The organism is Burkholderia sp. HI2714 (genome assembly GCF_002223085.1).
Classification (GTDB): domain Bacteria; phylum Pseudomonadota; class Gammaproteobacteria; order Burkholderiales; family Burkholderiaceae; genus Burkholderia; species Burkholderia lata_D.
The window spans coordinates 171,354-222,971 of sequence record NZ_NKFM01000046.1; the positions used below are offsets into that span (position 1 = coordinate 171,354).

The 51,618-nt window shown below is 68.2% G+C and carries 49 protein-coding genes (1 of these 49 cut by a window edge); 29 read left to right on the plus strand and 20 right to left on the minus strand.

Annotated elements, in window-relative coordinates:
* Together nirD and CFB82_RS24435 are read left to right on the plus strand one after the other, a co-directional pair.
* On the plus strand, positions 1-178 hold the 3' portion of the coding sequence (nirD, locus tag CFB82_RS24430) for a nitrite reductase small subunit NirD (protein ID WP_089485612.1). Its footprint begins 170 nt before the window's first position; only the last 178 of its 348 coding nucleotides appear in the window; its start codon lies off the left edge, out of view; the stop codon is at positions 176-178.
* Between the two features lie 16 nt (positions 179-194).
* Positions 195-4,382, plus strand: coding sequence for a bifunctional nitrate reductase/sulfite reductase flavoprotein subunit alpha (locus CFB82_RS24435; protein WP_089485613.1), 4,188 nt, complete (start codon positions 195-197; stop codon positions 4,380-4,382).
* 43 nt (positions 4,383-4,425) lie between these two features.
* On the opposite strand, the gene CFB82_RS24440 is transcribed toward CFB82_RS24435, so the two are convergent.
* Both CFB82_RS24440 and CFB82_RS24445 read right to left on the minus strand, forming a co-directional pair.
* On the minus strand, positions 4,426-5,202 hold the full coding sequence (locus tag CFB82_RS24440; RefSeq protein ID WP_089485614.1) for an SDR family oxidoreductase: 777 nt from the start codon (positions 5,200-5,202) through the stop codon (positions 4,426-4,428).
* A gap of 4 nt (positions 5,203-5,206) precedes the next feature.
* Positions 5,207-5,644, minus strand: coding sequence for a GlcG/HbpS family heme-binding protein (locus tag CFB82_RS24445; RefSeq protein ID WP_089485615.1), 438 nt, complete (start codon positions 5,642-5,644; stop codon positions 5,207-5,209).
* A gap of 95 nt (positions 5,645-5,739) precedes the next feature.
* Here CFB82_RS24445 and CFB82_RS24450 point away from each other — a divergent pair, with 95 nt between their 5' ends.
* From CFB82_RS24450 to CFB82_RS24470, 4 genes are all read left to right on the plus strand, one after another.
* Positions 5,740-6,654 carry a LysR family transcriptional regulator gene (locus CFB82_RS24450; RefSeq protein WP_089485657.1) on the plus strand — a complete coding sequence of 305 codons (915 nt, stop codon included), beginning with the start codon at positions 5,740-5,742 and terminating at the stop codon, positions 6,652-6,654.
* 80 nt (positions 6,655-6,734) lie between these two features.
* Positions 6,735-7,169 carry a hypothetical protein gene (locus tag CFB82_RS24455; RefSeq protein ID WP_069251745.1) on the plus strand — a complete coding sequence of 145 codons (435 nt, stop codon included), beginning with the start codon at positions 6,735-6,737 and terminating at the stop codon, positions 7,167-7,169.
* Between the two features lie 426 nt (positions 7,170-7,595).
* The gene (mprF, locus tag CFB82_RS24465) at positions 7,596-10,190 is read left to right on the plus strand and encodes a bifunctional lysylphosphatidylglycerol flippase/synthetase MprF (RefSeq protein ID WP_089485617.1); all 2,595 of its coding nucleotides are present in this window, start codon (positions 7,596-7,598) and stop codon (positions 10,188-10,190) included.
* Positions 10,187-11,467 carry a virulence factor family protein gene (locus CFB82_RS24470; RefSeq protein WP_089485618.1) on the plus strand — a complete coding sequence of 427 codons (1,281 nt, stop codon included), beginning with the start codon at positions 10,187-10,189 and terminating at the stop codon, positions 11,465-11,467. Before mprF ends, CFB82_RS24470 begins: the two co-directional genes overlap by 4 nt.
* A gap of 78 nt (positions 11,468-11,545) precedes the next feature.
* Here CFB82_RS24470 and CFB82_RS24475 read toward each other — a convergent pair whose 3' ends face one another.
* The 6 genes from CFB82_RS24475 to uxuA all read right to left on the minus strand — a co-directional run bounded on the left by CFB82_RS24475 (position 11,546) and on the right by uxuA (position 18,405).
* On the minus strand, positions 11,546-11,956 hold the full coding sequence (locus tag CFB82_RS24475) for a DUF934 domain-containing protein (protein WP_089485619.1): 411 nt from the start codon (positions 11,954-11,956) through the stop codon (positions 11,546-11,548).
* Positions 11,953-13,737 (minus strand): nitrite/sulfite reductase, encoded by a 1,785-nt coding sequence (locus tag CFB82_RS24480; RefSeq protein ID WP_089485620.1) that lies wholly within the window; start codon positions 13,735-13,737, stop codon positions 11,953-11,955. The genes CFB82_RS24475 and CFB82_RS24480 overlap by 4 nt, the downstream gene beginning before the upstream one ends.
* Positions 13,738-13,906: 169 nt before the next feature.
* The gene (locus tag CFB82_RS24485) at positions 13,907-14,302 is read right to left on the minus strand and encodes a hypothetical protein (protein WP_089485621.1); all 396 of its coding nucleotides are present in this window, start codon (positions 14,300-14,302) and stop codon (positions 13,907-13,909) included.
* A 92-nt stretch (positions 14,303-14,394) separates the two neighbouring features.
* Positions 14,395-15,828, minus strand: coding sequence for an aminotransferase-like domain-containing protein (locus CFB82_RS24490; protein WP_089485622.1), 1,434 nt, complete (start codon positions 15,826-15,828; stop codon positions 14,395-14,397).
* A gap of 130 nt (positions 15,829-15,958) precedes the next feature.
* On the minus strand, positions 15,959-17,269 hold the full coding sequence (locus CFB82_RS24495; protein ID WP_089485623.1) for an MFS transporter: 1,311 nt from the start codon (positions 17,267-17,269) through the stop codon (positions 15,959-15,961).
* 71 nt (positions 17,270-17,340) lie between these two features.
* The gene (uxuA, locus tag CFB82_RS24500) at positions 17,341-18,405 is read right to left on the minus strand and encodes a mannonate dehydratase (protein WP_179255449.1); all 1,065 of its coding nucleotides are present in this window, start codon (positions 18,403-18,405) and stop codon (positions 17,341-17,343) included.
* Positions 18,406-18,675: 270 nt separating this feature from the next.
* Between uxuA and CFB82_RS24505 the strand changes: the two genes are divergently transcribed.
* The 3 genes from CFB82_RS24505 to CFB82_RS24515 all read left to right on the plus strand — a co-directional run bounded on the left by CFB82_RS24505 (position 18,676) and on the right by CFB82_RS24515 (position 22,476).
* Positions 18,676-19,398, plus strand: a complete 723-nt coding sequence (locus tag CFB82_RS24505) for a FadR/GntR family transcriptional regulator (protein ID WP_089485659.1) — start codon at positions 18,676-18,678, stop codon at positions 19,396-19,398.
* Positions 19,399-19,558: 160 nt separating this feature from the next.
* A complete protein-coding gene (locus CFB82_RS24510) occupies positions 19,559-20,689 on the plus strand; it encodes an extracellular solute-binding protein (protein ID WP_089485624.1) in 1,131 nt (376 codons plus the stop codon).
* Positions 20,686-22,476, plus strand: a complete 1,791-nt coding sequence (locus CFB82_RS24515) for a sensor domain-containing diguanylate cyclase (RefSeq protein ID WP_089485625.1) — start codon at positions 20,686-20,688, stop codon at positions 22,474-22,476. Before CFB82_RS24510 ends, CFB82_RS24515 begins: the two co-directional genes overlap by 4 nt.
* 103 nt (positions 22,477-22,579) lie before the next feature.
* Here the strand turns inward: CFB82_RS24515 and CFB82_RS24520 are convergent, their stop codons facing one another.
* From CFB82_RS24520 to CFB82_RS24530, 3 genes are all read right to left on the minus strand, one after another.
* Entirely contained in the window at positions 22,580-22,879 is a 300-nt protein-coding gene (locus tag CFB82_RS24520) for a DUF4148 domain-containing protein (RefSeq protein ID WP_089485626.1), read from the minus strand.
* A 288-nt stretch (positions 22,880-23,167) separates the two neighbouring features.
* Positions 23,168-23,422 (minus strand): hypothetical protein, encoded by a 255-nt coding sequence (locus tag CFB82_RS24525; RefSeq protein ID WP_089447803.1) that lies wholly within the window; start codon positions 23,420-23,422, stop codon positions 23,168-23,170.
* Positions 23,423-23,475: 53 nt separating this feature from the next.
* Positions 23,476-24,801 carry a D-serine ammonia-lyase gene (locus CFB82_RS24530; protein WP_089485627.1) on the minus strand — a complete coding sequence of 442 codons (1,326 nt, stop codon included), beginning with the start codon at positions 24,799-24,801 and terminating at the stop codon, positions 23,476-23,478.
* A 103-nt stretch (positions 24,802-24,904) separates the two neighbouring features.
* Between CFB82_RS24530 and CFB82_RS24535 the strand changes: the two genes are divergently transcribed.
* Positions 24,905-25,861 carry a LysR substrate-binding domain-containing protein gene (locus CFB82_RS24535; RefSeq protein ID WP_179255451.1) on the plus strand — a complete coding sequence of 319 codons (957 nt, stop codon included), beginning with the start codon at positions 24,905-24,907 and terminating at the stop codon, positions 25,859-25,861.
* A gap of 315 nt (positions 25,862-26,176) precedes the next feature.
* Here CFB82_RS24535 and CFB82_RS24540 read toward each other — a convergent pair whose 3' ends face one another.
* Complete coding sequence (locus CFB82_RS24540) at positions 26,177-27,079, minus strand: sulfite exporter TauE/SafE family protein (protein ID WP_089485629.1); 903 nt, start codon at positions 27,077-27,079, stop codon at positions 26,177-26,179.
* 320 nt (positions 27,080-27,399) lie between these two features.
* Between CFB82_RS24540 and CFB82_RS24550 the strand changes: the two genes are divergently transcribed.
* Positions 27,400-28,296 carry a LysR family transcriptional regulator gene (locus CFB82_RS24550; RefSeq protein WP_089485660.1) on the plus strand — a complete coding sequence of 299 codons (897 nt, stop codon included), beginning with the start codon at positions 27,400-27,402 and terminating at the stop codon, positions 28,294-28,296.
* A 123-nt stretch (positions 28,297-28,419) separates the two neighbouring features.
* Positions 28,420-29,049, plus strand: coding sequence for a LysE family translocator (locus tag CFB82_RS24555; protein ID WP_089485661.1), 630 nt, complete (start codon positions 28,420-28,422; stop codon positions 29,047-29,049).
* 71 nt (positions 29,050-29,120) lie between these two features.
* Here the strand turns inward: CFB82_RS24555 and yddG are convergent, their stop codons facing one another.
* A complete protein-coding gene (gene yddG, locus CFB82_RS24560; protein ID WP_143750960.1) occupies positions 29,121-30,065 on the minus strand; it encodes an aromatic amino acid DMT transporter YddG in 945 nt (314 codons plus the stop codon).
* A 206-nt stretch (positions 30,066-30,271) separates the two neighbouring features.
* The gene (locus CFB82_RS24565; protein ID WP_089485632.1) at positions 30,272-30,559 is read right to left on the minus strand and encodes a hypothetical protein; all 288 of its coding nucleotides are present in this window, start codon (positions 30,557-30,559) and stop codon (positions 30,272-30,274) included.
* A gap of 96 nt (positions 30,560-30,655) precedes the next feature.
* Here CFB82_RS24565 and CFB82_RS24570 point away from each other — a divergent pair, with 96 nt between their 5' ends.
* Together CFB82_RS24570 and CFB82_RS24575 are read left to right on the plus strand one after the other, a co-directional pair.
* The gene (locus tag CFB82_RS24570; protein ID WP_089485633.1) at positions 30,656-31,063 is read left to right on the plus strand and encodes an energy transducer TonB; all 408 of its coding nucleotides are present in this window, start codon (positions 30,656-30,658) and stop codon (positions 31,061-31,063) included.
* Positions 31,064-31,103: 40 nt separating this feature from the next.
* On the plus strand, positions 31,104-31,715 hold the full coding sequence (locus CFB82_RS24575; RefSeq protein ID WP_143750961.1) for a hypothetical protein: 612 nt from the start codon (positions 31,104-31,106) through the stop codon (positions 31,713-31,715).
* A gap of 66 nt (positions 31,716-31,781) precedes the next feature.
* Here the strand turns inward: CFB82_RS24575 and CFB82_RS24580 are convergent, their stop codons facing one another.
* Positions 31,782-33,467 carry a purple acid phosphatase family protein gene (locus tag CFB82_RS24580; RefSeq protein ID WP_069251726.1) on the minus strand — a complete coding sequence of 562 codons (1,686 nt, stop codon included), beginning with the start codon at positions 33,465-33,467 and terminating at the stop codon, positions 31,782-31,784.
* A gap of 323 nt (positions 33,468-33,790) precedes the next feature.
* Here CFB82_RS24580 and CFB82_RS24585 point away from each other — a divergent pair, with 323 nt between their 5' ends.
* The 4 genes from CFB82_RS24585 (at position 33,791) to CFB82_RS24600 (ending at position 36,012) form a co-directional block, all read left to right on the plus strand.
* On the plus strand, positions 33,791-34,090 hold the full coding sequence (locus CFB82_RS24585) for a YXWGXW repeat-containing protein (protein WP_089485635.1): 300 nt from the start codon (positions 33,791-33,793) through the stop codon (positions 34,088-34,090).
* Positions 34,091-34,331: 241 nt separating this feature from the next.
* Positions 34,332-35,096, plus strand: a complete 765-nt coding sequence (locus CFB82_RS24590; protein ID WP_089485636.1) for an RNA polymerase sigma factor — start codon at positions 34,332-34,334, stop codon at positions 35,094-35,096.
* A complete protein-coding gene (locus tag CFB82_RS24595) occupies positions 35,093-35,512 on the plus strand; it encodes a hypothetical protein (RefSeq protein ID WP_089485637.1) in 420 nt (139 codons plus the stop codon). The genes CFB82_RS24590 and CFB82_RS24595 overlap by 4 nt, the downstream gene beginning before the upstream one ends.
* The gene (locus CFB82_RS24600; RefSeq protein ID WP_089447791.1) at positions 35,509-36,012 is read left to right on the plus strand and encodes a periplasmic heavy metal sensor; all 504 of its coding nucleotides are present in this window, start codon (positions 35,509-35,511) and stop codon (positions 36,010-36,012) included. Before CFB82_RS24595 ends, CFB82_RS24600 begins: the two co-directional genes overlap by 4 nt.
* Positions 36,013-36,159: 147 nt before the next feature.
* Here the strand turns inward: CFB82_RS24600 and CFB82_RS24605 are convergent, their stop codons facing one another.
* Positions 36,160-36,846: an alpha/beta hydrolase gene (locus CFB82_RS24605; RefSeq protein ID WP_256990459.1), complete on the minus strand. Its 687-nt coding sequence runs from the start codon at positions 36,844-36,846 to the stop codon at positions 36,160-36,162.
* Positions 36,847-37,160: 314 nt separating this feature from the next.
* On the opposite strand from CFB82_RS24605, the gene CFB82_RS43365 reads away from it, so the two are divergent.
* On the plus strand, positions 37,161-37,469 hold the full coding sequence (locus CFB82_RS43365; RefSeq protein ID WP_179255446.1) for a hypothetical protein: 309 nt from the start codon (positions 37,161-37,163) through the stop codon (positions 37,467-37,469).
* Between the two features lie 256 nt (positions 37,470-37,725).
* Here the strand turns inward: CFB82_RS43365 and CFB82_RS24610 are convergent, their stop codons facing one another.
* Positions 37,726-38,115 carry a cupin domain-containing protein gene (locus CFB82_RS24610; RefSeq protein WP_256990460.1) on the minus strand — a complete coding sequence of 130 codons (390 nt, stop codon included), beginning with the start codon at positions 38,113-38,115 and terminating at the stop codon, positions 37,726-37,728.
* A 645-nt stretch (positions 38,116-38,760) separates the two neighbouring features.
* Here CFB82_RS24610 and CFB82_RS24615 point away from each other — a divergent pair.
* From CFB82_RS24615 to CFB82_RS24630, 4 genes are all read left to right on the plus strand, one after another.
* On the plus strand, positions 38,761-40,155 hold the full coding sequence (locus CFB82_RS24615) for a DUF1800 domain-containing protein (RefSeq protein ID WP_089485639.1): 1,395 nt from the start codon (positions 38,761-38,763) through the stop codon (positions 40,153-40,155).
* Between the two features lie 2 nt (positions 40,156-40,157).
* On the plus strand, positions 40,158-41,315 hold the full coding sequence (locus CFB82_RS24620; protein ID WP_089485640.1) for a DUF1501 domain-containing protein: 1,158 nt from the start codon (positions 40,158-40,160) through the stop codon (positions 41,313-41,315).
* Between the two features lie 62 nt (positions 41,316-41,377).
* The gene (locus CFB82_RS24625) at positions 41,378-41,596 is read left to right on the plus strand and encodes a YXWGXW repeat-containing protein (RefSeq protein ID WP_089485663.1); all 219 of its coding nucleotides are present in this window, start codon (positions 41,378-41,380) and stop codon (positions 41,594-41,596) included.
* A gap of 168 nt (positions 41,597-41,764) precedes the next feature.
* Positions 41,765-42,163 carry a lysozyme inhibitor LprI family protein gene (locus tag CFB82_RS24630; protein ID WP_089485641.1) on the plus strand — a complete coding sequence of 133 codons (399 nt, stop codon included), beginning with the start codon at positions 41,765-41,767 and terminating at the stop codon, positions 42,161-42,163.
* 50 nt (positions 42,164-42,213) lie between these two features.
* Here the strand turns inward: CFB82_RS24630 and CFB82_RS24635 are convergent, their stop codons facing one another.
* The gene (locus CFB82_RS24635) at positions 42,214-43,407 is read right to left on the minus strand and encodes a tyrosine-type recombinase/integrase (protein ID WP_089485642.1); all 1,194 of its coding nucleotides are present in this window, start codon (positions 43,405-43,407) and stop codon (positions 42,214-42,216) included.
* A gap of 101 nt (positions 43,408-43,508) precedes the next feature.
* Between CFB82_RS24635 and CFB82_RS24640 the strand changes: the two genes are divergently transcribed.
* Both CFB82_RS24640 and CFB82_RS24645 read left to right on the plus strand, forming a co-directional pair.
* Positions 43,509-43,709: a hypothetical protein gene (locus CFB82_RS24640; RefSeq protein WP_143750963.1), complete on the plus strand. Its 201-nt coding sequence runs from the start codon at positions 43,509-43,511 to the stop codon at positions 43,707-43,709.
* An 83-nt stretch (positions 43,710-43,792) separates the two neighbouring features.
* Entirely contained in the window at positions 43,793-44,173 is a 381-nt protein-coding gene (locus tag CFB82_RS24645; protein WP_089485644.1) for a DUF4377 domain-containing protein, read from the plus strand.
* A 9-nt stretch (positions 44,174-44,182) separates the two neighbouring features.
* Here CFB82_RS24645 and CFB82_RS24650 read toward each other — a convergent pair whose 3' ends face one another.
* Entirely contained in the window at positions 44,183-45,571 is a 1,389-nt protein-coding gene (locus tag CFB82_RS24650) for a DHA2 family efflux MFS transporter permease subunit (protein WP_089485664.1), read from the minus strand.
* Positions 45,572-45,731: 160 nt separating this feature from the next.
* On the opposite strand from CFB82_RS24650, the gene CFB82_RS24655 reads away from it, so the two are divergent.
* The gene (locus CFB82_RS24655) at positions 45,732-46,592 is read left to right on the plus strand and encodes a LysR family transcriptional regulator (RefSeq protein ID WP_089485645.1); all 861 of its coding nucleotides are present in this window, start codon (positions 45,732-45,734) and stop codon (positions 46,590-46,592) included.
* Between the two features lie 51 nt (positions 46,593-46,643).
* On the opposite strand, the gene CFB82_RS24660 is transcribed toward CFB82_RS24655, so the two are convergent.
* Positions 46,644-46,994 (minus strand): VOC family protein, encoded by a 351-nt coding sequence (locus tag CFB82_RS24660; RefSeq protein ID WP_011355015.1) that lies wholly within the window; start codon positions 46,992-46,994, stop codon positions 46,644-46,646.
* Positions 46,995-47,253: 259 nt separating this feature from the next.
* Between CFB82_RS24660 and CFB82_RS24665 the strand changes: the two genes are divergently transcribed.
* The 3 genes from CFB82_RS24665 to CFB82_RS24680 all read left to right on the plus strand — a co-directional run bounded on the left by CFB82_RS24665 (position 47,254) and on the right by CFB82_RS24680 (position 51,617).
* Positions 47,254-48,393: an LLM class flavin-dependent oxidoreductase gene (locus CFB82_RS24665; RefSeq protein WP_089427349.1), complete on the plus strand. Its 1,140-nt coding sequence runs from the start codon at positions 47,254-47,256 to the stop codon at positions 48,391-48,393.
* Between the two features lie 163 nt (positions 48,394-48,556).
* Positions 48,557-49,747 carry an acyl-CoA dehydrogenase family protein gene (locus CFB82_RS24675; protein ID WP_089485646.1) on the plus strand — a complete coding sequence of 397 codons (1,191 nt, stop codon included), beginning with the start codon at positions 48,557-48,559 and terminating at the stop codon, positions 49,745-49,747.
* Positions 49,748-49,757: 10 nt separating this feature from the next.
* On the plus strand, positions 49,758-51,617 hold the full coding sequence (locus CFB82_RS24680) for an FAD-dependent oxidoreductase (protein WP_256990463.1): 1,860 nt from the start codon (positions 49,758-49,760) through the stop codon (positions 51,615-51,617).
* Position 51,618 lies beyond the last annotated feature (1 nt).

Sequence of the window (51,618 nt, forward strand, 5' to 3'; positions counted from 1 at the left end):
GGCGGCCGTGATGTCGCGCGGGCTGATCGGCAGCCTCGGCGAGCGCGTCGTCGTCGCGTCGCCGCTGTACAAGCAGCACTTCGATCTGCGCACCGGCGAATGCATCGAGGCGCCCGAGCAGTCGGTGAGTGCGTATCCGTCGCGGGTCGAGGACGGTTTCGTGTGGATCGCAGCCTGACCGCCCCGGAGCGCGCATGACCGCCACCCCCGTCAAGAGCGTGTGTCCGTACTGCGGCGTCGGCTGCGGGATGGTGCTGCACGTCGAGGAAGGCGAAGTCGTCAAGGTGTCCGGCGACGCCGACCATCCGACCAACTTCGGGCGGCTGTGCACGAAGGGCTCGTCGGCGCACGTCGCGCTGCGCCGCTCGGGGCGGCTCGACCGCGCGTTCGTGCGCCGGGCGCGCGAGGACGACCTGGTACCGCTGCCGGCCCGCGACGCGATCGCCGACACCGCGCGCCGCCTGCGCGCGGTGCTCGACGCGTACGGGCCCGACGCGCTGTCGTTCTACGTATCGGGGCAGATGTCGATCGAGGCGCAATATCTCGTCAACAAGCTCGCGAAGGGCTTCGTCGGCACCCAGAACATCGAGTCGAACTCGCGCCTGTGCATGGCGAGCGCGGGCACCGGCTACAAGCAGTCGCTCGGCGCGGACGGCCCGCCCGGGTCGTACCAGGATTTCGATCGCGCGAACCTGTTCTTCGTGATCGGCGCGAACATGGCCGACTGTCATCCGATCCTGTTCCTGCGGATGATGGATCGCGTGAAGGCCGGCGCGAAGCTGATCGTCGTCGATCCGCGCCGCACCGGCACGGCCGACAAGGCCGACCTGTTCCTGCAGATCCGGCCGGGCACCGATCTCGCGCTGACCAACGGGCTGCTGCATCTGCTGCATGCGAACGGCCGCACCGATGCCGCGTTCATCGATGCATACACCGAAGGCTGGGACGCGATGCCCGCGTTTCTCGCCGACTACACGCCCGAGCGTGTCGCCGACATCACCGGGCTCGCGGAAGCCGACCTCCGCATGGCCGCGCAATGGATCGGCGACGCGCAGGAATGGATGAGCTGCTGGACGATGGGGCTCAACCAGAGTACGCACGGCGTGTGGAACACCAATACGATCTGCAACCTGCACCTCGCGACGGGCAAGATCTGCCGCCCCGGCAGCGGTCCGTTCTCGCTGACCGGCCAGCCGAACGCGATGGGCGGGCGCGAGATGGGCTACATGGGCCCCGGGCTGCCGGGCCAGCGCTCGGTGGCGTCCGACGACGACCGCCGTTTCGTCGAGAACCTGTGGCGCGTGCCGGCCGGCACGCTGCGCAAGGAGGCGGGGCAAGGCACGGTGGACATGTTCTCGCGGATGGCGGCCGGCGACATCAAGGCCTGCTGGATCATCTGCACGAACCCGGTCGCCACGGTGCCGAACCGGCAGAACGTGATCGCCGGGCTGCAGGCCGCCGAGCTCGTGATCGCGCAGGACGCGTTCCTCGACACCGAGACCAACCGCTATGCGGACATCCTGCTGCCCGGCGCGCTGTGGGCCGAGGGCGACGGCGTGATGATCAACTCCGAGCGCAACATGACGCTGATGCGTGCGGCGGTCGCGCCGCCCGGTGACGCGCTGCCCGACTGGCGCATCGTCGCGGAAGTCGCGCGTGCGATGGGCTTCGGCGATGCGTTCGACTATGCGTCCGCGGCTGACGTGTTCGACGAGATCGTGCGCTTCTCGAATCCGGCGACCGGCTACGACCTGCGCGGCGCGAGCCATGCGGCGCTGCGCGACGGGCCCGTGCAGTGGCCGGTCGCGCCGGGCACCGCGCGCGAGCGGCACCCGATCCGCTACCTGAACGACGGCGTGAGCCAGACGCTGCGCCCGGCCGCCGACGGCCACGACGCGCCGCGCCTCGCGTTCCCGACGCCGTCGGGCAAGGCGCGCTTCTTCGCGCGGCCGCACGTCGATCCGGCCGAGCTGCCCGACGACACGTTCCCGATCGTGCTGAACACCGGGCGGCTGCAGCATCAATGGCACACGATGACGAAGACGGGCAAGGTCGCGATGCTGAACAAGCTCAACCCGCGCCCGTTCGTCGAGCTGCATCCGGATGATGCGAGCGCGCTCGGCATCGCCGCGAAAGACAGCGTCGAGATCCGCTCCGCGCGCGGCCGCGCGGTGCTGCCGGCCGTCGTGACCGAGCGCGTGCGGCGCGGCAACTGCTTCGCGCCGATGCACTGGAACGACGTGTATGGCGACGAGCTGTGCATCAACGCGGTGACGAACGACGCAATCGATCCCGAATCTCGGCAACCCGAACTGAAATACTGCGCGGTCGCGCTGCGGCGCGTCGAGACCGATGCGTTCGCGTCCGTCGATGAGGACACCACGCAACCCGATGCCCGCGCCGACGACGTGCAGCCCGCGCCGACGTTGGTGCAAGCGACTGCTTCACAGGAATCCGACATGGCAGACCTCGACACTTTCGCGGCCGCGCTCGGGGTGGCCGACCTCGCGCCGCCGCCGTTGACGGACAACGAACGGCTGTACGTGGCCGGCCTCGTCAGCGGGCTGAAGGCGAGCGCCGGCCGGCGCGCGGGCAGCGTGCCCGTGCTGCCGGCTGCCGCGCCGCTCACGCCGCCGGTGCGGTTCTGGCTCGACGGCATGCTGGCCGGGCTGTTCAGCCGCTCGCTGCCGGCGAGCGTGCCGGGTGCCGCGGCGCCCGCGCCCACGGCCGATGCCGGCGCGTCCGGCGGCGTGCGGATCGTGCGCACGCGGCCGAAGGTCGTGCTGCTGTGGGCGTCGCAGACCGGCAACATCGAATCGTTGACCGAGGATTACGCGACGCAGCTGATGAACGCGGGCTTCGAGATCCGCACCGCGTGCATGTCCGACTATCCGGCGGCGTCGCTCGCCGGCGCGCAATACGTGCTGCTGATGACGAGCACGTTCGGCGACGGCGATGCGCCCGACAACGGCAGCGAATTCTGGGAAGCACTGCAGGCCGGCAGCGCCGCGCGCCTCGACGGCGTGCACTTCGCGGTGCTCGCGTTCGGCGATCGCAACTACGACCAGTTCTGCGGTCACGGCCGCCGTCTTGACGCGCGGCTCGCGGAACTCGGCGCGGCGCGCCTCTGCGCACGCGTCGATTGCGACGTCGAATTCCAGCGCGACGCCGACCAGTGGCTCGAACGCGTCGTCGCGCGGATCAAGGAGGCCGATGCCGCGCTGCACGCGGTGCCGACCGGCGGGATGAGCCCGTCGGGGCTGCTGCCGACGAAGGCGCATCCGGCGCCGTCGAAGCTCGTCGGGAACCTGCGGCTGAACCGTCCGGGCGCGGCGAAGGACACGCGCTACGTGTCGCTGTCGACCGAAGGCGCGAACCTCGAATATGAAACCGGCGACGCGCTCGGCGTGTGGCCGACCAACTGCCCGGAGCTGGTCGACGAACTGCTGTCCGTCACCGCGCTGAAGGCCGATGCGCCGGTGTCGGTGGCGGGTGTCGGCGACATGCGCCTCGGCGATGCGCTTGCACGCCACTTCGACATCACGCGCCCGCATCCGGACACGCTCGCCTTCATCGCGTCGCGCAGTGCGAACGGCGCGCTGAAGGCGCTGCTCGGCGACGACCGCAAGGGCGACCTGAAGCAATGGCTGTGGGGGCAGCAGCTCGCGGACGTGCTGCACGAGTTTCCGGTCGAGCTGTCGGGCACGGAGCTGGTCGGCATGCTCAAGCGCATGCAGCCGCGCCTCTATTCGATCGCGTCGAGCCCGAGCGCGCACCAGGGCGAGATCCACCTGACCGTGTCGGCCGTGCGCTATTACAACGGCCGGCGCGCGCGCAAAGGTGTCGCGTCGACGTTCCTCGCCGATCGCGCGGACGACGGCCGCGTGCCGGTGTTCGTGCAGAAGTCCGCGCATTTCCGGCCGCCGGTGAACGGCGACGTGCCGATCGTGATGGTCGGCCCCGGTACCGGCGTCGCGCCGTTCCGCGGCTTCCTGCACGAGCGGCAGGCGCGTGGCGCGCGCGGGCGCAACTGGCTGTTCTTCGGCGAGCAGCACGCGCAGACCGACTTCTACTACGGCGAAGAGCTGAGCGCGATGCACGACAGCGGCTTCCTGACGCGGCTCGATCTCGCGTTCTCGCGCGACCAGGCTGACAAGATCTACGTGCAGGACCGGATGCGCGAGCAGGGCGCCGAGCTGTTCGCGTGGCTGGAGGCAGGCGCGCACTTCTACGTGTGCGGCGATGCCGCGCGGATGGCGAAGGATGTCGACACGGCGCTGAAGGCGGTGGTTGCCGAGCACGGCGGGATGTCGGACGAAGCCGCGAACGACTATGTTGCGCGGCTATCGAAGTCGCGACGCTACATGCGGGACGTGTATTGAACGCGCGGAGCGGCGGCGTGCGGCCCGCCGCTCCGCCGCGCGGTTACTGCTGCCGCTCCCAAGCGTGCGCCTGTTCGGCGCGCACGAACGCTTCCGACGATGCCGGCAGCAGGTTGCGGAACGCGCCGCCATCGCTGTCGATCACGTCGACCATCTTCGCGATCATTTCCTCCGGGTCGTGCTGTTCGAGCGGGAACGTCAGCCGCTCGGGCGTCACGGTATGGACGGCCGGATCGTGCCAGCGTCGCGTCGTTTCCATCATCCGGTCATTGAAGCCCGTGCTGTACGGGCCGGGGTTCACGACCGCGACCTTGATCCCGTGCGGCGCGAGTTCCGCGTGCATCGCCTCGGCCACCGATTCGACCGCGTGCTTCGACGCGCAATAGGCGCCCGTGAACGGCCCCGTGATCAGGCCCGCGATCGACGACACGAACACGATCTTGCCGTGCCGGCGCGCGAGCATGCCGCGTGCGATCTGCTGCGTGAGCTCGAGCGGCCCGAACACGTTCACGTCGAACAGCTCGCGGACGATCTCGACCGGCAGGTCCACCAGCGCGCCCGCTTCGCCGACGCCCGCGTTGTTCACGAGCACGTCGATGTCGAGCTCGGCCGCGCGGGCGCGATCGTGCGCCGACGTGACGTCGAGCTTGATCGCGCGCAGCGCGGTGCCGCGCTGCGTGGCGGCGGCCGTCAGTGCGTCGATTTCGGCGATGACGCGTACGCCGGCCGTCACGTCGTGACCGCGTTCGGCGAGGCGCAACGCGACTTCGCGGCCGAAGCCGGTGCCCGCGCCGGTGATGAGGATGCGTTTCTGTGCCATGTGCTTACCTTGTGGAGTGGAACGTTGCCGGAAAGCGGTCGCGGCAGTGCTGCGCGATCGCGGTGTCTTCGTCGACGCTGCCGCCCGAGATGCCGATCGCGCCGACGCAATGCCCGTCGCCGTCGACGAGCGGTTCGCCGCCGCCGAACGTGACGAGCCCGCCGTGGCTGTGCTCGATGCCGCGCAGCGGACCGTCGCCCGACATCGCGCCGAGTGCGCTGGTCGACGTGCGGAAGCGGACCGCCGTCAGCGCCTTGCGTTGCGCGAGATCGATCGCACCGAGAAAGCAGTCGTCGGTGCGCGCGAACGCGAGCAGGTTCGCGCCGGCATCGACGATCGCGACGGCGATGCCGGCAACCTGCAGCGATGCGGCATGCGCGAGTGCCGCGTCGAGCGTGCGGCGGGCGGCCGCGAGCGGCAGGGCGGCGGTGAGCGGGTTCATGTGGGGCTCCGATGGGACGACAGTGCCAGTGTAGGCAGATGCGGTATATGGGAGAATCCGCATTCCGCTCGAAAGAGTTTCAAGTTTTTTTAATGATGAGCAGACGTGATCCGATGGCCGGGCTGCACGTGTTCATGACCGTCGCGACGGCCGGCAACTTCACGCGCGCTGCCGCCGCGCTGGGCCTGACGCCGGCGGCCGTCAGCCTCGCGATCGGGCAGCTCGAGGGCGAGCTGAACGTGAAGCTGTTCAACCGCAGCACGCGCGGCGTGAGCCTGACGGAGGCCGGCCAGCACTACTGGCGGCAGACGGAACCTGCATACCGGCAGGTCATGCAGGCCCGCGACGCGCTGAAGGATGCGCGCAGCGAGCCGAACGGGTTGTTGCGCGTGACCGCGCTGCCGCTGGCGCGTGCGCTCGTGATCGCGCCGGTGCTCGCCACGTTCCGCGAACGCTATCCGAAAGTCCGGCTCGAGATCCGCTACGAGAATGAACTGGTCGATATCGCGAAGGACGGGTTCGATGCGGGGATTCGCCTGGCCGACCGGTTGCAGCCGGGCATGATCGGCGTGCGGATCGCGCCGGCGCTGACGTGTGCGCTGGTGGCATCGCCCCGTTATCTGGCGCGGCATGGCGCGCCAGCGTCGATTGCGGAGCTCGAGCGGCATGCGTGCATCCGTTTCCGGTTCTCGGAGAGCGGACGCCTGCACAAATGGCTGTTGCGCGACGGGCAGCGCGACGTCGATCTTGATCCGGACGGCGTGTTCGTGACGAACGATGCCGACGCGGTGATCGATGCGGCGCGCGCGGGTGTCGGCATCGCGTTCGCGTTCATGCGAGAGCGGTTCGAGCAGGACGTGCGCGACGGCACGCTCGTCGAGGTGCTGCCCGGCGCGTGCCGCACGCTGCCGCCGATGTGGCTGTACTACGTCAATCGCAAGCACGTGCCGGCCAAGCTGCGGGCGTTCATCGACGTGCTGCGCGAACGCAACGGCGGGGACGACGCGTAACCGCATCCGCCGGCCCGCTGCAACGGTTGGTTCGACGGCGCATGATGGCGGCTCCAGCCACGAATCCATGGAGTCGCGTCATGACCGTATGCCTGCCTTTCCCGATTCGAACCTTCGCCATTGCTGCAGCGCTGGCCGGTGCCGTGATGTGCAGCGCACCGGCCATCGGCCAGACGTCGACCGTGCCGGCGGGTTCTTCCGCTGCCACATCCGACAACGCGGTACTGCTCACGGTATTCCTGAAACACGACCAGTCGCGCCCGCTTGCCGAGCTGAATGCGCAGCTCGCGAAGCAGGGGTTCTACAAGGCATTCCCGCCGCCGGGTGTCGAAGTGGTGAGCTGGACCGTGACGATGGGGATCGGGCAGATCGTCGTGCTGCGGTTGCCGGCGTCGCGGCTGCGCGAGGTCAATCGCGTGCTCGAGGATACGGCGTGGGGTGCGTATCGGACGGAGTTCTATCCGACTTACGACTACAAGGCGATCGGGTTGGGGGAGCATGAGCGGGCGAAGTAATGGGGCCCCTGTGGTCCCGGGTTGGGAGACGGAGTGCACCCGTCACTCGGATCAACCGGTCCCCATTTCCGAAGTGTCGCGTCGGCCCGTGAATCCGTCCTCGTCCACGCAGCCCGACCGGGGAATTTCTCCCAATTCCGCTGCCGGCCATTCATCCGATGAAAAAACCCCGCCGGTTCCCGGTATGATGCGCACCTTGCGTTTGTCGGACGCACTATTTTTGATGCGATTTTTACGCACATGGCACGACAAATCCGCACAATCCGAACTTGAAAGATTCTGTAATATAAATTCCGTATACTCGTAAGTTCTGATCCAGGCGCCGCCTGCCATTTCGCCGGCCGACCGCCCACGCAGAACAACCAGATACGTCGCCGCCTGGCCTCCTCGCGCCGCGACACGCTATGCACCACCACTGAACAACCTATGTCTTCCCGCCACTCTGGTTCGCCCGGCCGCGCCGCGGCGGTGATCGCCCGTGTCCGGGCGCTGATCCGCAACGAGCGCGTGCTGTCGCCGCTGCTCGCGCTCGGCATCGGCCTGCTGCTGATCGTGGTTTTCCAGCACCTGTCGGAATCCGTCGACTACCGGTCGGTGATCCGCCAGCTGCGTCACATGTCCGCCGGCGAGTGGGGCGCGTCGCTGGCCGCGACGGCCCTCAGCTATCTCGCGCTCGTCGCCCGCGACGCGGTCGGCCTGCGTTACGTCGCCGCGAAGGTGCCGCGCGTCGCGCTGTGGATCGGCGCGATCGCCGGGTCCGCGCTCGGTAACGCGACCGGCTTCGGCGCGCTGACGGGCGGCGCGGTGCGTGCACGCGTGTACGGCGTGTCGGGCGTCACGCCTGCGCAGATCGGCCGGATGACGGTGTTCACGAGCGGCACGCTGGCGCTTGCGATGGTGTGGATGACGGCGATCGGCATGGTCTGCGTGCCGGAGGCGCTCGCCGCGATGCTGCACGTCGCGCCGGGCGTGCTGACGTGGACCGGCGCGGCGCTGCTCGTGGTGCTGGCCGCTATGGTCGTGATGTGTGGCAACACCGCGCGCCCGGTCGTCACGCGCTTCAAGTGGCTGTCGTTCGACGTGCCGGCGCGGCGCGATCTCGTCGCGCAGGTCGTCTATGCGGTATTCGACGTCGTTGCGGCGGGCCTGACGCTGTGGGTGCTGCTGCCGGCCGCGCCGGTCGGCTTCCCGACCTTCATTACGGTTTACGCGGCCGCGTTGCTGCTCGGGATGATCGGCCATACGCCGGGCGGGATCGGCGTGTTCGAAGCCGCGATGGTCTTCACGCTCGGCCGCGAAGTGCCGCCGCACGCGATGGTCGCCGCGCTGATCGCGTATCGCGCGATCTATTTCGGCGTGCCGCTCGTGCTGTCGGCCGGCCTGCTGGCCGGTTTCGAGGGCCGCGCGCTGCGGCGCCGGCTCGTGACGCGGCAGGCCGTGCGCGTGTCGCAGCTCGCACCGGTGTTCCTGAGCCTCGTGACGTTCGCGGTCGGCGGAATGCTGGTGATCTCGAGCGCGACGCCCGCGTTCTGGCACCGGATCGCGATCCTGCGCCACCTCGTGCCGCTGTGGGTGCTCGAAGGCTCGCAGGTGATCTGCAGCGTGCTCGGCGTGGCGCTGCTGTTCGTCGCGCGCGGGCTGCTGCGCCGCCTCGACGGTGCTTGGTGGATGACTTTCGCGCTGACGCTCGCCAGCCTCGCGCTGTCGCTGGCGAAGGGCCTCGCGTTCGTCGAGGCCGGCGTGCTCGGCACGCTGCTGGTGTTGCTGCTCGTCAGTCGTCGCCGCTTCAACCGCCATTCGTCGTTGCTGGCGGAGCGCTTCACGGTGAGCTGGTTCGTGTCGGTGGCGATGGTGCTGATGCTGGCCGTGTGGGTGCTGTTCTTCGCGTTCCGCGACGTGCCGTACACGCGCGAGCTGTGGTCGCATTTCTCGTTCGACGCGCGTGCGCCGCGTGCGCTGCGCGCGACGCTCGCGGCCGGCGTGTTCGTCGCGCTGTTCGCGCTGTGGCAATTGCTGCGCCCGGCGCCCGGACGTTTCGTGAAGCCCGCGGAGCAGGACCTGATCGACGCGGAGCAGATCATCCGCGCACAGGAATGCAGCGACGCGGGCCTGGCGCTGATGGGCGACAAGTCGTTCCTGTTCTCGGAGTCGCGTCGCGCGTTCCTGATGTACGCGAAGAACGGCCGCACGTGGGCCGCACTGCACGACCCGGTCGGGCCGCGCGAAGAGTGGCCGGCGCTGATCAGCAAGTTCATTGCGCTCGCGCACGCGCACAGCGGTCGCGCGGCGTTCTACCAGGTGCGCGCGAACGCACTGCCGCTGTATCTCGACGCGGGGCTCACGCTGATGAAGCTGGGCGAGGAAGCGCATATCGCGCTCGACCAGTTCGATTTGAAAGGATCGAACCGTTCGCACCTGCGCTATGCGCTGCGTCGCGGCGACAAGGATGCGCTGACGGTCGAGGTCATCGCGCCGGACGACGTGCCGGCCGCGCTGCCGGCGCTGCGCGACATCTCGGACGGCTGGCTCGACAGCCGCGACGCGCGCGAGAAGAGCTTCTCGGTCGCCGCGTTCCACGACGGCTATCTGGCGACGCAGTCGGTGATGCTCGTGCGGCAGGCCGACAAGCCGATCGCGTTCGTCACGTTCATGACGACCGACCTCAACACCGAGGCGACGGTCGGCGTGATGCGCCATCTGCCGGACGCGTCGCCGTACGCGATGGAATATCTGTTTACGCAGCTCGCGCTGCATCTGAAGGAAGCGGGCTTCCGCAAGCTGAGCCTGGGCATCGCGCCGTTCTCGGGGATGGGGGCGGCGAAGATGCCGTCGCCGTTGCACCGGATCGGCCTGATGGTCTGGCGCTTCGGCGGCCGCTTCTACAACTTCCGCGGCTTGCGCGCATTCAAGAGCAAGTTCGAACCGCACTGGGAGCCGCGTTACCTCGCGGCCTCGGGCACGGTCGGCGTGTTCGTCACGCTTGCGGACCTGTCATTGCTGGCTGGAGGTCGGCGTTCATGATGTTGAAGAAGGGAATCGTGCGGGCGGCAGCCGCCTGCGCGGGAATGATGCTGGCCGGCGCCGCGTGCGCCACGCAGCCGGCCGCGATGAAGGCCGAAACCGTATCGGGCGGCCGCTACGGGCTCGTGACCGTGACCAAACCCAGCGGACCGCTGCGCGGCTTCGTCGTGCTGTTCTCGCGCGAGGCCGGCTGGAATGCGGCCGACCAGCAGGCCGCCGATGCGCTTGCGAAGGCCGGTGCGATGACCGTCGGTGTCGATTCGGAGCGGTATGCGATGAATCTCGCCGCGAAGCAGGAGACCTGCCACCACCTCGACGGCGACGCCGAAGCGGTCAGCCACCAGCTCGAACGCCTCGCGCAGTCGTCGCGCTATTTCACGCCGATCGTCGCGGGCGTGGGCCAGGGCGGCGCGATCGCGAAGCAGATCCTGTCGATGGCGCCGGAGAACACGATCGCCGGTGTCGTATCGGTCGATCCGCCCGCCAAGCTCGATCCGCGCTTCAAGCCGTGCCCGCCCGATCCGACGATCGTGCGCCGCGCGATGCCGGGTTTCGTCGAAACGGCGGCCACGGGCGATTCCGCGAAGCTCGTGTCGCTCGTCACGTCGCATCTGCGGGACACCACCAGCGGCGACGAACTCGACGTGTCGGACCTGCCGCTCGTCGAGCTGCCGGCCAAGGGCGGCAACGGCCAGCTCGCGATCGTGATCTCGGGTGACGGCGGCTGGCGCGATCTCGACAAGACGATCGCCGAGGCGCTGCAGCGCGACGGCGTGTCGGTGGTCGGCATCGACAGCCTGCGCTATTTCTGGAGCGAGAAGCCACCGGCGCAGGTGAGCCGCGATCTCGCGCGCGTGATGCGCACCTACATGGCGCGCTGGCATGCGAACCGGGTGGCGCTGGTCGGCTACTCGTTCGGCGCCGACGTGATGCCGTTCGCGTACAACCGGCTGCCGGCCGACCTGCGCGACAAGGTCGCCGTGATGTCGCTGCTCGGCTTCGCGCCGGCCGCCGATTTCCAGATCCGCGTGACGGGCTGGCTTGGCATGCCCGCAAGCGACAACGCACTGAAGGTCGCGCCGGAAATCGCGAAGGTGCCGCCGCAGCTCGTACAGTGCTTCTATGGCGCCGAAGAGAAGGACACGATGTGTCCGGCACTCGTGAACACGGGCGCCGACGTGATCAAGACGCAAGGCGATCACCACTTCGGCCGCAACTACATCGCGCTCGAGAAGAAGATCCTCGGCGCGTTCGGCAAGCCGGTCGCGGCGCGCTGAACGCCGGCACCCGCTTCGCGGCGGGCGCCGGCCGGTAGCTTCCGGTTCATCGTACGGGCGGCCTGCGGGCCGCCCGTTTCATTTTCCGGCGGGCATCGCCGTTCGCGCATCGTGCTGATAGAAGCCGGTGAACCGGTCGAGCTGACGCTGCGCGGCCGTGATGTCCGTGCCGTCGCCGAGCACCGCGCTCGAGAACCCCGTGCGTTCCATCAGCAGCAGCTGGTCGACCAGCACCTCGCCGGTCGCGCGCAGGTCGCCGGCGAAGCCGTAGCGCTTGCGCAGCAGGTACGCCTGGCTGTACGCGCGCCCATCGGTGAACGACGGAAACACCAGGTCGATGCGCGCGGCCCGCGCGATGTGTTCGGTGAGCGGCGGCAGTTCCTCGTCGTTGCCGATCGTCAGCGTCGCCGTGTCGTGCTGCTGCGCGTCGCCGGCGTGTTCGGCCGGCGTCAGCAGCCGGATGCGTGCGGTCGGATACTCCTGCTTCATGCGTGCTCCACCTGATGGCGCGCGTCGTTCGCGGCGGCCTTGAAGGGTTCCGTGCCGATGCGGCGGACGGTGTCGATGAATCGTTCGCTGCGGCCGTCGTCGTCGATGCGTGCGTCGAGATACGCATTGACGATCGCATCGACGACATCGACGATCTCGTCCGCCGAGAACGACGGGCCGATCACCTTGCCCGGCCGCGCAGGGCCGCTCGCGGTCGAGCCGTCCGAGCCGCCGAGCGTGACCTGGTACCACTCGGCGCCGTCCTTGTCGACGCCGAGGATGCCGAGGTGCCCGCTGTGATGATGGCCGCACGAGTTGATGCAGCCGCTGATGTGCAGGTCGATATCGCCGACGTCGTGCAGCATGTCGAGATCCTGGAAGCGCTCGGCGATCGCATCGGCGATCGGGATCGAGCGTGCATTCGCGAGCGCGCAGAAGTCACCGCCCGGGCACGCGATCATGTCCGTCAGGAGTCCGACGTTCGCGCTGGCGAGCCCGATCGCACGCGCGTTTTCCCACAGCAGGAACAGGTCGTCGACATGCACCCATGGCAGCACGACGTTCTGCGTGTGCGTGACGCGCGCCTCGCCGGCCGAGAACTGGTCGGCGAGATCGGCGAGCGCGTCGAGCTGGTCCGGCGACGCGTCGCCCGGTGCCTGCAGGCGGCGCTTGAACGACAGGGTGACGATGCGCAGCGCGGGGTCGCGGTGGTCGGCCACATTGCGTGCGAGCCAGCGCGCGAAGGCCGGATGGCGTGCGGCCTGGGCCGACAGGCGCAGGTTCGCGTCGCGCAGGCTGACCGTGCGCGGCTTGAGCCGCGGCGGGACGAACGATGCGGCGACGCGATCGAACTCGATCTGCGGAATCGTGTGCAGCCCGCCGTCGTGATCGACGATCTGGCGGAACTCCTCCTCGACGTCGTCGATATAGCGCTGTCCCTCGGTCTTCACGAGGATCTTGATGCGCGCCTTGTACTTGTTGTCGCGCCGTCCGTAGCGGTTGTACACGCGGACGATTGCCTCGATGTAGTTCATCACGTGCTGCCAGGGCAGGAACGCGCGCAGCAGCGTCGCGATCATCGGCGTGCGGCCCATCCCGCCGCCGACGCTTACGCGAAAGCCGAGCGCGCCCGCGTCGTCGCGCACGAGCTTCAGCCCGACGTCGTGCCAGTCGGTGGCCGCGCGGTCTTCGGTCGCGCCGGTGATCGCGATCTTGAACTTGCGCGGCAGGAACGCGAACTCGGGGTGCAGCGTGGTCCACTGGCGCATCACCTCGGCGAACGGGCGCGGATCGGCGATCTCGTCCGGCGCGACGCCGGCGCGCTCGTCGCACGAGATATTGCGGATGCAGTTGCCGCTCGTCTGGATGCCGTGCATGTCGACGGTCGCGAGCAGGTCCATCACGTCGGCGGCCTTGGCGAGCGGAATCCAGTTGAACTGCACGTTGGTACGCGTCGTGAAGTGCGCGCTGCGGGTCGGCAGGCGCAGCGTGCCGAGCAACGCCTGCGCGTCGGCTGCGGCGCGGTAGGTGGCATCGTCCGGCACGTCGTAGTCGCGCGCGATCCGCGCGAGCACGCGCAGCTGGGCGCTCGACAGTTCGCCGTACGGGACGGCCACGCGCAGCATCGGCGCGTGGCGCTGCACGTACCAGCCGTTCTGCAGGCGCAGTGGCCGGAATGCGTCTTCGCTCAGCGTGCCGTGCTGCCAGCGTTCGAGCTGGTCGCGAAACTGGGCGGCGCGGCTGTGCACGAGCGCCCGGTCGAAAACGGTATATCGATACATGACGTGATACGCGAGAGGAGCCGTGGCGCGGAGCGCGCGGCTCGGGACAGACGTTGCGACGGGTGTCAGGCAACCGGAGACAGCGTAGGGAACGCGGTGCGGCGGGACAAGCAGCAGATGGGGACGAAAAGGGCGCAGCAGATGGCCGGCGTGACGCCGGCCCGGGCGTTTATGCGGCGGCGTCCACGACGAGCGCCGGATCGAGCGCGCGGATGCGCTGGTCGATGAAGTAGCCGCCGCCTTCCTGGTAGCGCAGGAACAGGCGGCTGCACGAGCGGCAGCGGTTGACGGTGCAGCGGTTGTACGGGAAATGGCGCAGGGCGATCGGCGCGTCGTCCGACGCGTAGTGCGTGCCGGCCGGGTGATGTTCGGCGTAGGTCGGCTCCGTCTCGCCGGGCGGTGCGAGCGTGGCGACTTCGGTCAGTTGCGCGTCCTGCAGCGACAGCGGCAGGGTCGTCCATCCGGCAAGCGGCGTTTTCGTGCAGATGCACGACTGCGTGATATGCGCGGCTTCAGCGGTCAGTTTCAACAGCGCGTCGTGATCGAGGTAGGGCAGTTGACTCATGGGCAATCATGAAGGGCGGCGGGATCAGCACTGTAACCCGCGTGCGGATTGCGCGCATCACCGTGACGCAGGCGGTGCGCACCCGGTGGGATTCAACCGCCCTTGCGGACCGACGGCTGCGCGACGAGCTCACCGAGCACACGGATTGCGCGCTCGATGTCGCGGCTCCACGGATGGCCGAAGTTCACGCGCACGCAACGCTCGAAGCCATGCGCGGCCGAAAACAGCGGCCCCGGCGCGAAGCTGATCCCGCGTGCGATCGCCTGGCGATGCAGCTCCATCGCGTCGATCGCGTCGGGAAACGCGAGCCACAGAAAATAGCCGCCTTCGGGCCGCACCCACTCGACGCCGGCCGGCAGCGAGCGCCGCAGCGCGTCGTCCATCCGGTCGAGCTGCGTATGCAGCGCGCCGCGCAGCTTGCGCAGGTGCCGGTCGTAGCCGCCGTGCTCGAGATAGTTCGCGATACCGACCTGCGCGGGAATGCTGGCCGACAGCGTCGTCATCAGCTTGAGCCGCTGCACCTTCTCCGCGAACCGGCCGGCGGCGGCCCAGCCGATCCGGTAGCCGGGCGCGAGCGTCTTCGAGAACGAACTGCAATGCATCACGAGGCCGTGTCGATCGAACGCGCGCGCGGGCAGCGGATAGTCGGGGCCGAAGTGCAGCTCGCCGTACACGTCGTCCTCGATCAGCGGCACGTCGCGCGCGGCGAGCAACTCGACGAGCGCGCGCTTCTTCTCGGCGGACAGCGTGACGCCGGTCGGATTCTGGAAGTTGGTCATGAACCAGCACGCGCGGATGTCGTGCCGGTCGAGCGCGTTTGCGAGCGCGTCGAGATCGAGGCCCGTGCGCGGATCGACGGGAATCTCGACCGCGCGCAGGTCGAGCCGCTCGATCGCCTGCAGCGCCGCATAGAAACCGGGCGCCTCGACAGCCACGACGTCGCCGGGCCGCGTGACGGCCATCAGGCACAGGTTCAGCGCTTCGAGCGCGCCGTTCGTGACGACGATCTCGTCGATCGGCTGCGAGATTCCGGTTGCGAGATAGCGCCGCGCGATCTGCTGGCGCAGCGCCTCGTTGCCGGGCGGCAGGTCGACGACCGTGCTCCACGGGCTGACGAGCCGCGTGGCCTGGGCGAGCGATTTCGCGAGACGCGGCAGCGGAAACAGTTGCGGCGACGGGAAGGCGGAGCCGAGCGGCACGATGCCGGGTTGCGTGGCCGCGTCGAGAACGGAGAACACGAGGCTGCTGATGTCGACCTTGCGCGTGGCGCCGGCACGGCTTGCCTGGCGCTTGGCGGCCGGGCTTGCCGCCGGCGTGGCGCCCGGCGCGACGTAGTAGCCCGAGCGTTCGCGCGCGCGGATCAGCCCCCACTGTTCGAGCAGGTAGTACGCGCGAAACACCGTCGACTGGCTCACGCCGTGCTGCGCGATGATCTGCCGCAGCGACGGCAGGCGCGTGCCGACGGCGAGGTTGCCGTTGCGGATATCGTCGGCGATCGTGTGGGCGAGGGTTTCGTAGCGTTTCATCGGCGAGGGCGGAGCGCGCCGTCGCCACGCGCGGGCCGGAGTGGCGCCGCGCCGGCGGGCGCGGCTCATTGTCCGATGCGTGGCCCGAAAAGGAAAGCGCAGGCGCGGCGGGCCGCGCTTTCCGGCTGGGTCAGGCCGCGTTCGGCTCGACGTTCTGCCGGTTCGCGGCGCCGCGCAGCGGCGGCAACGGCTCGACCTTGCCGACGATGAACAGGTACGACAGTGCACCGACCACGCACAACGCGCCGGCCACCGCGAGCGGCACGACGAACGAGCCCTTCGTGATCGACAGCATCACGCCCGTGAACGTCGTGATGAAGATCCCCGCGAGATTGCCCGCGAAGTTCTGGATGCCGCCGAGCGACGCGACATGCGCGGGCGTCGGTGCGACTTCGCCGACGAGCGTCCACACGTTGGCGCCTGCAAACGACAGGCTCGCATAAGCCAGCGCGAACAAACCGAGGCAGGCCCACACGTTCTCGACGAAGGCCGACAGTGCGATCGACGAAGACAGCAGCATGCCGAGCACGAGGCAGGTCTTGCGCGCAGCGGTCGCGCTCCAGCCGCGGCGGAACAGGCTGTCCGACACATAGCCGCCGAGCCAGCCGCCGGGAATCGCGAGCAGCGCGGGCAGCATGCCCCACGTGCCGAGCGACGCGAGCGAGAAGCCGCGCGACTGCAGCAGGTAGCTCGGGAACCACGTGATGAAGAAGTAGATCGCGAAGTTCAGGCAGAACAGGCCGATCATCATGCCCCACACGGTGCGGTAGCGGAACAGGTCGAGCCACGATACCTTCGGGCCATCGGTTGCGGCCGCAACGGTCGGTGCGCCGCGTTGCGCGAGCAGTGCATCGACGGCGTCGGGCGCGATCGCGTGATAGCGTTCCGGGTCGCGATAGATGAACCACCACGCCAGTGCCCACACAATGCCGATGCCGCCGGTGATCACGAACGACCCGCGCCAGCCGACGATCGAGATCAGCCACGCGACGAGCGGCAGCGACAGCGCGGAGCCGACGCGCGAGCCGCTGTCGAAGATGCTGCTCGCGAGCCCGCGTTCGCTGCGGGGGAACCAGTTGAACGCGACCTTCGCGAACGACGGGATCGCGGCCGCTTCGCCGACACCGAGCATCAGCCGCACGCCGACGAGCTGCGCGAGGCCGCGCGCGGCGCCGGTCGCGACGGTGAACACCGACCACCAGCCGACCGCGAGCGCGAGGCTCACGCGCACGCCGACCTTGTCGATGAACCAGCCGGCCGGCAGTTGCAGGAATGCGTAGGTCCAGAAGAATGCGCTCAGCACGAGCCCCATGCCGACCGCGTCGAGGCCGAGGTCGGCGCGGATGCTGGGCGCCGCGATCGCGAGGTTCGCGCGGTCGATGAAGTTGATGACGTTGGCCAGGAAGCACATGAGGATCATGGCCCATCGGATGCGTGGCATGCGGTGTCTCCGCGCGGAATGTCGTGACGGGCCGCCGGCGATCCGCAGCGCCGGCGGCCTCGATGGGCGGGTTATCGCGTGGCGTGCGACGGCGTGCGGTCGAACTTCGCGAGCGCTTCCCACAGGCCGTTCAGGTAGACCGCGCCGAGCGCGCGGTCGTAGAGGCCGTAGCCGGGCTTGCCCGTCTCGCCCCAGATCATGCGGCCGTGGTCGGGGCGCACGTAGCCGGTGAAGCCGGTGTCGTGGTAGGCCTTCACGATCGCGGCGATGTCGAGCGAGCCGCAGCTCGACAGGTGGGCGGTTTCCTCGAAATCGCCGTTCGCGTCGACCTTCACGTTGCGGATGTGCGCGAAGTGGATGCGGCCCATCGCGCCGAATTCGCGCACGAGCGCCTCGACATCGTTCTGCGGGCCCGCGCCGAGCGAGCCCGAGCACAGCGTCAACCCGTTCGCGGGCGTGTCGACGATGCGCACGATCCGCGCGAGATCGTCGCGGTTCTTCACGATGCGCGGCAGCCCGAAGATCGGGCGCGGCGGATCGTCGGGGTGGATCGCCATCTTCACGCCGGCTTCCTCGGCGACGGGGATGATCGCCTTCAGGAAGTATTCGAGGTTCGCCCACAGCGCGGCTTCGTCGACGTCGCGATACTCTGCGAGCAGCGCCTTCAACTGTTCGGGCCGGTAGCTCGAATCCCAGCCCGGCAGCGCGATGCCGTCGTCCGGATCGATCCGGTCGACCGCGGCGGTGCTGAACGCGAGGCAGGTCGAGCCGTCGTCGAGCGTCTTCGACAGCTCGGTGCGCGTCCAGTCGAACACGGGCATGAAGTTGTAGCAGATCACGCGCACGCCGGCCGCACCGAGATGGCGAATCGTCTGACGGTAGTGGTCGATCAGGCGGTCGCGGCCCGGCTTGCCGAGCTTGATGTCTTCGTGGACGGGCACCGACTCGACGACTTCGAACTGCAGGCCGGCGCGCTCGATCGTCGCCTTCAGCGCGTCGATCTTGTGCGCGGGCCAGACTTCGCCCACCGGTTCGTCGTAGATCGCGGACACGATATGCGTGACGCCCGGGATCTGGCGGATGTATTGCAGCGAGACCGGATCGGACTCGCCGTACCAACGGAAAGACATCTTCACTGGAGCGGCTCCTGGCTGGCGGTTGAGGCATCGGACGGACGGGCGGCAGCGTGCCGGCCCCTTCTCCGGTGTGCGGATTATGATTGGTATGCCAGTTGTGCGGGATAGTGGTTTACCAGTTATCGAGATGGGACCGGGGTGTCAGCGCATCACTGGAAAGGCATGCGTTGCACCGGCCACCACGCCGAATCGGAGGCTGCCCTGAATTGGTGTACCATTTTGGCGATCCGGCGCCGCGACGGCGCCGGCCAGCCTGTTGCGAGCCTTTCGATGACCGATCTTTCCAGCCTGCCAGCCAGCCGCGATACCGATGCCGCGGACCGCTCCTATATCGGCCTTGCGCGGCAGATTCACGCGATGGTGGCCGCCGGCGCGTTCGAGGCCGGTGCGCGGCTGCCGTCCGAGCGCAGCCTGGCCGACCAGTTCGGCGTGAGCCGCACGCAGGTGCGCGAGGCGATCATCGCGCTCGAGGTGCAGGGGACCGTCGAGGTGCGGATCGGTTCGGGCATCTACGTATCGGCGGCCGACGCCGCGCGGCCGGTGACGTTCGAGGTGCCGCGCGGCCCGGGGCCGATCGAGACGCTGCGCGCACGCGGGCTGATCGAGGCGGAAGTCGCGGCGCTCGCGGCGACCGAACGCAAGGATGCGGATCTCGACCGGCTGTTTTTCTCGCTGACGACGATGCGCGAGCAGATGGACGACAAGGTCGCGTACGACGCGGCCGATCGCCAGTTCCACCTGCGTATCGCGGAATCGACCGGCAACACGGTGCTGCTGCACATGGTCACCGCGATGTGGGACTGCGCGCGCAGCGATCCGCTGTGGGACAAGATCGAGGAGCATTTTCACTCGACCGCACTGCGCGAGGCGTCGCAGGAAGATCACCAGCGGATCTTCGCGGCGATCATGGCGCGCGACGCCACTGCGGCGCGCGACGCGATGCGTGCACACCTGTCGCGCGTGATCGCGGAATTCACGCAGGCGTGGCGCTGACGCTCGTTCCGTCAGAGGAAAGAGGCCGGCGTAACGTAACCGTCATGCGACGGTGAGGACCGGCGCGCGTGCCCCCTTGTACGGCTTCTTCCGATTGCACGACCACAGGTTTTATGGTCTTGTTGCGGGATATCGCATCGACTCAAAAAAGGACAGTCGAATGCAGCCGGGCGATTCACACGGGGTCCTATTCATCAGGGGAATCGGCGCACGTACGCGCGTACGGTTCGCCGTGCGCAGGCTGCTCGTCATTTTGACAGTGGGCTTGCTTGCCCCTGCGCTTGCGGCTTTCGCCGCCTCTCCCGAAACCGTCAACGACAACGTGCTGCGTGTGCTCGCATGGCCCGGTTATGCGGACAGCGATGTCGTCAGCGCGTTCGAGGCACAATTTCACGCCCGCGTCGAAGTCACGTTCGTCGACTCCGACGAAGCACTGTGGGCGCGCATGCACAGCGCGGCGCCACCGCCGTACGACGTACTGGCCGCGAATACGGCCGAGATCCAGCGCTATGCGCACGAACGCCTGGTCGCGCCGATCGACCTGTCGCGCATCCCGAACCGGCGGCGGCAGTTGCCGAACTTCCAGCAGCTCGCGGCGATCGACGGGCTCGTTGAAGCGGGCGCCACGTATGCGATCCCGTTCACGTATTCGTCGATGGGGCTGATCTACGACCGCAAGCAGGTGCCGGCCGCGCCGCGCTCGATGCGGGAGCTGTGGAATCCGCGCTACCGCGGCAAGGTGCTCGACTTCAACAGCGCGCAGCACAATTTTTCGTTTACGGCGCTGGCGCTCGGCTATCCCGATCCGTTTCGCCTGTCGCCCGCGCAGACGTTCGCCGTCGCGCACAAGCTGATCGATCTGCGCCGCAACCTGCTGGCGTACTACACGCTTCCTGAAGAGGCGACCGCGTTGTTCGTCCAGCATCGTGCAGCACTGATGTTCGGCAACTACGGCACACAACAGGTCGAACTGCTGCGACGTGCCGGCGCGGACGTCGGCTACGTGATCCCGGATGAAGGCGCGCTCGCATGGCTCGACTGCTGGGCCGTCACGCGCGGCGCGCAACATCCGGAGCTCGCGTTCGCGTGGATCAATTACATGCTCGAACCGGCGATCGGCGCGCTGCTGACCGAACGCCAGGGCCTCGCGAACACGCTCGCGCCACCGCCGGGACTCGACACCGGACACCAGCATCTCGTCTGGCTCCAGCCCGTCGAGGACATCGCGCGGCGCGAATCGCTGTGGAGCCGCATCGTGTCGGGCGACCGGCCGGAGCGGTTCGGAAAATGATCCGGCTCGGGCTCACGTCGAAACTGTCGGTGCTGTTCGCGTGCATCGGCGTGATCGCGTCCGGCACGACCGGCTATTACGCGTATCGCGCGAACCGCACGATGCTCGTGCAGGAGGCGCAGCACAGCCTGCTGATGTCGACGCAACTGCTCGGGCAGCGCTTCACCGCGGTGCTGTCCGACGTCGCGGACGATGCGCTCGTGCTCGCGCAGTTACCGTCGACTGCACGGGTCTCGGGCGGCGACAACCGGGATGGCGCGCCACGCGCGCGGCTCGAGCAGGTGTTCTTCAGCTTCATGAGAAATCACCCGGAGTACCTGCAGGTCCGCCTGATCGCGCGCGGGGATTTCGGACTCGAACGTATCCGTGTCGATCGCGATGCGAATGGCATCGTCGTGCTGCCGGACAGTGCGTTCCAGGAGAAAGGACAGTTTTCCTACGTATTCGATACGCTGGCCACGGCGCCGGGCCATATCTACCTGTCGCCGATCGTGATCAACCACGAGACGGGGGCGCACGCGGCCGAAGGGCTGCCGATCCTGCGCGTGGGCACGCCGGTCGTCGACGCGTCGGGCCAGACGGTTGGCGCGCTCGTCGTCGACGTCGAGCTGTCGCGCGTGTTCGACCGGCTCGAGCGCGATCTGCCGGAAGACTACACGGTGTACCTCGCGAACGAGTGGGGCGATTTCCTCGTGCATCCCGATCCGTCGCAGACGTTCGGCTTCGATCGCGGCCGGCGCGTGCTGATGCAGGACCGCTTCGCCGCCACGCGCGCGCTGTTCGACAGCGGGCGCGTCAGCGTTGCCTTCAATGGCCTTGCCGACCCCGACGCGGCGCCGGGGCAGATGTTCGCGTTCGTGCGCACGCCGTTCGGGCACGACGAGGGCAACCGCTTCGTCGTGCTCGGGATGGGGCGCCCGCTGGCGGATGTGTTGTCGCCGGCCGGCATGCTCGGCGAACGGATCGTCCGGATGGTGCTCGTGTCGAGCTTGATGGCGGTGATCCTCGCGATCCTGTTCGCGCGTGCGATCACGCGGCCGCTGCAGACGCTCGCGCGCGCCGCGACGCACGTGTTCGACGATCCGGCCGCCGAGCAGTTGCCGGTCGGGCGTGCCGACGAGATCGGCGTGCTCGCGCGCTGTTTCGACAGCATGCGCGTCGAGATCCGCACGCAGGTCGCGATGTTGCGGGCGAAGCAGCTGGAGCTCACGCACCTCGCCGGACACGATGCGCTGACCGAATTGCCGAATCGCCTGCTGTTCATGGAGCATCTCGATGCCGCGATCCGGCGTGCGGCCGCGATGCACGAAGGGCTGGCCGTGATGTTCGTCGACCTCGACCGCTTCAAGCAGATCAACGATCAGCACGGACACTCGGCCGGCGACCGCACGCTCGTCGCGGTCGCCAAGCGGTTGAGCCTCGTGCTGCGTGGCGGCGACATGGTCGCGCGGCTCGGTGGCGACGAATTCATCGTGCTGATTACGGACGTGCACTCACCGGCGGTGATCGGCGACGTCGCGTCGCGCATCCAGCTCGTGATGGACGAGGAACTGGAGTTCGGCGACCGGCGTGTGGCCGTCGGCGCGAGTATCGGCGTCAGCGAGTTTCCGGCCGACGGCGCGTCGGCCGAGGAACTGCTCGTCAAGGCCGATGCGGCGATGTACGCGGCGAAGGCGTCCGCGCAGCGCGCGTTCGTACGCTATCAGGAACTGGTCGGCAACGGGAGTGGCGCCGGCACCGGGACGGACGAAGCGGCCGGCCGCGTCGCGTCGGGCGGCGGCCGGTGACGGCCGGTCGCTGACCTGCGCGTTGCAAACGCCACGAGCCCGTCGCAAGACGGGCTCGTGGCGGGTGCGGACTGCGCGCGAAGGCGCGCAGCGGCAGGCTTGCTTAGTGACCGAAGTAGACCGAGTCGCGCGGGTTTTGCACCTTGGCGGCCGGTGCGCCACCCTGGACGGTCGCGGCCGGTTGCGAACCGTAGCCGCTGTTGTCTTCGGCGTGCACGCGGGCTTGCGCGGCCTGGATGTCGGCCGGGTAGTACGGGCTCGACTGGCTCGGCTTGTAGCCGGCGCTTTCGAGCTGGACCAGTTCGTTGCGCACCTGGGCGCGGGTCACGGTGCTTTGGGCGAAGGCGCCGAACGAGGCGGACAGGGCGACAGCGGCAACGACTGCGGAAACGAGCGATTTCATGATGACCTCCGATGTTTTTGGCTTTCCGCGTTCGACACCATGTCGTAAGCGGTTGATTACATCGTAGGCGCCGGTCGACCTAGGGTAAACGTGAGTTTCGGCGAAAGATCGTTGCAGCCGGGACAATAATTTCGAGACAAATGCCTTCCGTCCCTAATCGACGTGGCCGGATTTGCAACGGAGAGGAGGCGGACGCGCGCGGCGCGGATGGCACGCAGGGGCACGCACGGGCGGGCGCGCGGCGGCGAAGGCGCGGGCGGAGAGCGGACGAACCGCGACGCTGCCGGATCAGGCGTCGTCGTCGATTTCCTTGCGTTCCCGGCGTTCCTCGTTGCCGCGGCGCGCGCGCAGGCGCTGGCGCGACAGCACGGCGATCACCTGCTGGGTCGGCGCGCCGGACGGCAGTTCGTTGCGGATGCGATCGGGCACCATGGGCAGGCCCGCACGCTGCCGGCGCAGCGCCTTGGCGATTGCCCGGCGGCATTCGTCACCGTGGCAATCCCATTCATCGCGGATTCTCTGGCAATAACGGCATTGTTCCATCGGAACAGTCTAACGCGTCTTCGGGAACGGGGCTGAACGCTTGCCCCGACGCGTCACGGGTTGGCTGCGGCACCGGCGAGCGCTTTCGCATGCGACTGGAAGCGTCGGTGCTCTTCCGGCGGCACGAGCGAGCCGCCCGTTGCCCAGATGACGTGCGTCGACCGGCCCAGGTCGATCGCGTGGCGATGCACGTAGTCGCGGCCTGCCGGGGACGCCGTCAGCCAGCCGGGGCCGCCGACGGCAGCGGCGGCCGACGGTTCGAGTTCCACGCCCGTCGCGCGCTGCACCGCGAGCAACTGGGCGTAGAGCTGCGCGTCGCTGACGGTGAACACGCCGGACAGCAGCGACGCCATCAGCGGACTGACGAGGTGCGATGCCTGTGCGACCGCCAGGCCGTCGGCCTCGGTCCGGTTGTCGAGCCCCACGTCGTAGACGGACACGGGCTTCCCCGAGCCGGCGGCCAGCTGGACCAGCATGCACGGCGACGCGACGGGTTCGGCAAAGAAGCAATGCACGTGCGCGCCGAACAGCGTCTTGAGGCCATACGCGATGCCGCCCGGTGCGCCGCCGACCCCGCACGGGATATGGACGAAGAGCGGATGCGTCGCGTCCACGCGGCGGCCCGCGTCGGCGAGCTGCACGGCGAGATGCCGGGCGCTGGCCGCGTAGCCGAGGAACAGCATCAGCGAGCCTTCGTCGTCGACGAAGTGACTGCGTGGCTGATCGCGTGCCTGCGAGCGTCCGGCCGCGACGGCTTGCGCATAGTCGCCGTCATGTTCGATCACGCGAACGCCGCGCTTTCTCAGGCGCGCCTTCTTCCACGGCTTCGCGTCGGTCGACATGTGCACGACCGATTCGAATCCGAGCGCGGCGGCCATCACGCCGATGCTCAGGCCGAGATTGCCGGTGCTGCCGACGATGACGGTGTGCGCGGCAAACCGTTCGCGTGCGGCGGCCGATGCGAGGATCCGCCGGTCGCCCCCTGGGTCCAGCAACCCGTGTTCGATCGCGATCGACTCCGCGAGCGCGAGCACTTCATGAAAGCCGCCGCGCGCCTTGATCGAACCGGCGATCGGCAACGCGTCGTCGCGCTTGATGAACCAGGCGCCGTGTGCGTCTGCCGGGAGCGACAGCATGCGCTGCAGGTTGTCCGCCGGCATCAGCGGCGATTCGATTTTTCCCGCGCTCGCCGCGAGTTCGGGAAACAGTTCGGCCATCAGCGGTTCGCAGCGCACCAGCCGCGCTTCGGCCATCGCAATGGCGCGGAGCCCCGGCGCGTCGTGCGGCAACGGGCTGCCGGCATGGGGATTCAGCCACAGCAGCGGGTAACGGGATTGCAGTTTGGCTAATAGATCGGCGGGCTGGAGCGTGATGGTCATGGATCGGCCTTGTGCTGGATAAACGGGAGCGATGGCCGGAATGCTACGATCCGGGACGCCTGCGCGAAAGCGCCGATTTCTAATGAATCCATTAGCCTGACTGATATCTATGCGACTCGACGGTTCGATCCTGGGTGCGTTGCACTGCTTTGAAACGGCCGGCCGGTTGCTGAGCTTCACAAAGACGGCACAGGCGTTCAACCTGACGCAAAGCGCCGTGAGCCAGCAGATCCGGAACCTGGAGGACCGGCTCGGCTATCCGCTGTTCGTGCGCCAGGCGCGCGGACTGAAGCTGACCGAGAAGGGCGAAATCCTGCTCGAGACGATGTCGAGCGCGTTCGTCGATATCAATCGCACGCTTCAGGCGCTTGGCATGTCGGATGCGCCGCTGCAGGTCAGTTGCCTGCCGTCGCTCGCGCTGCAGTGGCTGATGCCGCGCCTGTCCGAATTTCACCGGCAACGGCCGAACGTGCCGGTTCGCGTGAAGGCCGAATTTCAGGTGCTGGATCGGCAGGCCATGGAGACCGACGACATCGATGTGGCGGTGCGCTACGACCCGGTGCAATACGATCGGCTGCATGCCGAGGCCATCCTCGACGAAATCCTGTTTCCGGTCGCCACGCCGGCGTATCTGGCGCAGCATCCGGCCTTTGCCAGCGGAGAGTCACTGGACGGCGTCGTCCTGCTGCACGACGCCGCGCCGTGGGGCGGCGCGCCCGAGTTCGTGGAGTGGCGCACGTGGCTGGAGGCAGTCCGTCCGGCGTGGGCGGCCCATCTTGACGGCCCGCAGTTCAATTTCTCCAGCCTGGCAATCACGGCCGCGCTGAACCATCAGGGTGTCGCGATGGGGCGTGCCGCGCTCGTGCATGACGAGATTGCGAGCGGGCGGCTCGTGGATGTCTTCGGCAGGCACGTGCGTGCGCCGGCGCGCTACATGCTGTTGTCACGCCATCCCGACGATCCGCGTACCGAGGCGTTTTCGGACTGGCTCAAGGTCGAGTGCACGCGCTTCGATGCCGCGCGTTCACGTTTGCTTTCGAACGGAAGCAAACGCGGGTAGCTGACGCTGTCGGGTAGCTGAATCGGAGTGCGAAGTAGTCGGGTGACGAATGCGGACGCAAACTACAGTTTCCCGTCCGTCTCCATACGGATGGCTTGCGCGTGGACGGGGCCGGCAAGCGTTACTTGAGTTGCCAGATGCCCCAGGCGGCGATCAACAGGCCAAGGCCCAATTCGCAGCCGAGCAATACGTAGGTTTCCATGTGATGCCTCTGAAAGCGTGGCAGCGCCGATGCGGGCATCAGCGAGCGAGCAGCCAAGTCGGTGACGTATCGTTCGGCCCGTCGGGCGGGGCGATACGCCGGGTCCGCGAATACTACGCTTCGCAGCTTTCAGAACGCATGCGCGATCGATCGCTTTGCGCCATCGCCTGGTTCTTGCCCGTGCGCGCGTGGTTCATCTGGGCAACGTGCGATCCACCGTGCCGGAACACGCCCGATTTCCAGATCATCTGCGATGCCGCGACGAGCACGAACAGCAGCACGACCCTCCTGAAGAGGCGGGGCGACATCTTGTCCCGCAGCGGGCGAACGAGCCACATGCCGGCAATCGCCGGCAAGCTGGCTGCCGCCGAGATCGCGAGGTCGGCGCCGCTCGCGTGCGCGGCGCCGCTGAACGTCGTGATCAGCGTGACGATCGACACCACGAGGATGATCGCGATCTGCTTCGTGAAGATGCGTCCGGTTGCACCGGACGAAATCAGGTAGGTGGCGAGCAGCGGGCCGGGAACCGACGCGATGCTTTCCATCAGCGCCGCACCGAAGCCGAGTGCGAAGCCGACGGGCTTCTGCCATGCGTCCGGCAGGTTGAGTTTCGGCGCGGCGAGCATCAGCGCCGCGGCCACGATCAGCAGCGCGCCGGACGCCGCCTGCGCGTGGCCCGGATTGAGCGACAGCAGGATCGCCACGCCGACGATATTGCCGATCACGGTGCCGGCGATCGGCGCGGCGATCTTGCGTGCCGTCGCCAGCAGCTGGCCGCCTTCCAGCGCCTGCGGGATGTTGCCGAGGATGATCGGCATCGACAACAGCAGCACCGCATGCCGGATCGGCAGGAACTGGCTGAGTATCGGCATCGCGATCAGCGGCACGCCGATGCCGGTGATCCCCTTGGCCATGCCGCCCAGCAGCAGCGCAACGGCGATACCGGCCAGATCGAACGCGCTGAGCCCCTGCAGGCTGGAGACCAGTACACCTTCAGTCAGATTGAAATGCATCATGGAGTGGCATGTCGCGGCATATCCGGCAGCGAGCGCTGTCGATGGCGCACGTGGCGGTCGCGTGTGTCTTGCACGCATTTGTTCTGGATCGGCTTGAACCGGAGTCGATCGCCTGGCGCCGCGCCGTTGCGCGGCCGCGGCCGCAGGCAATCGATAGGCGGTTCGAGGATGCATCTTACCTGAGCGTTGCGAAGGACATTCGGCACGGACCGTGGCGCGTCATGGGTCGCGTCGATGTGATCATTTCCGCAGTTCAATATAATTCATGACGGTTTTCCGTTTGATGTGCCGGATTCATATCGTTGAACAAGGAGGCGTCGATGACGCTTGCCCAGTTGCAGGCCCTGGCGGCCGTGGTCGAACTCGGCTCGCTCACGGCTGCGGCTGATCGGTTGAGCCGCAGTCAATCCGCGATCAGTCATGCATTGACCGAGCTGGAACACCTGACGGAGGTCAAGCTGCTCTGGCGCGACCGGCAGCCGGTCGTCCTGACGGCGGCGGGCGAACGCCTGTGGCCGTATGTCCAGAACGTGGTGCGGGAAGCACAGCTGCTGCGCCAGCAGTTCAGCCTGTCGCGCGGCAAGCTCGAAGGGAAACTGGTGGTCGCGTCGTTGCCGAGCGTGTCGCTGGCGTTCGTCGTCCCTGCGCTCGAGGCGTTGAAGGAAATGCACCAGGGCGTGTCGGCGGTGCTGCTCGAAGGCACGGACAGCGAAGTCGAAGGGTGGATCGACGACGGTACGGCCGATGTCGGCGTGGTGGCCGGCACGAAGACGTTCGCACACACTCTGCCGCTGCTCGACGAGGACTTTGTCGCGGTGGCGGCCGACGGCATGTTCGCCGGCCGCAAGAGCGTGTCGGCAAAGCAGTTGTCCGCGGCGCCGTTCATCTTCTCGAAGGCAGGGTGCGGGCCGGTGATCGCGGATTACTTCGCGCGCAGCGGGGTGCCGCTGCGGGCCGCGTTCAACGTGGTCGAGATGCGGACCATTCTGTCGATGGCCGAGGCCGGCATGGGCGTGTCGATCGTGCCGCGCATCACACTCACGTACACGCCGTTCGGCGGCCGCGTGCTGGCGCTGTCGCCCAGGCTGCATCGCTCGGTGCGGTTGTCGTGGAATACGGCCGGCAACGCGGTCGCAGAGGCGTTCGTGCGGCTCGTCGACGCGCAACGCGCGAAGGCGGCGAAGGCGATCAACACGCGCGCGAGAAAGGCCAGGTAACGAGCGGCTTCAGCGATGAACAGCGCTCATGGGCGCCTTGAAGTTTATTCAAGCCGATGACAGTCGAGATGCAATACATTGTTCGAACTCGCCCCTGACCGCTTCGTCCCGAAGGAGATTGCCGTGCCGACCGTGCCCACCTTGCTTGCTTTCGGACTCGTGTCGCTCGGCATGGTGCTGACACCCGGGCCGAACATGATCTACCTGGTGTCACGCTCGATCTGCCAGGGCCGCCGTGCCGGGCTGGTGTCGCTCGGCGGCGTCGCGCTGGGGTTCGTGTTCTACATGGTGTGCGCCGCGCTGGGCATCACCGCACTGGTGATGGCCGTGCCGTATGCGTACGACGCGCTGCGTTTCGCCGGTGCGCTTTATCTGGCGTACCTGGCGTGGCAGGCGCTGAAACCGGGCGGTCGCTCGGCATTCCAGGTCAGGCAGTTGCCGCACGACAGCCGTGCCAGGCTGTTCGCGATGGGCTTCGTCACGAACCTCGCGAATCCGCAGATCGCGGTGATGTATCTGTCGCTTCTGCCGCAGTTCATTTCGCCGGGGCACGGCAGCGTGCTCGCGCAATCGCTGGCGCTCGGCTGCGTGCAGATCGCGGTGAGTGTCAGCGTGAATGCGCTGATTGCCTGCATGGCAGGCGGCATCGCGGGCTTTCTGGCGGGTCGGCCGGTCTGGGCGTCGGCCCAGCGCTGGTTGATGGGCACGGTGCTGGCCGGGCTGGCCGTGCGTATCGCACTCGAGTCGCGCTAGCGCGAGTGGTTGACGAATTGCAGGATCGCCGGGGCTTTCAAGCGGCATCGCGACGAAAGCACCCGGCATCGTCAGCCCTGGCAGTTGCCCTGCGCTTCGTTGCCGACCCGGACGGGCGGGGCTTTTTCACGGCGCCGGCCGCGCGTCGCGAGCCAGCACAGAATCGACCCGCCGCAAACCATCAATGCGCCTTGCCAGAATTCGATCGACAGCGGCGCGTGCAGCAGCGTTGCAGCGAGCAGGGCGGCGAGCACCGGCGTGAAGTACGACGCGCCGACGATGACCGTCACGTTGCCGTGCATGATGCCGGTGTTCCAGGCCGCATAGCCGAAGCCCAGCGCCGATGCCGCCAGCACGATGTAGATGACCGCATGCACGCTGAACGTCATGCCGCCGCCGCCTTCGATCGCGAACTTGATCCAGAGCGCCAGCGCCACCAGCATGAAGAACGGCGTGACGCCGTTCTTGCCGTTGGCGAGGCGTGCCGTCACCGTGCAATAGCCGGCCCAGATCAGCGCGCCCAAGAACGCGAGGCCGTAGCTCAGCGGATTGTCCGCGACGTTGTGCAGCATGCCGGCCGGGTCGAGCCCCTGGTCGCCGCCGAGCACCCGGCAGATCCCGAGCATCGACAGCAGGACGCCGGGCACGACCAGCAGGTTGGCGCGCTGCTTGTTGAACACGATCGCGGCGACCAGCGTGAAGCTCGGCCACAGATAGTTGACCATCGCGACTTCGATCGCCTGCTGGCCGTTGCTGGCATAGCCGATCGACAGCGACAGGCACAGCTCGTACGCGACGAACAGCAGCCCGCCCCAGAGCAGATACTTTTTCGGGAATTTGCTGAGATCGGGGAAGCCGATCGTCAACAGCAGAAGCGCGGATGCGACCGTATAGATCATCGCGGCGCCGCCGGTCGCGCCGAGGCTTTCGCTCACGCCACGAACCAGGGCGACCACGGAGGCCCACAACAACACCGCGCCGAGCCCGGCGAGCGTGGCCTTATTCTTGCGCTTCATGCTTCCTGCCTGTTTCAACATTCAAATGCGAATTCGGATGAGTCGGTTCCACCTGCATGAGCCACGCGCGCAGTCGGCATGCGGGACGGCCATTGCGGCGGAAGCGCGTAGTTTAACGGGGTGATGGAGATCGAGCAGCGGCGTCGGCGGTGATCAGCCCGGCGCTTGAGGCCGGTTCGGGAGCATGGGCGTCACGCGGCAACCGGTCACGCGTCGTCGATGCGCCAAGCCGCGCCGATTGCCGACAACGCGCGGCCGATCGAGTCGAGCATCGCGTCCCGCGTCGGCCCGAGCGTCGTGACGAGGAAGAAGCCGTCTTCTTCAGTCGACAGGCCGATTAGCGGCCAGTTGCCAGAGGCGTCACGGACTTCAAGTTGTTGCCGGACGGGATCGATGTCAATGTCGTCATGCGCTTGCCGCAACGCATTCCCGATTGCATCGAATGCGTCGGCCGATGGGATCGTTTGGATGCGGTATTCGAAACTCATTTTCATGGGCCGGTGGGCGAGGCGGGCAGTCTAACGCGTGCCATGGGGCAACGCCCCGCCATGGGCGTGTGACAGGCGCTTACACGCCGTCGCGTTATAGTCATGCAGCCGTCGTCGCATGCGTCGAATCCCATGAGACGAACCAGAAGATCCATGTTGAATCGCTCAATGCTCGTCATTTCAGTCGCCGACTTCGCCGCGCTTTCTGGCGTCGCGCGTGCCGAAGCGCCATACGTCTATGCAAGCGAAGTCGCGCGCTGCACGCGGATGAATTCCGGCGACGTGCCGTGTCCGGCCAGCACGCGTTATGCCGGGCAAAGCGGAGAGGTGACGGTCGGCGGCGTCGTGTTGCCGGACGGGACGGTGTCGGACGTAACGCTGCTGGAGAGCAACGGGCACGCGGAACTCGACGCCGTGGTGACTGCGGCGTTCATGCGCATTCACTGTACCGCCGGCGAAGGCGCGCACCCGATTCGCATGAAGGAGAAGATCGCGTTCTTGCTGATGTAGCGAGCCTGCCAGCCACATCGCGCTTTCGGAGAGGAAAGCCATGAGAGAAGTGCCGTATTTCGCGCAATGGGAATCGTCGCACCTGGTTTCGCGGTTCGTGTCCCGCGAACTGCGCTCGGAGGACGACCCGTTGTGGCATCGCTCCGGCGCGAGCACGCCGGAAGAATATGCGCAATGGAGCCCGAGCATTTGCGGCATGGCGTGCCTCAAGATGCTGCTCGCGTACCGCTCGAATACGATCGTGCCGTTGCTCGAACTGGTACGCGAAGCCGTCGGGTTCGGCGTCTATCGGCCCGAACTCGGCGACACCGGCAAGCGCCTGCATTACCGGCCCTTCGTGCACTGGGTGCGCGAGCGGTACGGGATCGATGGCGATGTCGTGGAAGGGATCGATTCGGCCGCGCTCGAGCCGAAGCTGCGGGATGGCCACATGCTGATGGCATCGGTTCATCCCGGCATCCGGCACGACGGGTTCGAACCGCCGTCGCGCGGCGGGCATATGGTGCTCGTGTTCGGCGCGAACCGCGACACCGGCGACTGGCTGTTCCACAACCCGTCCGGGTTCGACGCGCGCACGCAGCAGAACGTGGCGATGCCGCGCGCGACGTTCGACCGCTATTTCGCGAACCGCGGCATCCTGATCGCCCCATGACGTTGCGTAGGCAACGAACCGTGCAGGCGAAGCATCAGGCGCCCGCCGCAACGGGCGCCCGCCCGATCACCGCTCGTTGCGCTTCTTGCTCAGTTCGATCGTCTCGAACAGCACATAGTCGGCGGTCGGGTGCTGGTCGGCGCCCGGCGCGTGGTAGTAGCGCATCGTGATCGTCGTGTGGCCGCCCGGCTTGCCCGGGTCGTGGTCGAACACCGCGATCCCGTAACCGGTGCCCGTATCGCGGCGCGCGGACCAGATCGCATCCTCGAGCGCATCGGCCGGCGCGCGCACGAACGTATTCGGCGCCGTGCCCGGCACCGGCCGGTTCGGCTTCGTGAACACCTTCGCCCGCGCAAAGCCGGTCGCCGGGTTCTCGCCGTACACGTCGAGCGGTGCGCTGGTGCCGCCGCCGCCGAGGATCAGGTGGATCGTGCCGTGGCTCGTGTCGAACTTCGTGCGGTCCGGGTCGTTCGAGCCGACCGGACGCGGCTGCAGCGTCTCGACGACTTCGCCGGTCGTCGCATCGACACCCGCGCGGTGATTGCAGCCGCGCACCGGGTAGCTGCGCTCGTAGTCGTGATCGTGGCCGCACAGCACGAGGTCGACGCCGTAACGGTCGAACAGCGGCAGCCATGCTTCGCGAATGCCCTTGTCGGAACCGTTGCCCGTCTTCGACGAGCTGAGCGCGTCCTGGTGCATCTGCACGACGATCCAGTCGATGTCGTCGTCATGCGCGGCATGACGCAGCGTATGTTCGAGCCAGCGCGTCTGCTCGCCGTTGCTGTAGCCGCGCACGTAGAACGACGTGCCGGGCTCGATCGGCGGGTGGCCCGTGCTCGCGGCCGGCACGAGCGGCGCGGGGCCGCCGACGAACGCGGCGGCGTCCTGGTACACGACATCGTCCGCATCGAGCGAGACGAACAGCACCGAGCTCACGCGGAAGCTGTACCAGCGGCCCTGGAAGCGCGTGCCGTTCTCCGGCAGCGTATAGCGCGCGAGATACGAGTCGAGCCCCTGCGGGCCGTTGTTGAACTCGATCTCGTGATTGCCCGGGCACGGCATCCACGGACGATTGGCGGCCGACGTCTGGTTGTTGTTGCCGAAATCGCGCCACACCTCGGGCTGGTGCGCGGGGTTCAGGTTCGCGTAGCAGAGGTCGCCGTTCAGCAGGTGGAACAGCGGCTGGAATTGCTCGACGGCCTGCACTGCGAAGCGGCTCTGCGGCGACGACAGCACCCATGCGCCGTTGGGCGTCGCGAGATCGCCGTAGCTCGTGAAGCGGAACGGTGCGCGGCCGCGCGGCGCGGTCGAGAAATTCGCGGAAAACGGCTGCGCGGCGTTGCTGTCGTTGTCGGCCGTGATCTCGTAGCGGTAGCGCGTGTTCGGCTTCAGCCCGTGCACGCGTGCGTGGTACGCGAATACCGTTTCGCCGTTCAGGCCATCGGTGTACACGCGCTGGACGCCGTGCACGGTGCGCGCCGGCTCGCCGTCGGCGACGATGCGCGCGCGCGGATTGACGGCCGACGCGAGCGAGGCCCACGAGATCACGACTTCCGACGTCGGGTCGTTGCCCCACGTCAGGTGGACCTGTTCGGGCGTGCCGTCCGGGTTCGACGCGGCGGCCCTGGCTGCCGCGAGGCCACCGGCGGCGGTGGCGAGGCCGGATACGCCGGCGAGTTTCAGGAAGCCGCGACGCGAGACGGACGCGGCCGGCTCGTTCGGCTGGATCGGGGAGTTGTCCTGGTTCGACATGGTCGGTGTTTTCGTGGGTGGAGACGCGAGATGTGGAACCGCCTGGCCGTGCGCGAGCATGGCCAGTGCGTGAGCCGGAAACGAGCGGGATCCCGGTGCGAGACATTGTCGAAGGGCAGTTTTGCCGGGTTGTGACAGCAGGGCAACCCCACGCGCGTGTCGGCACATGTCCGAGCGTGCGTATCGCGGCATCCGGCCCGCGCAGGCGCGCATCCGGTCCGGCCGAAATTTATTTGCAGCCACCGCGACGGATTCCGTTCGCCCGCGCCGTTTAACGCATGAACGGCCGCTTCCGGTCGATACCCGCTACTTCGGAGTCTTACATGGAGCTTTCCATTCCATTGCGGTTCGCCGCGGCATGCGTGGCCGCGCTGGCGGCGTCGGCTGTCTTCGCGCAGGCCGTCATCGTCGCGCCTTACGCGCCGCCGGCGCCTCGCGTCGAAGTGGTGCCGGCGCCGCGCGCGGGCTATGTGTGGGACCAGGGCCACTGGCACTGGCGGCAGGGCCGCTACGTGTGGATTCCGGGCCACTGGCAAGTGGTGCGCGTCGGCTATCACTGGGTGCCGGGCCACTGGGCCGCGCGTGGTCCGGCGTGGCGCTGGGTGCCGGGTCACTGGGCCTGATGCGCATGCCGCCGCACGGCACGCGATGCTGGCGCGGTGGCGCTTACCCGCAACGTCATGAGGCGCAGCCATGCCTTTTCGAACCGTGGTGATACTCGCGGCCGCAGCTGTCGTGCTGGCCGGCTGTGTCGTGGTGCCGGCGCGTCCGGTCTATTACCGGCCCGCACCGGTCGTCGTATATTGAGCACGCCGGCCGCCGCTTGCGCAAACGGGCGGCCGGCACCCGATCGACCCGGTCGCCATGCAGCCTGAAACGGATGCCGATGAAACGGACCTTGCCGAGGCCGTGCGCGATGCGCGCGGCGATCACGAACCGCCAGTGTGGCGGGGCCGGGTAATGGCGCGGCGCATGCAAGGAGAGCACGACGATGAGCTTCAGTCTGCCGGCGGGCGCATCGACGATCGCGCCGCGGCACAGACGCGCGATGCGCTGGAGCGCCCCGCGTTGAGCGACGGCGATCCGGACGCAGCCCTGGTCGCACGGGTCGGCGCGCGCGACGCGTCGGCCGTGCGCATGCTCGTCGCGCGCAAGCTGCCGCGGCTGCTCGCACTCGCGACGCGCATGCTCGGCGACCGCACGGAAGCCGAGGACGTCGCACAGGAGACGTTCTTGCGGATCTGGAAACAGGCACCGGGCTGGCGCGAAGGCGAGGCACGGTTCGACACGTGGCTGCATCGCGTCGTGCTGAATCTGTGCTACGACCGCTTGCGCGGCCGCCGCGAGGAACCGGTCGACGTGTTGCCCGACGTGCCCGATCCGCAACCGGAGCCGGCCACGCGCGCGGAGGCCCGCTCTCGCGACGCGCGCGTGCGGCAGGCGCTCGCGGCGTTGCCGGCGCGGCAGCGCGAAGCGCTCGTGCTCCAGTACTATCAGGAAATGTCGAACGTGGAGGCGGCCAACCTGATGGGCATTACCGTCGACGCGCTGGAAAGCCTGCTTGCACGTGCGCGGCGAAACTTGCGCGCGCAACTGGCGGGCGACTCACCGAGCGAGGACATCCGATGACACCCGAACGATTTCGTACCATCGTCGCCGCGTATGGCTCGGATGCGCGGCGCTGGCCGGACGGCGAGCGCGCGGCCGCCGAGGCATGGGCGCGCGCGCATCCGGGCGACGCATTGGCCGCGCTGGACGATGCCGCCGAACTCGACGCGTGGCTCGCCAACGATACGGTCGCACCGCCCGCGCCGGGGCTTGTCGAGCGCATCGTCGCGACGGCACCCGCGGCGCGGCGCGCGCGGCGGCGGCGGGGCACCGTGTGGTGGTCGGGCGCGGCATTCGCGGGCGTGGGCCTGGCCGGCGCGCTCGCGGGTGCGGTGGCCGTGTCGATGCTGATGCTCGGCAGCGTGCCGCCTGCGCATGAGCCGGGCTATCTGACTACGACGTTCGGTGGGCCGAGCGTGGACTGGAGTGATGAATGAGTGAGCGTGGCTGGAAATTCGTCCTCGTCGGTTCGGTCGTGCTGAACGTATTCATGCTCGGCGCGATCGGCGGCGGCGCGTATCAGTGGTTTTCGACGCATCGCGACCTGCGGGCGGCGGGCGCACCTGCGTCGCACACCGCATTGCGTTTCGCCGCGGACGAATTGCCGGACGCGCGCCAGCAGGAATTCGTTGCGGCGCTGAAGGCGGCGCGCAAGGACGGCCGCGATTTCGCGCGGGAAGGGCGCGACGACCGGATCACCGTGCTGGACCTGCTCGCCGCGCCGCAACTCGATCGCACGGCGATCGACGCGGCGCTCGACCGCACGCGTGCGGCCGATACCGCGCTGCGTGCGCAGGTCGAGCGCAGCGTCGTCGATTTCGCGGCGACGCTCACGCCGGACGAGCGCGCGAAGTTCGTCGACGGGTTGCGGCGTAGCGGGAACTGGCGGCTGCCGCCGAAGTGGCAGAAGAAGCAAGGGGACGCGGCGAGCAAGTAAGCCAACGCCGCGCGGGAGACGTGCGGCGGCGTGCCTTTTCAGTGGTGCGCAACGCGTACGCGGAAGGTGGGTCGGCAATGCCTGCAGGCTGAACTTCGGCAAAGGATCGCAAGGGGCAACCGCGACTTCGCTGCGCGGCGCGCACGTTCAGCGTGCAAGCATCCACGCGGAGATCGCGTCGACCACGCCGCTCTCCAGACCATTGAAGCCGTGATAGGCAGACGCCTCGCACGGACCGCCCTGGGACCTGCCGCCCGACACGATCATCAGTTCGGCCTTCGGAGACTGCTCCAGCTTCTTCAGCAGCGTATCCGTTTCGGATACCGGACAATGTTTGCAGCCGTCATTCTGGTGGTGAACGACGAGCACCGGAATCGTGAGGCTGGCCAGGTTCATGTCCGTCACCGCGGTACCGCCTTGCTCTTCGCGGAGGATGGTGGACGTCAGCACGAGACCGTCGGGCCCGCCGCCGCCGGCCAGCGCAATCGCAATGGCGGCGGCGGACTGGGTGCCGCGGCTCGTCCCGACCAGCCAGACCGGTACATGGAGTTGCTCCTTCAACCACGCAATCACGGCGCGTGCGTCGTCGGCGTGCTCCTTCGACAGTCGAAAGCCGTCGAGGTAGGGCGCGGATTGCCGGTCGCTCGGCGCATCGATGACCGCGACCGCGATGCCGTCATTCACGAACATCTGCCGGCTGCGGACGAGAAAGTTGCCTGCGCCCCATCCGAACCGGCCGGACGATTCCAGTTGCAGCCCGCCATGTCCGCCGGCATAGAGAATGGCCGCGGCCTTCGGCGCGTCCGGCGCGATGAAGAGAAACCGCTGGGTCACCCCGGGGCGCGTCGGAATATCGACGACCTTGGGCGGGTTCTGCGCATGGGCCGGATAGCCGTGCAGCGTCAGCGCGACGGCAAGCAGCCACGCACGGGTCCAGCGCGAGCGCGGACGCAGCGAACCGAAGCAAGGAAACCGCGCACGCAAGCTGAAGGGAAGAGGGGGCATCATAGTGGTGGCCGGTGCATTCCGCAGCGGCAGGCCGGAATGCGGCAGCTTCTCCTGGTCAATGAAGTGGCGCCACGTCGACGCGAGGTGTGCCGAGCCGTGGTTGCCCGAGCGCTCGTCTTCGTTCCGACGCGCGGCGTTCCATGCGATTCGACAAACTGAATGATTTCTCCGTTGTCGCGCTTGAGATAGCGGTCGTCGCCCTTCACGTGAACGTCGTTGCGCGAGTACGGGATCTTGCGGCCCTTGCTGCAGACCTTGCCAACCTCGGCGTTCCAGTCGCCGTGATCGGCGAACCTCCGGCTCGACGTGAAATCGTAGTCGCTGCCATTGCCGTACTGGACATGCCACTGGGTACCGTCCGCCAGTTCGATGTCGCATGCCTTGCCCGCGGACGTTGCTGGATATCCGATGCAGCAGGCGTGGTGGAACCGTCGGGAAAGGCCGATTGATCGGCGAAAGCGATAGCGGGAGCCGGCAGCGGGATGGCGAGCACCTTGGTCATGATGGGTCTCCGGTTGTACCGATTTTTACTCGCGGGCGAGACGACGAGACTGCCGTGACGCGGGGGCGATACGCTTTCTCGAGTCTGGCGTTGGTTCAGGGAAGCACAAGTGCCCAGCCGGCCCAATGCGGAGGCATGGTGCAGTTCCCGAGATTCCCGTGACGATTGCCCGGGTGTGATTCGGGCCGGCCACGCTCATCCGTTCAGGATGCCGGTTCGATCCCGTGGCGTTTCATCACGGACTTCACCTTCTCCGGATCCGGTGGGCCGTCCGCGACCAACACCCCGGCCATCTCGCGGAAATAGTCGGGCCCGATGTTGGCGGGCGTAAACACCACGAGCGCACGAACGGGGACATTGCCCGGATTGGAGAAGTGATGAACGCTGCCGCGGGGCGAGAAGCAATGATCGCCCGCGTTCAGCACGCGTACGCTGTCGTCGACCCGGTAGGTCAGCGAACCCTCCACGATGCGGATCGTTTCGTCGACGTCGACATGGCGATGCGGCGGCGGGAATTTCGAGAACGGCTGGACGATCATTTCCGCCATTGCCATATGGCCGGCGGTGTCCGTGCCATCGACCAGGAACTGCATCGACAGCGAGCCAATGGTGATCAGTTCGTGACGTGTCAAATTCATCGCGAAACTCCGTCGGATCAGGGCAAATCGTCATTCGGGCCTGCTGTATCGGCACCGGGATGCGGTGTGCACGGGATCATGCTCCACCTCGCCCATGACAAACGCAGGCACGGGTGTGGCGCGTGCCGCAGAAGCCGGGTCACGTTCGTCGACGAGCAACGGCCGGCTGCCGCGATGACGCCGCAGAGCGCAATCGTGGATCAGCGGCATAGCCCTCACGCGTCATTGCATGGCGCACGCAACCCGCGCCCGGGTGCTCTCGGAATTGTGGCAACGCCGAATGGCCATATCAATGCTCCATTTGCCTACCGGCCGTGTTTCCGGACGATCGACTGCCGGAACAACGCAAGCATCCGGTTCTCCTTCGGGGCGTTAAGCACCTCATGAAAACCGGGTTGCTGAGCGTTGATAGGGCCGGACGGTCGAACGTGTCCTTCTCCGCGGTCAACAGTTCGACGCATCGCCAGTGAATGGCTGTCTTCTGAAAGCCAGTAGCAAGCCGCGCGTTCCCGGACCATCACGGAGAAATATTCGTCTTCCCAGCGACGGATTTCCCGCCGACCCACGTTAAACACGGGTACGCATCGCGAGAACCCCGTCATGGACCACCCGAACGACATCACACCGGCCGCCATCGCGCTGAACCGTTTCGGTCTCGGCGCGCGGGCTGACGAAGCGCCGCCTGCCGACCCGAAGGCAGCGCTCGTCGCGCAATTCGACCGCTACGACGCGCGGCCGGCCGCGTGGGCCGGCGAGCCCGACGCGGTTGCGCTCGCGACACGCTTCGCGAATGCACGCAATGCGATGACGGCCAACGATCCGGCAACGAAGCGCGCGACCGAGCAGTCGATCCGGCGCGACGGCAACGACACGTATCGCAGCGCCGTCGTCGCGCGGCTGAACAGCGCGCTGATCACGCCTGCGCCGTTCGTCGAGCGGCTGGTGCATTTCTGGGCGAATCATTTCGCGGTATCGGTCGACAAGGGGCCGGTGGCGGCCTATGCGGGCGCGTTCGAACGCGACGCGATCCGCCCGCACGTGCTCGGCCGTTTCGAGGACATGCTGGTGGCCGTCGAACAGCATCCCGCGATGCAGCTTTTCCTCGACCAGGCGCGCTCGGTCGGCCCCGACAGCCCGGCGGCGCTGCGTGCCGAGGCACGCAATCCGTCGGCCAAACGCGGGCTCAACGAGAATCTCGCGCGCGAAATCATGGAGCTGCACACGCTCGGCGTACGCACGGGATACACGCAGGCCGACGTGACGGAATTCGCGCGTGCGCTGACCGGCTGGAGCATCGCCGGCGGGCGCGGCCTGCAGCCCGGCAATGCGGCGCCCGGTGCGTTCGTGTTTCGCCCGAAACTGCACGAGCCCGGTGTGCGGACCGTGATGGGGCGCAGCTACGACCAGCCCGGCGAAGCGCAGGCGCGCGCGATCCTGCACGACCTCGCGCATGCGGAGGCGACCGGCCGGCATATCGCGTTCCAGCTGGCCCGTCATTTCGTCGCCGACAATCCGCCGCCCGCGCTGACCGACCGGCTGGCCCGTGCGTTCGATGCGAGCGGCGGCGATTTGCCGACCGTCTATCGCGCGCTCGTCGATTCGACGGATGCGTGGTCGCCGGTCAACCGCAAGTTCAAGACGCCGTGGGAGTGGGCCGTGTCGTCGCTGCGCGGGCTCGGCTGGCGCGACACGGGCGACCTGAAGGCCGCGCCGCTGCTCGCGCAGCTCGGCCAGCCGGTGTGGCGGCCCGGCTCGCCGGCCGGTTACGACGACGTTGCCGCGAGCTGGGCCGCGCCCGACGCGCTCGTGCGCCGCGTCGAACTTGCGCAGCGGCTGGCCGCGCGCACGGGCGACCGGCTCGACCCGCGCACGCTCGGCAACACGCTGCTCGCCGGTTCGTTGAGCGCGCCGACGGCGACCGCGCTGTCGCGTGCCGAAAGCGCGACCACGTCGCTCGCGCTGTTGCTCGTCTCACCCGATTTCCAACGGAGATGACCATGGCACTGTCCCGCCGACAATTCCTGAGCGTGGCCGCCGCCGGCGCAGGCGCGATCCTCGTCGCGCCACGGATCGTGTTCGCGAACGTCGAGACCGATCGGCGCTTCGTGTTCGTGATCCAGCGCGGCGCGGCCGACGGCCTGAACATCGTCGTTCCGTATGCCGAGCCCGCGTATGCGTCGCTGCGGGGCCCGCTGGCGATCGACACGTCGGCCGCGACGCGGCTCGACGGCACGTTCGCGCTGCATCCGTCGCTCGTGCAGACCGCACAGTTGTACCGCGACGGCCAGGCGCTGTTCGTTCATGCGATTGCATCGCCGTATCGCGACCGCTCGCATTTCGACGGACAGAACGTGCTTGAGACGGGTGGCCGCGCGCCGTACCAGGTGAAGGACGGGTGGCTGAACCGGCTCGCCGCGCTGCTGCCGGCCACGCACGAAAGCGCGATCGCGTTCGCGCCGACCGTGCCGCTCGCGTTGCGCGGCACCGTGCAGGCCGCGTCGTACGCGCCGTCCGGTTTGCCGGCCGCGCCGGACGACCTGCTCGCACGCGTGTCGGCGCTCTACGAGGCCGATGCGCAGCTCGGCCCGTTGTGGCAGTCGGCGATGGACGCGCGCGGCCTCGCCGGCGATGCGCATGCGCGACAGGATCCGGCGGGCGTCGGCAAGCTCGCCGCGACGTTTCTCGCGCGCGACGACGGCCCGCGCATCGCGATGATCGAGACGGGCGGCTGGGACACGCACAGCGCGCAGAACGCGCGGCTCGCGAATCAGCTGAAAGCACTCGACACGATGCTCGCCGCGTTGCGCGACGGCCTCGGGCCCGCGTGGCAGCAAACCACGGTGCTGGTCGCAACCGAGTTCGGTCGCACGGCGGCCGCGAACGGCACGGGCGGCACCGATCACGGGCAGGCATCCGTCGCGATGCTGGCGGGCGGCGCGGTCGCGGGCGGCCGCGTGATCGCCGACTGGCCAGGGTTGCGGCCGGGCGACCTGTACGAAGGGCGCGACCTGAAACCGACCGCGTCGCTCGACGCGTTGATCTCGGGCGCCGCCGCCGACAGCCTGCGGCTCGATCCGCGCCGTACCGCGTCCGCGCTGTTCGCGGAAAGCGGTGCGACGCGGCCGATGAGCGGGCTGATTCGCGGAACCGCGTGACGCGCGACGTTGCCGCTTCCGCAATGAATCCATTCACTACACAAAAGGGAGAATCCAGGATGATCAAGATCCGATCCGTTTCGCTCGCCATGCTGGTGACGGCCAGTGCGACGCTGATGTCCGCGTGCGTGGTCGAACCCGTGCGGCCGCCGCAGCCGGCGCCCGTCGTCGAGGTGCCGCCTCCGATGCCTGCGCCGGGCTATCGCTGGGCGAAAGGGCACTACCGGTGGGCCGGCAATCATTGGGCGTGGGTGCCCGGGCATTGGGTGGGCGTGTACTGACCACGCGAGGCGTGACGTAGCGTGTGGCGAGGGTGCCGGGATGCGGAGCAGCGTATTGAAATGCGACGCGCGTTGACCTAATCTGCCGGGTTCCGGCGACGGGCGTGCCCGCTCGCCCATCACGGCTGGTCGATCCCTGGCCGCCGTCTTCTTCGTTACGGCACCCACATGAAAGCATGGCTCGTTGCGTTGGCCGTCGCGGCCGGCACGACCGGCGCGCACGCCGCGTCGTTCAACTGCGCGAAAGCATCCACGTTCGTGGAGCGCGAAATCTGCACCAACCCGACGTTGTCGCGTCTCGACGATGCGCTCAATGCGGATTACCAGCACGTCGTGGATGACTTCGCCAACTACCCGGTCGAGGATCCGCCCGAATATCACCGGGTCATCGCCAGCCAGAAGGCGTGGCTGAAAACGCGTAACCGCTGCACGACGACGCAGTGCCTGATCGACAGTTACCGCCAGCGCATCGACGTGCTGTGCGGGCAGATCGACGTGCCGGCCGAAAGCGACCGCGCGAAATGCCGTAGCAACGGCGGTCTCGGCGGGCTCGAACTCGCACACTGAGCGCGAACGAACGCGTTGCGCGAGCCGTGACCCGTCAGGCCGGTGCGCGCCTACCACCCGATCCGGTGTTTCTCCTCCGTCTCGCGATGCCGCCAGTCGTCGTCCGCGTGCAGGTACTGGCTCGTGGTCGTGAGCGACACGTGGCCGAGGTTGTCGCGCACGAGCCGCAGGTCGACGCGACCGTCGGCCATGTGCGAGCCCGCGCTGTGGCGCAGCCAGTGCGCGGACGCCTGTTCGAGCACGCGCGCCTGCTGCTCGCCGGCTTCGCCGTTCGCGCGCAACCGGTCGGCCGCATGCCGGAACACCTGCTTCACGATCCGGTGCAGCGCCGCGCGCGTGAGCGGCTTGCGCGCCTGGCCGACCGGCAGCACGAGCGGCGTGGCCTCGCCGTCGGACGGCAACGCGGACAGGCCGTGCGCGCGCCGGTAGCGCGACAGCTCGGCCATCATTTCGTCGGTGGCCGGCACGAGCCGCTGCCGGCCGCCTTTGCCCGTCACGTCGAGCCACCAGCGGTCGCGCCCGTCCGCGTCGCGACGGCAGAAGAACTGGCCCATCGTCGTATCGGCCGCTTCGGTGATGCGCAGCCCGCCGAGATACAGCAGCGTGAACAGCCAGCGCGCGCGATCCGCATGGAAGCACGCCCGCGCGTCGTCGCGCGGCATCGCGGCGATCGCGTCCTTGACCGACTGCCACAACGGCTGCCCGAGATGGCGCGTGACGCGCGGCGCGGGCCGGCGCTGCCGCTGGCGCGACAACGCGAGCGGATTGCCGGCGAGATAGCCGGCCTGCACGAGCCACGAGAACATCACGTTCAGGATCACCAGCGCCTGCCGCTGGCTGGCCGCCGACAGCGGCCCGTAGAACGGCCGCCAGCGCGGATCGTCGCGCGGATGCTTGCGCCCGCCGTTCGCACACCACAGCTCGGCCGGCGCGGGTGCGAGCAGGAACTGGCGGTAGACGACCAGATCTTCGTGCGTGAGCGACGACAGTGGCTTGCCGCACGCGATCACGGCCCACAGCAGCAGGCGTTCGGCTTCCTTGCGGTAGTTCTGGAACGTGGTCGGCGTATCGACGAAGCGGGCGAGCCACGCGCGCACCGCGTCCAGGTCGTTGGTCGCGGCAATCTGCGGATGCGCGCTGCTCGAGCGGTTGGTGCCCGTGCGTCCGTCGAGCGTGGCCGGCACGGTCAGCGCATCGATCGGCAGCGGGCGCAACGCGGTGTCGGACGGAACGGGTGCGGTCATGCGGAGCGGGGGGCGCTGCGCGGATCGTACGCAGGGAGCCGGGCGGACGAACGCAGCGCGATCAGGCATATCGGGAAGCGCCGATGGTACACGATCGCCGCATGACGAACCTGCCGGCAACGATCGCTTCACTCAGCCGGCGGCACGCGGTTCGGCAACGTCCCGACGAACATCGCCTGTCGCGTGATGCCGATCAGGGAAAGAACCGTTGCATGGACGGCCCGCAGGCGGCGATGCACGCGGGCGAGCCGACTCACCGTAACGTGACGATTCGCAAGCGACATCCGGCGAACGAGGGGTAGATCGATGACTGTAAGCTGTTTGTGAACTTTCTCATCGCACCGATCGTCTAAACGGCCCTCCAACGCTTCCAGAGGAACACCCGATGATTCGCCCATCCAGAACGCTGCTCGGCGCGGCCGTCATTGCCGGCAGCATGCTCCTCGCCGGATGCCAGACCGACGCCGCCGCCACGGCGCCGAACGCGGTGCGCCCGGCCGACAGCAAGCCGGTGACCAAGACTGTGTATGTCGCGCCGCAATCCGCGCGCTGCACGGGCGTCGCGCCGATGGAGTGCCTGCAGGTGCGCAACGGCCCGAACGAGCCGTGGAGCCTGTGGTACGCCGGTATCGAAGGCTTCGCGTACCAGCCCGGCTACCTGTACACGCTCGAAATCGACGAATACCGCGTCGCGCAGCCGCCGGCCGACGGCTCGTCGATCCGCTGGGTGCTCAAGCGTGTCGTCGAGCGCCGCCAGGTGAACTGACGGCCGCGCTCACGCGGACGGGCGCGCGGCCGCGCTGGCCGGCGGCGCGGCCGTATCGATCCGCCGGAACACGACGGACGACAGCAGCGTCACCACGCCCATGCACGTGAACGACAGCATGAACCCGTGCGCCATCGAGCCCCAGTAGGCGGCAAACAGGTTGACGAGGCCGCCGCCGATCGACACGCCGAGCCCCATCGCCAGCATCTGCATCATCGTGAACAGGCTGTTGCCGCTGCCGGCATCGGCATGCGACAGCCCCTTCAACGTCACGCCGTTCATCGCCGCAAACTGCATCGAGTTCGCCGCGCCGAACACGATCAGCAGCGCGCCTTCCAGTAGCGGCGCGGGTCGCGCCGACACCAGCGCGAACCCCGCGATCGCGCACCCGACGATCCCCGTATTCACGACCAGGAACGCCGCGTAGCCGAACCGCTTCACGAGCGGCGCGATCCAGCGTTTCGCGATGACGCCCGCGATCGCGGCCGGCAGCATCATCAGCCCCGACTGCAGCGGCGTATAGCCGAGCTGCACCTGCATCAGCAGCGGCAGCATGAACGGCACGGAGCTCGTGCCGATCCGGCACAGCAGGTTGCCGAGCAGGCCCGAGCCGAAGTTCGGCTCGCGGAACAACCCGAGCCGGAACAGCGGCTGCGCGCGGCGCCGCGCGTGCGGCAGGTACGCAAGCGCGCTCGCCAGCCCGACCACCGCGAGCCCGGCCGCCCACGCGGCGCGATGCGCGGGCATCGGCGGGTCGATCGCGAGCGACAGCGCGATCATCGCGACCGACAGCAGCGCACAGCCGACGAAGTCGAACGGCGGCGGCTGTTGCGCCTGGTCGTGCGGCAGGTAGCGCTGCACGGCGACGAAGCCGATCACGCCGACCGGCACGTTGACGATGAACACCCAGTGCCACGAAATCGCCTGCGTGAGCCAGCCGCCGAGCGTCGGCCCGACGATCGGGCCGAGCTGGCCGGCGATCGACACGAACGCGATCGCCGCGACGTACTGTTCGCCCGGCACGCGGCGCAGCACGGCGAGCCGGCCGATCGGCAGCAGCATCGAGCCGCCGATGCCCTGCAGCGCGCGCGCGGCGACGAGCTGGCCGAGCGTATGCGACGCCGCGCAGCCGATCGATGCCAGCACGAACACGAGAATCGCGAGCGAGAACACGCGGCGCGTGCCGAACCGGTCGGCGAGCCAGCCGGACGCCGGCGTGAGCATCGCCATCGTCAGCGTATAGACGACCACGACGGGCTGCATCGCGAGCGGCGACGCATGCAGGCTTTGTGCGATCGAAGGCAGGGCGGTGTTGACGATCGTCGTGTCGAGTGACTGCATGAAGAATGCAGCGGCGACGATCCAGAGCAGCGCGGCGTGTGTGGGTTCCCGGGACATGGCGAAATCGGTGGTGCAAAGGCTGGCGCGGGTGGCGCCTTCACGCGGTTGCGCGCGGCGCCTGCCGGTCTCCAAGCGCACGATGGTACCGATTCCGATGGTCATCGGGAAGCTGCCTTAAGACGTTGACTGTCATCGGCAATGCCGATGACAATGCGCCATGCTCAATCCCGTCTGGCTCAACACGTTCGCGACCGTCACGAACTGCCGCAGCTTCACCGAAGCGGGCCGGCAGCTCGGGCTCAACCAGTCGAGCGTCAGCGAACACATCCGTCGTCTCGAAGAGAGCGTCGGCCGGCGGCTGTTCGTGCGCGACACGCATTCGATCGCGATGACGGCCGACGGCGAGGCGCTGCTCGTGCACGCGAACGTGATCCTGCAGGCGCTGAACCGCGCGGAATCGCAGTTCCGCAAGCCGAGGCTCAAAGGGCGGGTGCGCCTTGGCGCGCCGGACGACCTCGCGCTCGTCGCGTTGCCGGACGTGCTCGCCGGGTTTCGCGCCGCGCATCCGGACGTCGCGCTGGAGATCACCACCGGGATGACGAGCCGGCTCTACGAAGGGCTGGACGCGGGCGCGCTCGACCTGATGATCGGCAAGCGGCGGCTCGGCGAGCGGCGCGGCACGCCGCTCTTGCGCACGCGGCTCGAATGGGTCGCGCGGCCCGGCACCATCGTCGATCCGGAGCGGCCGCTGCCGCTCGTGCTGGTCGCCGAGCCGAGTGTGACGCGCGCGATCGTCCTGAACGCGCTCGCGGAGAGGGGGATCGGCTGGGAAGTCGTGTGTTCGAGCAGCAGCCAGCCGGGCTGCATCGCGGCCGCGCGCGCGGGGCTCGGCCTGACCGCGACGTCGCACTATCTGTCGACGCGCGGGCTCGCGCCGCTGGTCAACGGCGACGCGCTGCCCGTGCTGCCCGACATCGAATTCATCGCGCTGGCCGCGAAGCGGCTCAGCCAGCCGGCGCGCACGCTGCTCGAATTGCTCGAAGCGAGCGACCTGAGCACGCCGGGCGCGGACGCCTAGCGGGCGCGCCGCGCACGAGGCGCCCGTATCCGGCGCCCGCGCGGCGTGCCGTCATGCGGCCCGTTTCTGCGAAATCACGAGCAATGCGCCGTTCTTGTCCTCCAGCACCGCGCGGTATTCGTGCGGCCCGGCCTGCACGGGCACGCGCACCGACGCGCCGGCCTTTACCACTCGCGCCATCGCCGCATACAGGTCGTCGTCCTCGTCGACGCGCAGCGTGAGCGCCGCGCGCTCGACGATCTGCTCGTCGCCCGCGACCAGCGCGATCGTCAGCGGGCCGCCGTCGAGCGCGCAATAGCGGTCGCCGTCGCGAAACTTCACGTTCAGGCCCAGCCCGTCGACGAACAGCGGCAGCGCCGTGTCGATGTCGTCGACCGGATACAGCAGCATCGATACCTTCATTCCCGCTCTCCCTTGTCGTTGGTCGGTGCGCGTCACGCGCCCGCCGTTCGATGCTAGCGCGCCGGTCACGCGCTCACGCAGTCCGATCGGATGACGGTGAAACCCCTCTGTCCCCGCAGGCGCGCCGGTACTCCGAACAGACGATGCCCGCGCCCGTCCGCGCGCCGACACTCCCATTCGTGGACCGTCGCGCTTCGTCCGTATCGTGCGGGCGGGCTGCACGACTCCGACTCGTCCAACAACCATGGAGACGCACGCAATGAAGTTTTCCCTCATCTACGAAGCCCAGACCACCGACGCATCGCGCGAGGGCGACCACCGGGTGTTCAAGGAGACGGTCGAACAGGCGCTGCTCGCCGAGCAGGTCGGCTTCGACACGATCTGGTGCGTGGAGCACACGTCGCTCACCAACTATGCGCACATGAGCGCGCCGGAAACCTTCCTTGCGTACCTGGCCGGCCGCACGACGCGCATCGGCCTCGGCCACGGCGTCGTGTGCCTGCCGCCGGCGATGAACCACCCGATCAAGGTCGCGGAGCGCGTCGCGCTGCTCGACATCCTGTCCGGCGGCCGCGTGCACTTCGGCGTCGGCAAGGGCGGCAGCCAGCAGGAAGCCGGCGCGTTCGGCTACGACCTCAACGAACTGCAGCCGATGATCGACGAATCGATGTACCTCGTGCCGAAGATGTTCGTGCAGGACGAGATCGAGCACGACGGCAAGTACATCAAGATTCCGAAGCGTCCGATCCACCCGAAGCCGTTCCAGGATCCGCACCCGCCGATGTACCTCGCGTGTACCAACACCGACGCGCTGCTGCGCGCCGGCCAGCGCGGGATGGGCGCGCTGGTGCTCGGCTTCGGCGGCCCCGACGAAGTCGCGAAGAAGAACGCCGTGTATCGCGAAGCGTGGGCGAACCGCAAGCCGGAAGACCAGGTCGGCTTCCGCCCGACCCAGCACCTCGCGGCACTGTGCCCGACGGTCGTGATGGCCGACGGCCAGGCCGCCCGCAAGATCGGCATCCGCGGCCAGCGCTACTTCATGGAATCGCTCGCGTACTGGTACACGGGCGGCGAGCGTCCGGACCCGGCGAAGTGGGGCGACGACCTCGTGCAGGCCGATACCGGCGAAATGGTGATCCGCTCGCGCTTCGCGTCGGAGGAGGTCGTCGTGAACTTTGCCGACCCGGCGCTCGCGATGATGAACCCGAACCATGCGTACGGCACGGTGGACGACTGCATCGGCTATGTCGGCCGCCTGCAGGAAGCCGGCGTCGACGAAGTGCTGTTCCTGTGCCAGATGGGCACCGTGCCGCACGACGCGCAGATGGAGACGATCCGCAACATCGGCGAGCACGTGATCCCGTTCTTCAACCGCGAGAAGGCGCGCGCCTGCGCGTGATGCACCGGGCCGCGCCCGTCGTCCGGTCGGACGATGCGGTGCGGTCGCGCGAAGCCGACCATCGGTGGTGGCGAGCATCGCCCGCGGCCAGGCCGCGCCGGACAACTTTGAACGAGAGCGGGGCCCGCGCCGCGGCGCATCACCCGCTTCACAGGAGACATTCGTGCATCGCGACAACGATTCGAACGCACTGGCCGCCACGCTGATCGCCCGGGCCGAGGCACTGGCGCCGACGCTGGCCGGCCGCGCCGCGCAGGCGGACGCGCAGGGCCGCATTCCGGCCGAGACGATCGCCGACATGCAGGCCGCCGGCTTCTTCAAGGTGCTGCAGCCGAAGCGCTACGGCGGCTACGAGCTCGATCCGCAGGCGTTCTTCGATATCCAGATGGCGCTCGCGCGCGGCTGCATGTCGACCGCGTGGGTGTACGGCGTCGTCGGCGTGCACAACTGGCAGCTCGCGCTGTTCGACGCACGCGCGCAGCAGGACGTGTGGGGCGATGACCCGGCGACGCTGATCGCGTCGACCTACATGCCGGTCGGCCGCGTGACGCCGGTCGACGGCGGCTTCCGCCTGTCGGGCCACTGGAAGTTCTCGAGCGGCAGCGAACTGTGCGAATGGGTGTTCCTCGGCGCGCTGGTGCCGGCCGAAGCCGGCCAGCCGCCCGAATACCGCACCTTCCTGCTGCCGAAATCCGACTACCGGATCCAGCAGGACTGGGACGTGCTCGGCCTGCGCGCGACGGGCAGCCACGACATCGTCGTCGACGACGTGTTCGTGCCGGCGTACCGCACGCACAGGGCGATCGACGGGATGATGGGCACGAGCCCGGGCCTCGCCGTCAACGACGCGCCGCTGTTCAAGCTGCCGTTCGCGCAGATCTTCGTGCGTGCGGTCTGCACGTCGTGCATCGGCGCGCTGCAGGGTGCGCTCGACGATTTCACCGGGTATGCGGCGACGCGCGTGTCGGCCAACAGTGGTGCGAAGACGACCGACGATCCGGGCGCGCAGAACGCGTGTGCGAACGCGGCCGTCGCGATCGACGAGATGCAGGTGCTGCTCAAGCGCAATTTTGCGGAACTGATGGCGTCCGTCACCGGCGGCCCGGCCGTGTCGATCGAGCGCCGCGTGCATTTCCGCTACCAGTCCGCACAGGTCGCCGAGCGCTGCGCGCAGGCCGCGAACGCGCTGCTGCGCTACGCGGGCGGCAACGGCATCTATCACCGCAATCCGCTCGTGCGCCGTTTCCTCGACCTGCATGCGGCCCGCGCGCACTACGCGAACAACGTGGACCGCTTCGGCCAGAACCTCGGCGCCGTGATGCTCGGCCGCGAGAACACCGACTTCTTCATCTGACGAGGCCGAGATGAACGACCCGCAAGCTCAGCAATACGAGTTCGACGTGGTGGTCGTCGGTTCGGGCGCGGGCGCGCTGCTCGCCGCGTGCCGCGCGGCCGACCGCGGCCTGTCCGTCGTCGTGATCGAGAAGTCGGCGCTGTACGGCGGCACGTCGGCCGTCTCCGGCGGCGGCATCTGGGTGCCGTGCAACCACCATATCGCCGAGCTCGGCGCGACCGATTCGCGCGAGGCCGCGCGCGGCTACATCGAAGCGTGCGTAGCCGGTGAATCGACGCCCGAGAAGATCGACACGTATCTCGACCGCGCGCCGGAGATGCTGCGCTACCTGGAATCGAAGACGCCGGTGCGTTACCAGTCGCTGCCGAAGTACGCGGACTATTTCCAGAAGGTGCCGGGCGCGATGCCGGGCTACCGCGCGCTCGATCCGATGCCGTTCGACGGCGGGCTGCTCGGCGACGAATTCGACCGGCTGCGGCCGGCGTCGCCCGGCACGCTGATCGGCGGGCGCGTGGCGGTGACGTCGAAGGAGGCGCACACGCTGTTCTCGCGCGGGCCCGGCTTCATGAAGCTCGCGATCGCGCAGTTCGGCCGCTACTGGCTCGATATCGGGATGCGCCGCCGCACGCGGCGCGACCGGCGCCTGACGCTCGGCAATGCGCTGATCGGCGGGCTGCGCCGTGCGCTGCTCGACCGCAACGTGCCCGTGTGGCTCGACACGCCGATGCGCGACCTGCTCGACGTGGACGGCCGCGTGACGGGCGTGCGCGCGCAGCGCTTCGGGCAGCCGGTGACGATTGCCGCGCGGCGTGGCGTGATCCTCGGCGCGGGCGGTTTCGAGCGCAACCAGCCGATGCGCGAGCGCTACCTGCCGCAGCCGACGCAGGCGCAGTGGAGCGCGACGCCGCCGGCCAACACCGGTGACGCGATCGCCGAAGGCCACCGGCTCGGCGGCGCGCTCGCGCTGATGGCGCACGTGTGGGGCGCGCCGACGGTCGGTGTCGCCGGCGAAGAGAAGCAGCGCGCGCTGTTCGTCGAACGCAACCTGCCGGGCTGCGTGATCGTGAACCGCCTCGGCAAGCGCTTCGTCAACGAAGCCGCGCCGTATTCCGAATTCGTGCCGGCGATGTATCGCGACCATGCGCGCACTGGCGCAAGCGTGCCGGCCTGGATGGTGTTCGACGCGCGGTTTCGCCGCAAGTATCCGTGCGGGCCGATCATGCCGGCGTCGATGATGCCCGACTCACGGATTCCGGCCGCGTTCCGCGACGTGATTGTGAAGGCCGACACGATCGACGCGCTGGCCGCACGCATCGGCGTCGACGCGGCCGGCCTGCACGACACGCTGCGCGACATGGCGCGCTATGCGGCAACCGGGATCGACGAGGCGTTCGGCAAGGGCGACAACCTGTTCGACACGTACTACGGCGATCCGCGGAACAAGCCGAACCCGTGCCTCGGGGCGGTCGACCAGGAGCCGTTCTACGCGGTGCGGATCGACGCGGGCGACATTGGCACGAAGGGCGGGCTCGTCACCGACGTGCACGCCCGCGTGCTGCGCACCGACGGCGAGCCGATCGACGGCCTGTACGCGATCGGCAACACCAGCGCATCGATGATGGGCGCGAGCTACCCCGGCGCGGGCTCGACGCTCGGTCCGGCGATGACCTTCGGGTATCTCGCCGCCGACCACCTGGCTGCTCGCGCAGCCGACGCCGGCGGCCAGCCCGCCCGGCCCTCCACGCAGGGCTTCCGCATGAAGAGGCCCGTGGCTAAAGGGCTGGAGCGGTTGTTCGTTGCGGCGTGTTCAGGTTTACTCTCGCTTTTTGCCGGAACGAGAGATGCCGTCGATCATGGATGCGTTTGCTGAC

Excerpts from the sequence above, each read along its gene's own strand:
- CFB82_RS24435 (WP_089485613.1), top strand. The coding sequence starts at position 195 with ATGACCGCCACCCCCGTCAAGAGCGTGTGTCCGTACTGCGGCGTCGGC.
- CFB82_RS24440 (WP_089485614.1), bottom strand. The coding sequence starts at position 5,202 with ATGGCACAGAAACGCATCCTCATCACCGGCGCGGGCACCGGCTTCGGC.
- CFB82_RS24445 (WP_089485615.1), bottom strand. The coding sequence starts at position 5,644 with ATGAACCCGCTCACCGCCGCCCTGCCGCTCGCGGCCGCCCGCCGCACG.
- CFB82_RS24450 (WP_089485657.1), top strand. The coding sequence starts at position 5,740 with ATGAGCAGACGTGATCCGATGGCCGGGCTGCACGTGTTCATGACCGTC.
- CFB82_RS24455 (WP_069251745.1), top strand. The coding sequence starts at position 6,735 with ATGACCGTATGCCTGCCTTTCCCGATTCGAACCTTCGCCATTGCTGCA.
- mprF (WP_089485617.1), top strand. The coding sequence starts at position 7,596 with ATGTCTTCCCGCCACTCTGGTTCGCCCGGCCGCGCCGCGGCGGTGATC.
- CFB82_RS24470 (WP_089485618.1), top strand. The coding sequence starts at position 10,187 with ATGATGTTGAAGAAGGGAATCGTGCGGGCGGCAGCCGCCTGCGCGGGA.
- CFB82_RS24475 (WP_089485619.1), bottom strand. The coding sequence starts at position 11,956 with ATGAAGCAGGAGTATCCGACCGCACGCATCCGGCTGCTGACGCCGGCC.
- CFB82_RS24480 (WP_089485620.1), bottom strand. The coding sequence starts at position 13,737 with ATGTATCGATATACCGTTTTCGACCGGGCGCTCGTGCACAGCCGCGCC.
- CFB82_RS24485 (WP_089485621.1), bottom strand. The coding sequence starts at position 14,302 with ATGAGTCAACTGCCCTACCTCGATCACGACGCGCTGTTGAAACTGACC.
- CFB82_RS24490 (WP_089485622.1), bottom strand. The coding sequence starts at position 15,828 with ATGAAACGCTACGAAACCCTCGCCCACACGATCGCCGACGATATCCGC.
- CFB82_RS24495 (WP_089485623.1), bottom strand. The coding sequence starts at position 17,269 with ATGCCACGCATCCGATGGGCCATGATCCTCATGTGCTTCCTGGCCAAC.
- CFB82_RS24505 (WP_089485659.1), top strand. The coding sequence starts at position 18,676 with ATGACCGATCTTTCCAGCCTGCCAGCCAGCCGCGATACCGATGCCGCG.
- CFB82_RS24510 (WP_089485624.1), top strand. The coding sequence starts at position 19,559 with ATGCAGCCGGGCGATTCACACGGGGTCCTATTCATCAGGGGAATCGGC.
- CFB82_RS24515 (WP_089485625.1), top strand. The coding sequence starts at position 20,686 with ATGATCCGGCTCGGGCTCACGTCGAAACTGTCGGTGCTGTTCGCGTGC.
- CFB82_RS24520 (WP_089485626.1), bottom strand. The coding sequence starts at position 22,879 with ATGAAATCGCTCGTTTCCGCAGTCGTTGCCGCTGTCGCCCTGTCCGCC.
- CFB82_RS24525 (WP_089447803.1), bottom strand. The coding sequence starts at position 23,422 with ATGGAACAATGCCGTTATTGCCAGAGAATCCGCGATGAATGGGATTGC.
- CFB82_RS24530 (WP_089485627.1), bottom strand. The coding sequence starts at position 24,801 with ATGACCATCACGCTCCAGCCCGCCGATCTATTAGCCAAACTGCAATCC.
- CFB82_RS24540 (WP_089485629.1), bottom strand. The coding sequence starts at position 27,079 with ATGATGCATTTCAATCTGACTGAAGGTGTACTGGTCTCCAGCCTGCAG.
- CFB82_RS24550 (WP_089485660.1), top strand. The coding sequence starts at position 27,400 with ATGACGCTTGCCCAGTTGCAGGCCCTGGCGGCCGTGGTCGAACTCGGC.
- yddG (WP_143750960.1), bottom strand. The coding sequence starts at position 30,065 with ATGAAGCGCAAGAATAAGGCCACGCTCGCCGGGCTCGGCGCGGTGTTG.
- CFB82_RS24565 (WP_089485632.1), bottom strand. The coding sequence starts at position 30,559 with ATGAAAATGAGTTTCGAATACCGCATCCAAACGATCCCATCGGCCGAC.
- CFB82_RS24570 (WP_089485633.1), top strand. The coding sequence starts at position 30,656 with ATGCAGCCGTCGTCGCATGCGTCGAATCCCATGAGACGAACCAGAAGA.
- CFB82_RS24575 (WP_143750961.1), top strand. The coding sequence starts at position 31,104 with ATGAGAGAAGTGCCGTATTTCGCGCAATGGGAATCGTCGCACCTGGTT.
- CFB82_RS24580 (WP_069251726.1), bottom strand. The coding sequence starts at position 33,467 with ATGTCGAACCAGGACAACTCCCCGATCCAGCCGAACGAGCCGGCCGCG.
- CFB82_RS24585 (WP_089485635.1), top strand. The coding sequence starts at position 33,791 with ATGGAGCTTTCCATTCCATTGCGGTTCGCCGCGGCATGCGTGGCCGCG.
- CFB82_RS24590 (WP_089485636.1), top strand. The coding sequence starts at position 34,332 with ATGCAGCCTGAAACGGATGCCGATGAAACGGACCTTGCCGAGGCCGTG.
- CFB82_RS24595 (WP_089485637.1), top strand. The coding sequence starts at position 35,093 with ATGACACCCGAACGATTTCGTACCATCGTCGCCGCGTATGGCTCGGAT.
- CFB82_RS24600 (WP_089447791.1), top strand. The coding sequence starts at position 35,509 with ATGAGTGAGCGTGGCTGGAAATTCGTCCTCGTCGGTTCGGTCGTGCTG.
- CFB82_RS43365 (WP_179255446.1), top strand. The coding sequence starts at position 37,161 with ATGCGATTCGACAAACTGAATGATTTCTCCGTTGTCGCGCTTGAGATA.
- CFB82_RS24610 (WP_256990460.1), bottom strand. The coding sequence starts at position 38,115 with ATGCAGTTCCTGGTCGATGGCACGGACACCGCCGGCCATATGGCAATG.
- CFB82_RS24615 (WP_089485639.1), top strand. The coding sequence starts at position 38,761 with ATGGACCACCCGAACGACATCACACCGGCCGCCATCGCGCTGAACCGT.
- CFB82_RS24620 (WP_089485640.1), top strand. The coding sequence starts at position 40,158 with ATGGCACTGTCCCGCCGACAATTCCTGAGCGTGGCCGCCGCCGGCGCA.
- CFB82_RS24630 (WP_089485641.1), top strand. The coding sequence starts at position 41,765 with ATGAAAGCATGGCTCGTTGCGTTGGCCGTCGCGGCCGGCACGACCGGC.
- CFB82_RS24635 (WP_089485642.1), bottom strand. The coding sequence starts at position 43,407 with ATGACCGCACCCGTTCCGTCCGACACCGCGTTGCGCCCGCTGCCGATC.
- CFB82_RS24640 (WP_143750963.1), top strand. The coding sequence starts at position 43,509 with ATGACGAACCTGCCGGCAACGATCGCTTCACTCAGCCGGCGGCACGCG.
- CFB82_RS24645 (WP_089485644.1), top strand. The coding sequence starts at position 43,793 with ATGATTCGCCCATCCAGAACGCTGCTCGGCGCGGCCGTCATTGCCGGC.
- CFB82_RS24650 (WP_089485664.1), bottom strand. The coding sequence starts at position 45,571 with ATGTCCCGGGAACCCACACACGCCGCGCTGCTCTGGATCGTCGCCGCT.
- CFB82_RS24655 (WP_089485645.1), top strand. The coding sequence starts at position 45,732 with ATGCTCAATCCCGTCTGGCTCAACACGTTCGCGACCGTCACGAACTGC.
- CFB82_RS24660 (WP_011355015.1), bottom strand. The coding sequence starts at position 46,994 with ATGAAGGTATCGATGCTGCTGTATCCGGTCGACGACATCGACACGGCG.
- CFB82_RS24665 (WP_089427349.1), top strand. The coding sequence starts at position 47,254 with ATGAAGTTTTCCCTCATCTACGAAGCCCAGACCACCGACGCATCGCGC.
- CFB82_RS24680 (WP_256990463.1), top strand. The coding sequence starts at position 49,758 with ATGAACGACCCGCAAGCTCAGCAATACGAGTTCGACGTGGTGGTCGTC.